This window comes from Mesoflavibacter sp. SCSIO 43206 (genome assembly GCF_019904215.1).
In the GTDB taxonomy this organism is placed as follows: Bacteria; Bacteroidota; Bacteroidia; order Flavobacteriales; family Flavobacteriaceae; genus Mesoflavibacter; species Mesoflavibacter zeaxanthinifaciens.
The window spans coordinates 401,990-459,660 of sequence record NZ_CP063201.1 but is presented as its reverse complement, the minus strand read 5'-3'; the positions used below and the strand labels follow the sequence as shown (position 1 = coordinate 459,660).

Genomic DNA, 57,671 nt, shown 5'->3' with positions numbered 1-57,671 from the left:
TTTTCCATAAAATAATGTCTTTAGCAATGGCTTTTGTAGTGTTATGCTCTACAATGTCATTTACTGTGAATATGCATTATTGCGGAGATACGTTAGTAGAAACTGCTATTTTTCATAAAGCCAAAGGTTGCGGAATGGAAATGGAAAAACCATCTACTGAAGGATGTTCTATTACCAAGAAAAATTGTTGTGATGATGAACAATTAACAATTGAAGGTCAAGATGAATTACAATTGCAAGTTGACAAAATCACATTTGAACAACAAGTATTTATAGCTTCATTTGTTTACACTTACATTAACCTTTTTGAAGGTTTAGAAAATAACGTTTCTTCTTTTGAGGAATACAAACCACCATTAGTCGTCAAACAAATCTTCAAGATTGACGAAATGTATTTAATTTGATTTATAAACATTAGACTATTTATATCCTATGGCATTATGTCGTAAGGATACATTACTGTATTAAGTGTTTTTATAACACTATTGTCTAATTGTTTAAAATCAATTATATGCTAAATAAAAGCATCAAATTTTTAATAGAAAACAAACTCGTTGCAGTTTTATTACTTGTTCTTTTTATAGGATGGGGAACTGTTAACGCACCTTTTAATTGGGATACAGGATTTTTACCAAGTAACCCTGTAGCAGTAGATGCTATTCCCGATATTGGCGAAAACCAACAAATCGTTTTTACCAAATGGGATGGACGTTCGCCACAAGATATAGAAGACCAAATTACCTATCCATTAACCACATCATTATTGGGTATTCCTGGAGTAAAAACCATTCGTAGTTCCTCTATGTTTGGCTTTTCAAGTATCTATATCATTTTTGAAGAGGATATAGAATTTTACTGGAGTAGAAGTCGTATTCTCGAAAAACTTAATTCCTTACCAAGTGGTTTATTGCCCGAAGGTGTTAATCCTGCTTTGGGTCCAGATGCAACAGGATTAGGACAAATATTTTGGTACACTTTAGAAGGTCGTGACGAAAAAGGAAATGTAACTGGTGGTTGGGATTTGCAAGAGTTACGCAGTATTCAGGATTACTATGTAAAATATGCTCTATCTTCTGCAAGTGGTGTTTCAGAGGTTGCTTCTATTGGTGGCTATGTTCAGGAGTATCAAGTGGACGTAAATCCAGAACTAATGCGTCAGTATAATATTGGATTGCATCACGTTGTAAAAGCGGTTAAGGAAAGTAATAAGGATATTGGTGCACAGACTTTGGAAATTAACCAAGCCGAATATTTAGTGCGTGGTTTGGGGTATGTAAAATCCATTTCAGACATCGAAAATGCAGTAGTCACTTCAGAAGATTATACTTCAATAAGGATAAAGGATATTGGTAAAGTTTCATTAGGTCCTGCAACTCGACGTGGTTTATTGGATAAAGAAGGTGCTGAAGTTGTTGGTGCTGTTGTGGTGGCTCGTTATGGAGCAAACCCAATGGAAGTCATTAATAACGTAAAGGAAAAAATTAATGAATTAAGTGCGGGATTACCTTCAAAAGTATTGGCGGATGGTAGAACTTCCCAAGTAACAATAGTCCCATTTTATGACAGAACAGAACTGATACAAGAAACTTTAGGTACACTCAATGAAGCATTAACTTTAGAAATCTTAATTACCATCCTGGTAATTATCATTATGGTATTTAATCTTCGAGCTTCCATACTAATTTCTGGACTTTTACCAGTAGCGGTTTTAATGGTGTTTATTGCGATGAAACTCTTTGGTGTTGATGCTAATATTGTGGCATTATCAGGTATTGCTATTGCTATTGGTACAATGGTCGACGTAGGTGTCATACTATCAGAAAACATTATAAGGCATTTGGATGAAAACGAAAATGTCATTCCGACAGAGCAAGGAACGAGCGACGAGGAATCTCATAAAAAGTTACCCATAAACACAGTAGTCTATAACGCAACAGCTGAAGTGTCTGGTGCAATCGTAACCGCAGTTATGACAACTATTATCAGTTTCATTCCTGTATTTACAATGATTGGAGCGGAAGGAAAACTGTTTAGACCATTAGCCTTCACAAAGACTTTTGCATTAACAGCTTCTATAATAGTAGCGTTGTTTTTAATTCCACCGTTTGCTGCATTTTTATTCCGAAAGAAAAACATTAAAAGCACTTTTAAATATGTTTTAAATGGTGTTTTAATAGCATTGGGAATCGTAGCTATAGTCTATGGGTATTGGTTAGGATTGATTTTGATAGCGTTTGGAATTACAGCAGGTCTTAATCTTCAAAATAAGATAACAGACAAACAAGCGAATCTTATCAATATCATTATTTCAGCATCAGCTATAGTATTCTTGTTAGCCGAATATTGGAGACCATTAGGCGTTGATAAAAGCATTTTCTGGAATCTTATTTTTGTGAGTGTTATTTGCTTTGGTTTATTAGGTGTTTTCTCATTATTTATAAAATACTACACACGCATTTTAAGGTGGTGTTTAGATAATAAGCTACTCTTTTTGTCTGTCCCAACAGCAATTGTCATTGCAGGTTTTTTCATTATGAAAAATACAGGCAAAGAGTTTATGCCATCTTTAAATGAAGGCTCATTTCTACTAATGCCAACCTCGATGCCTCATTCTGGTGTAGAAGAAAATAAGCGTGTTTTACAGCAGTTAGATATGGCAGTTGCCAGTATTCCTGAAATCGAAACTGTAGTTGGAAAAGCAGGTCGTACAGAATCTGCATTAGACCCAGCACCACTATCAATGTATGAAAATGTTATTCAGTATAAGTCAGAATATATGCTGAATGAAAACCGAGAACGTCAACGCTACAAAGTGAATAATGATGGCTTGTTTGAATTAAAAGATGGTCGATTTATCGCAAATCCAAATAATACAGAAAATGTCACCTTGAGCACAGTCGAAAGGTCTCAACTCATTCCAGACAATAATGGAGAGTTCTATCGAAATTGGAGACCTGAAATACAATCACCAGATGATATTTGGAACGAAATTGTAAAAGTGACCAAATTACCAGGCGTAACGTCTGCACCAAAGCTACAACCTATTGAAACCCGATTGGTAATGTTGCAAACAGGAATGCGAGCACCAATGGGTATTAAAATAAAAGGGCAAGATTTAAAGCAGATTGAAGCGTTTGGAATGCGATTAGAAGATATTTTAAAACAAGCTGAAGGTGTAAAAGATGAAGCTGTTTTTGCAGACCGTATTGTAGGTAAACCCTATTTGTTAATTGATATTGATAGAGAGAAAATTGCTCGTTATGGCGTAACCATTGAGGAAGTTCAAAATGTTTTGAAAGTGGCTGTTGGTGGTATGGTATTAACACAGACAGTAGAAGGTCGTGAGCGTTATGGTGTTAGAGTTCGTTACCCAAGAGAATTAAGAGCAAATCCAACCGATTTAAAACAAATCTATGTGCCTGTTGAAAAAGGAAGCCCTATTCCTTTAAGTGAATTAGCGACTATAAAATATGAACAAGGTCCACAAGTAATTAAAAGTGAAGACACTTTTTTAGTTGGCTATGTGTTATTTGATAAAATGGATGGTTTTGCAGAAGTCAATGTGGTAGAAAATGCACAAACCTTAATTCAAGAAAAGATAGATAGTGGCGAATTGGTAGTCCCAAAAGGTATCAACTACCAATTTACGGGAACGTATGAAAACCAATTAAGAGCAGAAAAAACCTTGTCGGTTGTTGTGCCTTTAGCGTTGGCAATCATTTTCTTAATTCTGTATTTCCAATTTCGTTCAGTAGGGACATCACTAATGGTATTCACAGGTATTGCAGTTGCTTTTGCTGGTGGTTTTGTAATGATATGGCTCTATGGTCAAGATTGGTTCTTAAACTTCAATGTCTTTGGTGAAAATCTGCGCGATTTATTTCAAATGCACCCCATTAATTTAAGTGTAGCGGTTTGGGTTGGGTTTATTGCACTATTTGGTATCGCAACCGATGATGGAGTTGTAATGGCAACTTATTTAACACAAACATTTGATAGAAATACACCAGAAAATAAAAAAGAAATCAGAGCATCAGTAGTAGAAGCAGGAGAAAAACGTATTAGACCTTGTTTAATGACAACTGCTACTACCATATTGGCATTATTACCAGTATTAACATCTACAGGAAGAGGTAGTGATATTATGATACCTATGGCAATACCAAGTTTTGGTGGAATGCTTATAGCCTTAATCACTTTGTTTGTTGTACCAGTATTGTATAGCTGGAAAGCAGAAGTTCAACTTAAAAGAACATCAAAATGAAATATAAATCAATACAAATAAAAATCGTCTTGGCTCTTGGCTCTTGTTTCTTGAGTCTTTTTGCGAACGCTCAACAATTAGAAATACTTATCGATGAAGCCTTAACAAACAATCCAGAAATTCAAAAGTTTGAGTTACAATACAAAAGAGCTTCCGAAAAGGTAAACGAGGTCAACACCATTCCTAATGCCGAATTTGGAGTTGGTTATTTTGTAAGTGAACCAGAAACTCGAACAGGTGCTCAACGCTTTAAGGTGTCTGCAAAACAAATGTTACCGTGGTTTGGTAATATTTCGGCAAGAGAAAATTACGTTAGTTCGTTAGCAGATGTTAAGTATGAAGATATTGTAATTGCGAAGCGAAAATTAATGTCTTCAGTTTCACAATCTTATTATAGACTATATGCTAATAAAGCAAAACAAAAGGTATTAACAGAGAATATCAATCTGTTAGAAACTTATGAAACAATGGCTTTGACTTCTGTTGAGGTTGGTAAAGCATCTGCAGTAGATGTATTACGATTACAAATGCGTCAGAACGAAATGCAACAATTAAAAGACGTATTGCACCAACAATTTTTAGCAGAACAGACCAAATTTAACAACCTATTGAATAGGGAAAATGATGTTACAGTCAATATGGTAGATAGCTTAATTATACCTTCTGAAGACTTTGATATTACTTTTGAAAAATTAGTATTGCATCCTGAATTACTAAAATTTGATAAACTCTATCAATCCATAGAGCAATCAGAATTATTGAATCAAAAAGAAAGCAGTCCAATGATTGGTTTTGGATTAGATTATATCAATGTTGCTGAAAGACCAAATATGGATTTCAGCGATAACGGAAAGGATATTGTAATGCCAATGGTTTCGGTATCTATCCCAATTTTCAATAAGAAATATAAATCCCAAACCAAACAAAATGATTTGCAACAGCAGGAAATTACTGCTCAAAAACAGGAACGTTTAAATGCATTGGAAACGCTTTTAGACAAGGCGATTAACGAACGCATTTCTGCAAGAATAAGTTATGCTACCCAAGCCAAAAACCTAAAACAGGCTAAAGATGCAGAAGACATTCTAATAAAAAGTTACGAAACAGGAACCATTGATTTTAATGATGTTTTGGATATTCAAGAGTTGCAATTAAAGTTTCAAATGAACCAGATAGAATCTGTGAAGACTTACTATGTGCAAAGTACAATCATTAATTATTTAATTAAGTAAACAATGAAAACATTTAACACAATACTTCTCTTATTCTTAACTTCAATGGCATTCGCCCAAGTTGGAACAAATGGTGAAGACAGAAAAGAAGAAGGACGCCCAATTAGAGAATATAACCTTACCATAGAAAAAAATGAAATGACGCTTGGAGGTGTCACCGCAAACGGAATGACCATTAATGGTGGAATTCCAGGTCCTACATTAGAATTTAATGAAGGTGACCTCGCTATTATTAACGTAACCAATAAAATGGATGAAGAAACCTCTGTACATTGGCACGGTTTAATACTTCCTAATTTTTATGATGGTGTACCTTATTTAACTACGCCACCTATAAAAGCAAATACTACATTTCAATATAGAATACCTATAAACCAATCTGGCACATATTGGTATCATTCCCACACGATGTTGCAAGAGCAAAAAGGAGTTTATGGCTCAATAGTCATTCATCCTAAAGAAAAGACCTTGGACTATGATAAGGATTTAGTCGTAGTCCTTTCCGATTGGACAAACGAAAAGCCAATGAATGTGTTACGAAACCTTAAACGGGGAAACGAATGGTATCAGGTTAAAAAAGGGACAGCAGTACCATTAAGCAGAGTTATTAAAGAAGGTGCATTAGGCGCACAATTCAAATTTTGGCGCGATAGAATGGAAGGTGCAGACATTGCGGACGTCTATTATCCTGCGTTTTTAGCTAATGGTAAAAAACTTGCAGAATATTCAGAGTTTAAAACAGGTGAAAAAGTACGATTACGTTTTATCAACGCATCTGCTTCATCTTATTATTGGGTGGATTTTGGTGGTGGTAACCCGATGATAGTTGCGAGTGATGGTGTAGATGTAACACCAGAATATAAAAACCGATTTCTTTTTGCAATTGCCGAAACCTATGATGTTATAGTAACTATCCCAGAAGGTACATTAGAAATTACCGCAACAGCCCAAGATGGTTCTGGCAACACCTCAATCCGTTTGGGTAGCGGAAAATTGTATCCAGCTACTGTAATAGACAGACCAGATAAAGTGGCTATGATGAAGCAAATGGCAAAAATGGATATGAAGATGGGTGCACCTGCAATGGTGGGCAATCAAAAGAAAAAAACACCAGAGTTTTTGATGCAGACATATGGAATGAAGATGAAGATGGATATGAAAGACGGACAGATGAAGATGGATAATGATATGAATATGGAAATGAAAAAGGATGCGACGCCAATGAATCATATGATGTCTACAATGCAAAAGGACACCGCTTCATTTAATTATGATACACGTAAAACGTATTTCAATTATGATTTTTTAAAAGCAAAGGAAAACACCACTTTTAAGACAGATGCGCCAGTAAATGAAATTTTACTGAATCTAACTGGTAATATGCAACGCTATGTTTGGAGTATGAATGGTACACCATTGTCCGAAACAGACAAGATTAAAATTAAAAGCGATGAGGTTACAAGGATTACCCTAAATAATCTGACAATGATGCACCACCCAATGCACTTGCACGGGCATTACTTTAGGGTGATTAATGAAAATGGAGAGCGTTCGCCATTAAAACATACCGTAAATGTACCACCGATGAAAAAAGTAATTATAGAGTTCTATAATGAAGAATATGGTGATTGGTTCTTTCATTGTCACGTGCTATATCATATGATGGGTGGTATGGCAAGAGTATTTAGCTATGATACACCACGAGATGAAAGGATGAAACCTTATCCAGTACAAAACCTAATTGACGAGACAGACCATTACTATTCGTGGGGAATGCTTCGTGGAGGTTCAAACTTTAATGAACTTTTATTGATGTCAAGCAGCATCCGTAACGAATTTGCACTACGTGCCGAGTTTGATTATAACCAAAATGCCGAGATAGAAGTAAATTATAACAGATATCTCAATGATTGGGTACGCGTATATGCAGGCGTAAATACTGAAACTTCAACACCAGATTCTTATGATACATTCAATACTGTGGGATTGGTTGGAGTTAAATATTTCACGCCTTACAGATTTAATGTCGATGTGAGTATGGACCATCAACTGCGCCCAAGAATACGTTTAGACAGAGAACTATTGATTTTTCCTAGAATTTTTCTCGAAGGAGAATACGAATACAGAGCAGATTTTGGATGGGTTAATGAGTTAGAAAACAACAAATCTTATGAAGGTGAAACGCAATGGTTAATTGGAGCATCATACATCTTATCTCGAAATTTTTCAATTCAAGGGAATTATAATAACCGATATGGTTGGGGTGGCGGACTATTAGTTCGATTTTAATAATAAATAACAATTTTATATAAACAAATATTAATCTTAAAAGTAAGTCAAAATGAAAAAAGTAAAATTAGTAACAACAATTATGGTAATGGCTTTTATAAGCCTAACAACAATGTCTTGTAAAGACGCAAAAAAAGAACATAACAACGATGAAGGTCATAATACAGAAATGAATCACGACAATAGCGATGGTCATCACGATGGTAAGAAAAAGAAAATGGCAATGAATGGAGATACAAATTCTCAAACAATATTAAATGACTATTTCAACTTAAAGGATGCCTTAGTGGTAGATGATAATGCCAAAGCTAAAGAATTGGGTGCAACCCTCGCAACGTCATTAGGAAAGCTTGACATTTCAAAATTTACAGATGCCCAGCAATCAGAATTAAAGGACATTATCGAAGATGCTACGGAACACGCAGAACATATTTCAGAAAGTCCAATAGCACATCAACGTGAGCACTTTAAAGTTTTAAGTAAGGATATTACTGATATGGTAGCTATTACAGGAACACAAGTAAAACTATATGAGCAATTTTGTCCAATGTACGATGGTGGTTCAGCTTGGTTAAGTATGAGCAAGGATATTAAGAATCCCTATTATGGAAGCAAGATGTTGAACTGTGGAAAAGTCCAAAAGGAAATTAACTAAATGAAGATTTTAAAAATCATAGCAATAGTGTTGTTGGTGGCGTTTGTGGGGATTCAATTTATCCCCACAACGCGCAACCAAAGTGAAGTTGTTCCAAAAACCGACTTTATGTTGGTAAATGATGTCCCAAATGATATCAAGAACAAATTACAAGTCTCTTGCTATGATTGCCACAGTAACAATACAATATATCCTTGGTACAATAAGGTGCAACCGGTAGCCTGGTTTCTTGAAGACCATATCAAAGAAGGCAAGGCAGAATTAAATTTTAATGAATGGGATGATTATTCAAATAGAAGAAAAAACAGTAAACTAAAATCCATCATCAATCAAATTGAAAATGGCGAAATGCCCCTTTGGTCTTATACGCTAATTCACAAAAATGCCCTTTTATCGACAGGTGAAAAAGAACTTATAATTGGTTATATGAAACAAATTAAAGATAGTTTAAATTAAAATTCTGATATAAGTAGAATGGATTAGTTCATTTTTCTTTAAAGAAAAGAAAAAATAAATTCAATGAAACACACATATCACATACACGGAATGACCTGCAACGGTTGTCGCAGTCACGTTGAGGAAACACTTTCTAAAGTAGAAGGCGTTTCAAAAGCAACCGTCGATTTAGAAAAGGCAGAAGCTACCATAGAAATGGAATCGCATATTCCTATAGAAAAGTTTCAAGAAGCCTTAAAAAAAGATGGTGGTACATATAGCATTCATAAACAAGGTGAACACCATCAGCATTCAGAAGCTAAAAAGGAAAAGCAACCTAAAGGTACAGGCACATTTTATTGTCCTATGCATTGCGAAGGCGATAAAACTTATGATAAACCAGGCGATTGTCCTGTTTGCGGAATGGATTTGGTGGAAGAACAAAATCTATCAGCAACTTCAAAGGAACAATGGACGTGTCCGATGCATCCAGAAATTGTCAAAGACGAAGCAGGTTCGTGTCCTATTTGTGGGATGGATTTAGTGCCAATGGAAGCAGATAGTTCAGCAGAAGAAAAAACGTATAAAAAGCTATTAAAGAAATTTTGGATTGCCACAGCATTTACCTTGCCCATTTTTTTAATTGCAATGAGCGAAATGCTCAATAACAATCCATTGTATGATATAATGGAACAAAAAAATTGGAATTGGATTCAGTTTGTTTTATCCATTCCAGTTGTCTTTTACGCTACGTGGATGTTCTTTGAGCGTGCTTATAGAAGCATAAAAACGTGGAATCTCAATATGTTTACACTTATTGGAATCGGTGCAGGTGTGGCTTGGTTATTTAGTGTATTTGGGATGTTGTTTCCAGATATATTTCCTGAACAATTTAAAACTGAATCAGGTGCAGTACACGTCTATTTTGAAGCAGCAACGGTTATTCTAACCTTGGTGCTTTTAGGACAGTTGTTAGAAGCGCGAGCACATAGCAAAACCAATTCGGCAGTAAAAGAATTATTAAAGTTAGCACCTAATAAAGCCATTAAAATGGTAGATGGTGAAGAAGTTGAAGTCAGTATAGATAAGATAGAATTAAATGATATTCTAAAAGTAAAACCAGGCGATAAAATCCCTGTTGATGGTGTGATAACAGAAGGCGAAACAACTATTGATGAATCTATGATTACTGGAGAACCTATTCCTGTAAACAAATCTCAACACGATAAAGTAAGTAGCGGAACAATTAACGGGAATCAATCATTCTTAATGAAAGCGGAAAAAGTAGGAAGTGATACGTTACTCTCACAAATCATTCATATGGTTAATGATGCCAGTAGAAGTCGCGCACCTATTCAAAATTTAGCAGATAAAGTATCAGGTTATTTTGTGCCAGTTGTAGTTCTTATTTCTATTATCACATTTATTGTATGGTCTATTTGGGGACCAGAACCAGTTTATGTGTATGCGTTTGTCAATGCAATAGCAGTACTAATTATTGCGTGTCCTTGTGCTTTAGGTTTAGCAACACCAATGTCTGTAATGGTTGGTGTGGGCAAAGGTGCTCAAAATGGTGTATTGATTAAAAATGCAGAAGCTCTTGAAAAAATGGATAAGGTAAATACACTTATAGTTGATAAAACTGGAACTATTACAGAAGGAAAACCAACGGTAGAAACAGTAGGTGCTTTTAGTGATACTTTAAACAAAAATGAGCTACTTCAATACATCGTTTCATTAAATACCAATAGTGAACATCCTTTGGCAGAAGCGACAGTTAAATATGGAAAGGAACATAACGCAGAAATTTTAAATTCCGAAGATTTTAGTGCTGTCACAGGAAAAGGTGTTGAAGCTATAATAAAAGATAAAAAAGTAGCATTAGGAAATCCTAAAATGATGGAATATGCCAAAGCAGATATTACTTCTAAAATGAAAGACGAAGCAAAATCTTATCAAAAACAGGGTAAAACAGTTTCTTATTTGTCAATAGATGAAACCGTTGTAGGATATGTAGTTATAGGAGATAAAATAAAAGAAACAAGTGCCAAAGCGATTAAAGCACTTCAAGATAAAGGCATTGATGTTATAATGCTTACAGGCGATAATCACGATACTGCAAAAGCAGTAGCATCAGAACTAAATCTTGCAGATTTTAAAGCCAGTATGTTACCAGAGGACAAACTCAAAGAAGTAGAAAAATTACAAGAAAACGGAAAAGTAGTTGCTATGGCAGGTGATGGCATTAATGATGCACCAGCATTGGCAAAAAGTGATGTAGGTATTGCAATGGGTACGGGAACAGATGTAGCGATAGAAAGTGCTATGATAACACTCGTAAAAGGCGATTTACACGGTATTGTAAAAGCAAAAAATTTAAGTAATGCTGTAATGAAGAACATTAAGCAGAACCTATTTTTTGCACTTATTTATAACACTTTAGGTGTGCCTATTGCAGCAGGAGTTTTGTTTCCATTCTTCGGAATACTACTCTCGCCAATGATAGCAGCTTTAGCAATGAGTTTTAGCTCGGTTTCGGTAATAGGTAACGCATTACGATTAAGAACAAAAAACATTTAATTATATGCAGAAAACAGTTTTTAAAATATCAAAAATGGATTGTCCTTCTGAAGAAAATCTAATCAAGATGAAGCTATCTGATATAGATGGTATTAAACAACTTGATTTTAATTTAGAAGAAAGAATCTTAACATTATATCATAATGCTGATGTGAATATAATCAGTAATTCTATAAAAGAATTAAAACTTAATGAAACATTAATCAGTTCAGAAGAAACAAACCTAATCATTACTGAATCTACAAGGAGTCAATCCAAACTGTTGTGGACAGTTCTAATCATCAATTTTGCATTTTTTATTGTTGAAATAAGTACTGGTCTTATTTCAAAATCGATGGGATTAATTGCGGATAGTTTAGATATGTTGGCAGATTCATTTGTTTACGGATTGAGTTTAATAGCGGTTGGTGGTACAGTTTTAAAAAAGAAACGGATTGCAAAATATGCAGGCTATTTTCAGATAACACTTGCAATTATCGGAATCGTTGAGGTAATACGTAGATTTTTAGGCTATGAAGCTTTACCTGTATTTTCAACAATGATTATAGTTTCAGTATTTGCTTTGATTGCAAATGGCATTTGCTTGTACCTCTTACAAAAATCTAAAAGTCAAGAAGCACATATGCGTGCCAGTATGATTTTTACCTCTAACGATATTATAATAAATCTTGGCGTAATTACAGCAGGCGTTTTAGTCAATTGGCTGCATTCTGGTATTCCAGATTTAATTATAGGAATCATTGTATTTGGATTGGTGATACAAGGTGCATTCAGGATATTAAAATTAAGTAAGTAAAAAGTTTAACTATAAAATCAAAAATTATGGAAAATTCAAAAAAACACTTAAACAAAGGAAATTACAAAACCTTCTTTATAATGTTGGCTTGCTCATTTGTAGCAATGTACATCACAATGTATTTAAACACCTATTCCATAGACCACGTATGGTTTAGTTTAACACGATTCTATATGACGTGTTTAGGGATTTCAACAATGGCAGTAATAATGTGGTTTTTTATGCGAAAAATGTATAATGATAAAAAGAAGAATATCGCAATACTCGCAAGTAGTTTCATTCTGTTTGTAGGTGCATTAGGGTTGGTAAGAACACAAGCACCCATTATTGGTGATGTCCTTTGGATGAAAGCAATGATACCACATCATTCTATCGCTATTTTAACAAGTGAAAGAGCAGATATTCAAGACCCAGAAGTTAAAAAATTAGCAGAAGACATTATAAAAGCACAACGTAAAGAAATAGAAGAAATGAAAGCAATGATAAAACGATTAGAGAATGAAAAATAATAAAATAGTCATATATATTGGCATACTCGTAGTAGGTGTGTTATTGGGTTGGTTGCTTTTTGGTGGCTCATCAAATGAAGAAATAGACCATAATCACGATGCGGTTGCAGCAACCAATCAAATGTGGACGTGTTCTATGCATCCACAGATTATGCAACCAGAGCCAGGCGACTGCCCCATTTGTGGTATGGATTTAATTCCTGCCGAAGCTGGTGCAGATGGATTAACAGCAGATCAGTTTAAATTAACAGCTAATGCAATGGCTTTAGCAAACATTCAAACCACGAAGGTTGGTAATGGTTCAGTAGAAAATGGAATCATAAAGCTTTCAGGAAAAATTGCCGAAAACGAAGAAGCCAATGCAGTACAGGTAAGTTATTTCGCTGGAAGAATTGAACGTTTGAATGTGAGTTTTACAGGCGAAGAAGTTCGTAAAGGTCAATTATTGGCAACCATTTATTCGCCAGAACTCTATGCAGCACAACAAGAATTAATCACAGCAGCTTCTTTAAAAGAATCTCAACCTGCTTTATACAAAGCAGTCCGTAATAAATTGAAATTATGGAAACTCTCTGAAAATCAAATCAACCAGATTGAAGAAACAGGAAAAGTAAAAGAAAACTTTCCTGTTTATGCAACCGTTTCGGGTACTGTTACAGAAAAATTGGTAGAGCAAGGCGATTACATCAAACAAGGACAACCCTTATTAAAAATTGCCAATCTCAACACAGTTTGGGGAAACTTTGATGTGTATGAAAATCAGATTGACCGCTTTAAAAAAGGACAGGAAGTGATGATAACAACCAATGCTTATCCTAATAAAGAGTTTAAAGGTAAAGTTGATTTCATTGACCCAGTTTTAAACACGAAAACAAGAACTGTAACCTTACGTGTTGTTTTAAGCAATAAGGACGATGTATTTAAACCAGGAATGTTTGTAACCGCAAATATTGAAGGCAGTACAGCTAAAAATGATGAAGTAATATCAATTCCTGCATCTTCTGTATTATGGACAGGTGAACGTTCTGTGGTGTACCTTAAAACAAATCCAGACCAACCTATTTTTGAAATGCGTGAAATTAAATTAGGCAATCAAATTGGTAATGAATATGAAGTTGTAGAAGGTTTATTTGTTGGAAATGAAATAGTGACTAACGGAACATTTACGGTTGATGCAGCAGCACAATTACAAGGCAAAAAGTCTATGATGAATAAAGATGGTGGTAAAGTAATGACTGGACACGAAGGTCATTTAGGTATGGATAACAATGCATCTAACAAAGAAAGTGACCACACTAATATGAATGAGCGTTTGGAAGTATCAGAGAAATTTCAACAACAGTTAAATAGTGTTTACAATGCGTATATCAATTTAAAAGATGCTTTAGTAAAAGAAGATTCAATAAGTACTTCAGCAAACGCAACAACTTTATTAAATAAATTGAACAAAGTAGATATGAAATTGTTGTCAGATAATAAGGCGCATAACCATTGGATGTCATTAGAAGGCGAAATAAAATCTTCTGCAACTTCAATTTCTGAAACGTCCGATATAAAATCACAAAGAGACCATTTTAAACATTTATCATCACATCTAATCAATGCTGTACAACTATTTGGTATCAATGAAAAGGTCTATGTAGAATTTTGTCCAATGGTAGATAACAATAATGGTGCTTATTGGTTAAGCAAAGAAGAAAAAGTAATCAATCCATACTTTGGCGAAGCAATGCTAACCTGTGGTGAAGTAAAACAAGTAATAGAATAATAAATCAAGTAATAACAATTAAATTTTAAACAATGAATTTTTCAAAGAAAAATCACGAACACAAAAACAAAAATGTAATCGACGTGAGTAAAAAAGTAATTTTAAGTGTAGCTGTAATAGCAGCATTAGGTTTAACAAGTTGTAAAAACGAAACCAAAAAAGAAACAGAAACCACAACTACTGAAATGTCTAAAGATATGGCAATGACAGAGCTGTCTTTTGGTGTGAGAGGAAATTGTGGAATGTGTAAAAACACCATCGAAAAAGCAGCTAACGGTGTTGAAGGTGTTGCAAGTGCTAATTGGGATGTCGATAAAAAGAAGATTGATGTATCTTTTGATGATACAAAAACCGATGCAATGGCAATCCATAAAGCAATCGCAGCTTCAGGATATGATACCGAAAAAGTAGCTGGTGATGAAGAAGCATACAAAAACCTACCAGGATGTTGCCAATACGACCACGACATGGCAATGAATCAATCAGGAGATGGTGAAAGTGAAGATCATTCAAATCACAATCATTAAAATAATCAACTGTATTATCGACTAAAAAATAAAACCCTGTAAAATCAGTGCTTTACAGGGTTTTTTGTGGAGTCGGAGAGAATCGAACTCTCGTCCAAACAAGTAACCAAATAGCTTTCTACACGTTTAGTCTTTTCTTGTGTTTTCATCAGCAACCTGGTTAAAGACAACCTAGTTACTGCCTATCTTCTTAAAGTTTCGATTTAGCATCAAAGCGCTACCAAATCTATATTGACATTTACGATGCCTCAAAAAGGAACGCCGCCAATCAAGGCTTTCCAGAGACATTTAGCTTGCTTACCTTGTAAGCCTAGGCGTAATCTTACTATAATTCAGATTAGGCAGCTAAAGCGTAGTTATTCTCGCCGTTTAAAAAGTTGACCTAGCGTTTTACGTGTTTCATAGTCGTTACACGACGTGCTTACCATTTAATTAATCTCGCTGTCAAAACCAGTCGACCCCAAAATTGTTATGGCGTTACCCACTTTTGCTTTTAATGGCAAAAGTGCGTCAGGCTTTCGGTAGTCGCAATCATAGATGTGCTCCAACAATACCTCAATCCTTAACGCGGTCCTAAACCCAAAGTTAGTTTTAAAAACCTTTTAAAGTAAAGGACTGCGAATTTACTAAAAATAATGTATCAAAAAATATACCAACACACATTTATAAAAAACTTAAGAAAAAATGACATAAAAATAATTACATTAAAATAAAAAAATGATACGACAAGGAAGCAAGGTAAAATGGAAATGGGGAAGCGGGACAGCAAAAGGAAAAGTGCAAGAAACTTACACAAAACAAATAACAAAAACCATTAAAGGGACAGATGTAACAAGAGATGGAACTACAAATAATAAAGCGTTATACATTAAACAAGATGAAGGAGATTATGTCTTAAAACTAGAAAATGAAGTTGAAAAAGTAGAATAAAATTTCATTTGCTAAAGCTTAATAATAAAGGTATTTTAGCAGGATTAAAATGTAATACATGAAATTCGCAATAATAAAAGAACGTAAAAATCCACCAGATAGACGCGTTGTATTTTCACCAAAAGATTTAAAAACTTTAAAAGATAATTTTCCAGAAGCAAACGTAGTAGTAGAAGCTTCAGATATTAGGGTTTTTCCAGATAAAGACTATTCAGATTTAGGATTTACAGTAACGCAAGATGTCTCAGAAGCAGACGTTATGTTAGGTGTAAAAGAAGTGCCTTTAGAGGCATTAATTCCTAATAAAAAATACTTTTTCTTCAGTCATACTATAAAAAAGCAACCTTATAACCGTAAGTTGTTAAAAGCCATTTTAGAAAAAAATATCGAGTTATACGATCACGAAACCATCGTTAAAGAAAGCGGAGCACGATTAATAGGTTTTGGTCGCTACGCAGGATTAGTTGGCGCTTACAATGGGTTTAGGGCTTTAGGATTACGTGATGGTTTGTTTGAACTACCAAAGGTAGAACACTTAAAGGATTTAGACGAGGTAAAAGCAGAGCTTGATAAAATAAAATTACCAAACATAAAGATTGTACTTTCTGGAACAGGTAAAGTAGCAAAAGGCGCTAAAGAAATTTTAGACCATTTAAAAATTAAAGAAGTAAGTGATGCATTATACTTAACGTCAGATTTTACAGAGCCTGTTTATTGTATGATAGACGTTATGGAATATAATAAACGCAAAGATGGTAAAGTTGGTAACAGACCAGAATTTTATAAAGATCCAAGCGGTTACATAAGTAACTTTATGCCTTACGCTAAGGTAACCGATTTTTTTATCGCAGGTCATTTTTATGGTGATGGCGCACCTTATTTATTTACAAGAGAAGATGCAAAACATCCAGATTTTAAAATCAATTTAGTAGCAGATGTGTCTTGTGATATTGACGGACCAGTAGCAAGTACTATAAGACCATCTACTATTGCAGATCCATTTTATGGTTACGATCCAAAAACAGAAAAAGAAGTTGCATATAATGCAAAAGGCGCAATTACCGTAATGGCTGTAGATAATTTACCATGCGAATTACCAAAAGACGCAAGTGAAGGTTTTGGAGAGATGTTTTTAAAATCGGTTATACCAGCATTTTTTAATGGTGATAAAAACGGTGTTTTAAAACGTGCAAAAATGACAGAAAACGGTAAGTTAACCAAACGTTATGCGTATCTACAAGATTATGTAGATGGAAAAGAATAAGGTTAATTCTTTTTTATAATTATTTTAACTTACCTTTAGTTTGGTATTCAATGTTTTAAGTATGAAATTTTCAAAACTAATTTACACCTTAGTATTCCTTTTTTTAGTAGTTTCTTGTGAAAAGGATAATAATATACCTATCAACCAACAACAAGAAGATGGGGTATCTGATAATCCATTCTTTTCTAATTTTGGATCACAAATTTCAGCAGACTTTATAGGTCGTGTTGTTGATGAAAATAATGAGCCAATCATAGGAGCAAACATTACTTTAGGTAGCGGACTTGCAATTACAGACGTTAATGGTGTTTTTGCAGTTAACGATGTTTCTGTTTACGAAAGCTTTGCGTACATAAGAGCATCAAAACAAGGGTATATTTCTGGATCTAGAGCATTAGTGCCAACAGATGGTGTTAATCAAGTTAAAATAATGTTGTTAGACGCTACACCAAATGCAACAATAGTTTCTGGTCAAGCTATAACAATTGATTTGCCAAACGGAACCAAAGTTGATTTTGATGGTAATTTTGAAACTTCAACAGGATTTGCATATCAAGGTAATGTAGATGTCGTGTTAAGACATTTAAATCCAGATGAAGAAGATATGAATCTACAAATGCCAGGTATGTTAATAGCTCAAGATGCGGCTGGAGATTTAAGAGCTTTAGAAACTTACGGAATGATTGCTGTAGAACTAATTGGAGAAAATGGTGAAGATTTAAATATTGCATCTGGCAGTACAGCAACTATAACTGTTCCCGTGCCAACTAATGCTACAAATCCGCCAGCAACAATACCATTATGGTATTTTGATGAGCAATATGGGTATTGGGTAGAAGAAGGTGAAGCAACACTAATAGGTAGTGAATATGTTGGAGATGTTTCGCATTTTAGTTTCTGGAATTGTGATGCACCTTTTGAAGTTGTTCAAGCATGCATTACGTTACAAGATAATAACGGAAACCCTTTACCAAGTATATATACTCAATTGACGTTACTAACGACTACATGGAACTCGACTTCAGGTGGATATACTAATAGTAACGGAGAAGTTTGTGGTTTAATTGCTGCTAATGAAGCGTTGACTTTAACAGTTCCTAATTATGGTTGTGATGTGTTTACAACGACAATTGGACCATTTTCTGCAGATGATACCGTTACGGTTACAGTAACAAATTCAACAGAACAATTAACTACACTTACCGGAATGTTTAATGATTGCGATGGTAACCCAATTACTAACGGTTACATGCAGTTAGTAAATGGTAACAATGCGCAGATTATACCAATTACAGACGGGACAGTAAACGAAAGTATTAATTATTGTGCTTCAGATAGCTCATATATAATAAATGTAGTAGATGTGGCTGGAGGACAAGAAACTGATGTTTTAACTGGAAATTTCACAGCAAATACAGATTTAGGAACAACATCAACCTGTATCACTTTAGGAGATTTTGACAATGATGGTGTTTATGATATAGATGAAGATATTAATGGAAACGGAAATTTATTAGATGATGATACTGACCAAGATGGTATACCAGATTATCAAGATCAAGATGATGATGGTGATGGAATAAACACTGCAGATGAGGTTTACGGAAGTAATACAAATCCAATGGATCAAGATAGCGACGGAGACAATGTTCCTGATTATTTAGATCCTCAAGATGTAGCTGTTTATAGCGCAGAATGGTTCTCAGAAGATTGCGATGGATTGACTTACGATTTAGAACAGTTTAATGATAATTACATAAACTCAAACATAACTTTTCATGAAACTCAAGCAGATGCAGATGCTAACGTTAATCCTATTGCAACTCCATTTTCAAATTCTAGCGGATTAACAGTTTTATATGTAAGAGTTGAAAATACAGTATCAAATCAAGTATCAACAAACGGAATGTTTTATTTATTAGGTCCTCCAACATTTATAGATTCTGATAATGATGGTTTATTTGATTGTGAAGAGCTAACCGGTATCGATAACGGTCAATCTACAGCTAATCCTAACGGAAACATCACAGATCCAAACAATCCAGATACCGATGGAGATGGTGTTAATGATGGCGATGAAGCTATAAATGGAACTGATCCAAACGATCCAGATGATAATTAAAATAAAAAAGCTTCCTAATCAGGAAGCTTTTTTATTATTACTTTTAAAAGCATAATAAAACACTGCTAAAAACAAAGCGAAAAGAGCAGTAAATAACAAAGCGTTATAATGTGTTTTAGGATTAAAAATTATACTTGTAATACTTTCAAAAATCGATAAAGGTTGACTTATAATTTCCCAAGAGTTAAACCTTAAATATCTACCTAAATACACACCAAAAGCAACTAAAACAATAAGTAAAGGTGTGATGTAGGTTGAGGTTGTTTTGCCAAATTTCTTCTTAAAAATAGTTTCCATAGTCAACAACGATTGATAGAAAAAATACATACCTGTTACAGCAAAAGCACTTATGGTTAATACATCTAACCAAATACGATTTGGATGACTGTATTGCAAATGAAACAGGTCTGTTACTATATACGGCGCATTGGGTAAAAACAATAGCCAAACCATGCTAATTATAATAATGGTAATATTATTTAGTTTTTGTTGAAATGATAAATATGTACTTATAGCAAAAGGGATAAAAGCTAAAAATAGATTCCACACTAAGAACAAATAGTAATAAGAACCAGTCAACTTCATTCTTATCATTAATATAAATAGGCTAAAAACAGATAAGCCTATAAACGTTGAAAAGATTTTGCTTTGGTCAAAAAGTAGTTGTTTTATGTTATTCATTGTGTAAAAGTTTTAAGTCTATAAAATAAAAGGTAATAACGCCTAAAGTGTAAGCCACTAAATCCTGAATGCTAAAGTTGGTTCCAAATACAACTCTTAAAAGTTTAAATTGATTAAGATTTAAATAATTTAGAAGCTGAAAATATTGCGCAAATTCAATACAAAATGCAATTATTAGAGTAATAATTGCAATTTTTAAAGAAGACATTCTACTGAATGTTTTAAAAAATGAAAAGACCAAAATAGTCGCCAAAAAATCACCAAAAGTGTGTCTGATAAAACCACTTTTTAAGAACAATGCAATACTAATTTCAGTAATTATAATACAGATAAAAATGATGAGGTAGGTTTTATTTATTTTCATGAGATTTCAACTTTTGGACCTAGATATTTTGGTTGTTTATTTATTATAACATCTATTACCGCTTTAGTTCTGGCTAAATATTCTCTTATTTTGGTTTTAATACCGTAACGATTAGACACGTCTTTTGCATTAAAAGCAGTTGCGTTAAGGTTATAATTTTCAGCTAAAAAAATAGCACGTTCATTATGAAATTTTTGAGAAATAATAGTCACGTTTTCTAACCCGAAAATTTTCTTTGCTCGAACAACAGAATCTAAAGTTCTAAATCCTGCATAATCTAAATAGATATCGGTTTCAGGTACGCCAAGTTGTATTAAGTCCGTCTTAAAAGTAGAAGGTTCGTCGTAATCCTTTCTACTATTGTCTCCGCTAATTAAAATTTTATCAATCTTATTGTTTTTCCATAGTAAATAGGCAGCTTCTAATCTGTATTTATAATATAAATTCACATAACCATTAGATGTTATTTTTCCAGCACCTAAAACTAGTCCAACCTTGTTTGTTGGCAAATTTTCAATGTTATCATAGGTTTTGTTTTTTGCTTTATAACTTATTAAAAAATTACAAAGTATAACCGCTAATAATAAAATACCTCCAAGTTTAAATAGTTGTTTTAAGCGTTTCATTTTTTAGTTGATTTTTATTGAAAATTGATGTTTTAAAATTTTGAAAATCTGTTTTTAGTAAGCCTTTAAAATCTAAATCATAAAACCTATTTAAGTTTTTTCCTAAGTGATAAGATTTTAAATAATAACGGTAATATTCAGGTAAGATTATTGTGCCTAAACACACAACTCCAAACAGGTATAAGCTTCTTTTACCGTTTCCAAAACATAGATATTGCAAAGCAATTTCATCTTCTTCTTTACTTGTGTAGCCTGTAATTACATGGTATGCGTCATGTCTTTCTGCTTTAGGTATTAAATCAAAACCATTTTGGTCTAAAAACACGCCAAGCTTGTAACCAAAACTTGTCTTAGTGTATTTTAAAAGATCTACTTTTGTTAAGTTCCAAGGTGTATTTTTTTTGAAATACTTGGTGTATATCCCTTGTGTGATTTCAAAAAGAAAGGCGACTAGATTTTTCCGATATCTTCTCATGTGTTATATTTTAAAGTACTTTGAATTTCAAAGTAAATTCATAAAAATTTTTGATTTATGTGTTTTTAATTAATTTTTCTAAAGCTTCAATATGTTTTTTAAATTCAGCTTGTCCCAATTTTGTAGCACTATAACGCGTGTTAGGTTTTCGGTTTATAAATTGTTTTTCAATTTTAATATACTCAGCTTTTTCTAATGCTTTGGTGTGACTAGCAAGATTACCATCTGTAGCGTCTAAAAGTTCTTTTAGCGTATTAAAATCGGCATACTCGTTAACCATTAAAACAGACATAATGCCAAGTCTAATACGGTGATCAAATAGTTTATTTATGTTATTAATTATACTCATTTAACTTCCTGCAAAAGGCGAATTAAAAATGCCTACAGCTAATTCTGCCCAAATTAAAAACAACAAAAATACTATAATAGCAATGATTATATATTTCTTTTTTAAAGCTTTCATTTTAGCGATCATATTTAAAGTGCATTATCGAACCATAAATAATATGCATAAATCCAAAACCAATTACCCAAAACCAGAATCCGTAGCTTGGCATTAAGGCACAAATTAAGCCTAAAATAATTTGGGTAAACCCTAAATATCTAATATCGCCAATGCTATATTTTGATGCGTTTATTAAAGCCAATCCATAAAAAATAAGCATTAGAGCTGCGGTATGTCCGTAGCGTTCTTGATTTAAAATGATTAAAATATATAGTCCGCCAACAATTAATGGTATTAAAAAATTTACAACTAATCGCTTAGAGGAATTATCCCAAATTTTCTCGCCGTTTTTCTTAGCTTTTTTAGTGGTTAGAAAAATGCCTGTTCCTATGCTTAAAACGGCAACCATAATTAAAATAGCTGCACAAATTTTAAAGACATTGCCATCTAAAATTAAATAACCTCTAACCGAATTTGCTACTATATAATAAGCTATTGCTGCACCAATAAGCGCATATACACCAGCTAAAATACCTGATAAACCGCTTAATGAAATAAAACGAGACGACTTATTCATTAAGTGTTTTATCTCGCTAATGTCTTTTAAATAATCTTTATTACTCATATTTTAAAGTACTTTGAAAAACAAAGTAAAGTTTTTATTTTGAATATAACAAGTTAAAAGATTGCTAAAATTTTAAAAATTGAAATATAGCAAGCATTTCAATTTTTTTATTAAATTTAATTCTAACTAAAAATCAAAAAATTATGCTTGGGTTATTATTAATTATAGCAAATATTACTGGAGGAATTTTACTAGGTCTGTCAACATTGGATAAATGGGATGGAGAAAGTAACTTTTTTAACAAAATAGCAGGTGTTTTAGCGCCTTTTCAAACCATAATTGGTGGTGCATTAGTAGTAATACCGCTGTTAAGACTTTTTGGCGGTCATTTTAGTTTGTATGGTATTATAAGTATTCTTGGAGGTATTTTACTGCTTACGCACGTATTTGGAAAAGCGCCAGCATTTGAAAATTCATTAAGAAAATTATCAGACAAGTTAATGCCTTTTAAAGCGATTATCGGAATTGTTTTATTAGTGATTGGCATTTTAGCTATATTCTAAAATGAATCCTGCCGAACAATATATATTAAATCAGCCCGAACCTTTTCGGGCTATTTTATTGCATTTACAAATTTTAGTAGAACATACTTTACCTGAAATAGAATTAAAGTTTAAATATAAAATACCATTTTACTACTTAAAAGGAAAACCTTTTTGCTACTTCAATGCTAGTCATAAAAAGCAATTTGTAGATGTTGGTTTTGTAAAAGGAACACTTATAAAAGCACATCAAGAACATCAAATTACTGAAAATCGTAAAAAAATGATGTCACTTAGATATACATCTTTAGATGCTATAAATGATAATATTTTTATAGATGTGTTGAAAGCAGCTAGTGAGTTGTATTGATGATTTTTTACAGCACAGAAGCATCATGTACAAATATTGAATAAATTACAGCAGCCAAAGATACAAGTAGAAATACTAACAATATGATACCAAAAGTAGATAATACTATTTGTACGCCAGCTACATAATAAGAATCATCAAAAAAGTCTTTTAAAACCTGACGCCTTTTCTCTTTTTTAGGGTAACGTATAAAGAGGATTATATATCCAAATATAGGGTAAAATAATTCTCCCATTAAAACCTAAAAACTCTGCACCAATTTTCTAATCGCCACCAAATTGGTTAGTAAACCTTCTAAATTATCCAAGTGTAACATGTTTGCACCATCGCTTTTTGCGTTAGCTGGATCAAAATGTGTTTCTATAAATAAACCATCTACATTATTTACAACGCCTGCACGCGCAATAGTTTCGATCATATCTGGTCGTCCGCCAGTAACACCAGCACTTTGGTTAGGTTGTTGTAAAGAATGGGTGACATCTAAAACTACAGGTGCATAGTGTTTCATCGTAGGAATACCTCTAAAATCTACAATCATATCTTGGTAACCAAACATAGTACCACGATCGGTGATCCAAGCTTTGTCACTTCCTGCATCTTTTACTTTTTGTACGGCGTGTTTCATCGCTTCAGGACTCATAAATTGTCCTTTTTTAAGGTTGACTACTTTACCAGTTTCGGCAGCAGCAACAACCAAATCCGTTTGACGTACTAAAAACGCTGGGATTTGTAATACATCTACGTATTGTGCCGCTTTTGCAGCATCGCTAACTTCGTGTATATCTGTAATGGTAGGTACATCAAATTTTTCAGACACTTTAGCAAGAATCTCTAGTGCGTTTTCATCACCAATACCTGTAAAACTATCTATTCTACTACGATTTGCTTTTTTAAAACTACCTTTAAATACGTAAGGTATATTTAGCTTATCGGTAATGCTAACTACTTTTTCGGCAATACGGTAAGCCATGTCTTCGCCTTCAATTGCGCATGGACCACAAAGTAAAAAGAAGTTATTACTGTCTGTATGTTTGATTTTAGGTATATCTTGAAGTGTCATTATTATAGTTTTAGATGTCACAAAGATACTATTAATGACTGAAATAAATAGGCTTTTATTTTAAGTTGAAAGAAATAATCTTGGCAAACACTTGCATTAGCGATTGAAGAATTGTTGGAGCACATCTTTGATTGCGACTTCTGAAAGCGCGACCCTTTGTAACTTGTTAATAATCTTTGTTTTAGTCAAAAAATAGGCGAAGTTACAAAGGGTAATGCCCAATTAAAAAATAAAGTGTTGAATATATATAATTTATACCTACCTTTGCACGCTTAAAATAAGGCACTATTTATGGCTAAGATTAAAAACATTGCAATTATTGCGCACGTAGACCACGGTAAAACAACGCTGGTTGATAAAATTATGTATCACTGTCAGTTATTTAGAGAAAACGAAAATACTGGTGATTTAATTTTGGATAATAACGATTTAGAGCGTGAACGTGGAATTACGATTACTTCTAAAAACGTATCGGTTACTTATAAAGACACTAAAATTAATATTATTGATACACCAGGTCACGCCGATTTTGGTGGAGAAGTAGAGCGTGTTTTAAACATGGCAGATGGTGTACTTTTATTAGTTGATGCTTTTGAAGGACCAATGCCTCAAACGCGTTTTGTACTTCAAAAAGCTATTGATTTAGGATTAAAACCTTGCGTAGTTGTAAACAAAGTTGACAAAGAAAACTGTACTCCAGATGAGGTACACGAAAAAGTGTTTGACTTAATGTTTGAACTTGGTGCAGAAGAGTGGCAATTAGACTTCCCAACAGTTTATGGTTCTGCAAAGAACAACTGGATGAGTGAAGATTGGAAGCAACAAACAGAAAACATCGAGCCATTATTAGATATGGTTATCGAGCATATTCCTGAACCAAAAATTGAAGAAGGAACAACGCAAATGTTAATCACGTCTTTAGACTACTCTAGCTTTACAGGTCGTATCGCTATTGGACGTTTAACACGTGGCGACTTAAAAGTTAACCAACAAATTACGTTAGTAAAACGTGATGGTTCTAAGGTAAAAAGTAGAATTAAAGAATTACATGTGTTTGAAGGTTTAGGTCGTATAAAGGTAGATCAAGTACAAACTGGAGACATCTGTGCTATTGTTGGTCTTGATGGTTTTGAAATTGGTGATACTGTTGCCGATTTTGAAAATCCAGAAGGATTAAAAACAATTGCAATTGACGAGCCAACAATGAGTATGTTATTTACCATTAACGATTCGCCTTTCTTTGGAAAAGACGGAAAGTTTGTAACGTCAAGACATATTAAAGACCGTTTAACAAAAGAGTTAGAAAAAAACTTAGCCTTACGTGTACAAGAAACTGATAGTGCCGATAAATTTATGGTATTTGGTCGTGGTGTATTACACTTATCGGTTTTAATCGAAACGATGCGTCGTGAAGGCTATGAGTTACAAATTGGTCAGCCACAAGTAATCATTAAAGAAATTGATGGTGTAAAATGTGAGCCAGTTGAAGAAATGACTATCGATTTACCAGAAACTGTATCTGGTAAAGCAGTAGAGCTTGTAACGATGCGTAAAGGTGAAATGATGAGTATGGAAGCTAAAGGAGACCGTATGGTTTGTGAGTTTATCATTCCGTCAAGAGGTATCATCGGTTTACGTAATCAATTATTAACTGCGACTGCTGGTGAAGCTATTATGGCGCACCGTTTTAAAGAATATCAACCAGTAAAAGGTGGTATTCCAGAAAGACAAAACGGATCTTTAGTATCTATGGAAAACGGTCAAGCTATTCCTTATTCTATTGATAAATTACAAGAAAGAGGAAAGTTTTTTATAGATCCAGGAGAAGATATTTACGAAGGTCAAGTAATTGGAGAAAACTCTCGTCAAGATGATATGACTGTAAACGTTACAAAAACTAAAAAGTTAAGTAACGTACGTAGTGCTGGAGCAGACGATAAAGCTAAAATTGTACCTGCAATTAAGTTTTCTTTAGAAGAAGCTTTAGAATACATACAAAAAGATGAGTATGTAGAGGTAACACCAAACCACTTACGATTACGTAAAATTTTACTAAAAGAAGTAGAGCGTAAGCGTAATAAAGCTTTGTAAAAAGTGACCGATACTACCATATCAAATCCTTTGCTTAGGCGCATTGTACACTCTAAATATATAGATGTACTTGGAGTAGTTTTGGTAGTTGGAATTACACTTTACAGAAACTTTCATGAAACTATATATTATGAAGGAGGTATCCGTTTTGGGATACCTTTTTCTAGTTTATGGAGCTATATAGAAAAAGGCGCTTTCCCAATAGGTATTTTATCTATTTTAGGAGCTGTTTTTTCTTTATTAGCTACACGTTTTTTAGTTAGACAAAGTAATGTAGGTAACGTAATTTGGATTTTTACGACTATAAATTCTGGAGTTATAGATTATTTATTTGGCAATCATTCAGCTATAATAACTTATCCTTTAACCTTTGGATTAGCGTTATTGTCTACAAAAAAATGGTATGAAGGAGAACGTATTAAAAATGCAGATTTTAGGTATTGGGTATTATTTATAGTTGCGTTTATAATATCGTATAGTCTTGTGTATTTAGGATTTTATTGGTTTGGTACAACAATAACCAATCCAATTTTTAAACATACAATTGCAATTATTTTTGGAATTTCTATTATAGGAAACGTTGGTATTGTATTTAAATACAAACAGTCCTTTTTAGTCTGGACATTTTATAATTTTGCTCAAATAGTAAAGAATTTTATTCAAGGTAATTTAGCTAATGTTATCAAATATGTATTTTACTTAAGCAATGCTATTTTAACCTATTTTGATTGGCATCTTAATGGAGATGTAAAAACTTTAAAAGAAAAATAAATGGAATTATTCGGTATAACTTTAACAGAATACATAGGCTATTTTGCCTCTTTTTTTGTCTTACTTTCATTTACAATGAAAAACGTAAAAAGACTAAGAATTGTTAACATGATTGGTTGTACATTATTTATAATTTATGGTTTTATGATGCCAACCGTTAGAGTTGGTTTGCCTATAATTATAGCAAACGCAGCAATTTTTTGCGTTAACTTTTATTATGCGTTTTTAAAGAAAAATTAGTACTTTCAAAGCTGTAAAACAGTTACTCTATTTATTCAGTACTCAAATATTCAGCATCACATCTTAAGCTTTGGAATGACTTTATAAGTCAGTCCAAAAATGGCACATTTCTTTTTAATCGTCACTTTATGGATTACCATAAAGACCGATTTGATGACTATTCTTTAATGGTATTTAAAGAAGAAAAGTTAGTCGCAGTTTTGCCAGCAAATAGAGTAGAAGATAAGCTGTTTTCTCATCAGGGATTAACTTATGGCGGATTAGTAATTTCTAAAAAACTTAAACTCCATCATTTTATTGATGTGTTTAAAGCGGTACTAAAGTTTTTAGATAGCAACCATTTTACGACGCTTGATTTAAAATTAATACCTTCAATTTATACATCATTACCAAGTGACGAGTTGGATTATTTACTGTTCTTGACTAAATCTAAATTATATAGAAAAGACACACTTTCTGTAGTTGTTTTAGATGAACAAATAAAATTTTCTAAAGATCGATTAGCAGGTTACAAAAAAGGAGTTAAACACGGTTTAGAAGTTAGAGAAGTAGATGGTTTTGAGGAGTTTTGGAATAGTATTTTAATTCCGAATTTAAAAAGCAAATACAATGTAAATCCTGTACATAGTTTAGAAGAAATTACTTTGTTGAAACAACAATTTCCTAAAAAAATTAGACAGTTTAATGTGTGTAGTGATAATAAAATAGTTGCAGGAACAACTATTTTTGAAACTAAATATGTAGCACATTCTCAGTATATTTCTGGAAATGATGAAAAAAACCAATCAGGAAGTTTAGATTTTTTACATCATTATTTAATAAAAGAAGTTTTTAAGTCGAAACGCTATTTTGACTTTGGAATTTCAAATGAAAATAATGGCCTTAATATTAATGCTGGTCTTTTATATTGGAAAGAAGGCTATGGTGCAAGAACAATAACACATGACTTTTATGAGGTTTCAACTAAAAACTATAAACTTTTAGAAGACGTTTTAATATGATAAAGTTTTTAGATTTACATAAAATCAATGCGCGTTTTGAAACCGAATTTAAAACAAAGTTTGAGGCTTTTTTAAAAAGCGGTTGGTACATTCTTGGTGAAGGAGTAAAACAGTTTGAAACCGAATTTGCTACTTATTGCGGTACGCAATATTGTATAGGAACAGGTAACGGTTTAGATGCTTTAGAATTGATTTTTAAAGGGTATTTAGAGTTAGGACTTTTACAGCCAAAAGATGAAGTAATTGTTCCTGCAAATACTTATATAGCAAGTATTATATCTATAATAAATGCTGGTTTAACTCCAGTTTTAGTAGAGCCAGATTCAAAAACTTTTAATATTGATGTATTAGAAATAGATAAGCATATTTCAACTAAAACAAAAGCAATTTTAGTCGTTCATTTATATGGGCAGTTATGCGATATGAATTCTATAAATACATTGGCTAATGATAAAAATTTATTAATTGTTGAAGATGCAGCACAAGCACATGGTGCAACAGCAGATTCAAAAAAAGCAGGTAATATAGCAGATGCTGCAGCATTTAGTTTTTACCCTTCAAAAAATCTTGGCGCATTAGGAGATGCTGGTGCTGTTACTACAAATAATGAAGAATTGGCGAAGGTGATTTTCAAGTTAAGAAATTACGGATCTTCAGCTAAATATGTTAACGAATTTGTAGGAAGTAACAGTCGCTTAGATGAAATACAGGCATTGTTTCTTTCAACTAAATTAAAACAATTAGATGTAGATAATTTAAGACGTCAAGAGATAGCAAAACGTTACTTATCCGAAATCAATAATCCTAAAATCAAATTACCGTTTTATAATTACTCTTCAAACCATGTGTTTCATTTATTTGTTGTTTTAGTAGAAAATCGTCAGGATTTTGTTAATTATTTAAAAGCTAACAAAATAGAGTCGTCTATACATTATCCTACAGCTCCTCACCAACAAAAAGCGCTTTATCGATTAAATAGTTTAAAATTTCCGATAACAGAAAAAATTCACGAAACTTGTGTTAGTCTACCTATTAGTCCTGTGATGACTCAAAAAGAAGTAGATCAAGTTATTAGAACCCTTAATGATTACTAATTGAAAAAAGTATTAAACTATATTAATAATAATGTTTTATTAAAAGTAGCTTCACTTAATTCAGTATCTGTGATTGTTAAAATTATAGCAGGATTTTTAACGTCAAAGTTTATGGCTATTTTTATTGGTGCCGAAGGTATGGCACTAGTGGGTAACCTTCGTAATTTTGTTGGTTCTGTACAGTCTATATCTATTTTAGGTCTATACAAAGGTGTTGTTAAATATATAGCACAACATAAGCATGACAGGACAAAGCTTTCTAAGATACTATCTACAGTTTTTTATTTAGGGTTTATCTCTACCCTTTTACTAAGTTTTTTAATTTATTATAATGCAGAGTACATAAACGACTTCATTTTTAAAGCCTATAATAACTATACATACATAATAAAAATTTTAGCATTAGCACTACCTTTTTACGCATTAAACATGTTGGCTTTTGCTATAATGAATGGTTTTTCTAAATATAAATATTTAATCATATTTAACATTTTTGGTCAGATTTTAGGAGCAACTATCACTATACTATTAATTTGGAAAAACCGAATAGATGGAGCCTTAACAGCTGTTGCTATTGCAGAGTCTATAATCTTTTTAATTACGCTTGTAGGAATTATTAATAGACAAAACTTTGCGCCTTTAATTAAAGCTAGTAAGTTTAGTTTTAAATTAACTAAAAAGCTAAGTTCATATTCCGGAATGGCTTTGTTTTCTGCCATTATTTTACCTTTAGTAGCATTATTTATAAGAAATTATATTATAGATAATGTAGGAGTAGAAAGTGCTGGACATTGGGAAGCAATGAACAGAATATCTAACTACTATTTAATGTTTGTTAGCACACTTTTGTCTCTATATATTTTACCTCGTTTTTCTGAAATTGATACTATTAAAGACTTTAGAAAAGAAGTGTTTAGTTTTTATAAGACTATAATTCCCATTTTTGGATTAGGTCTTATTATTATTTACTTTTTGAGACATTTTATTGTTTTAATTGTTTTAACTGAAGAGTTTCAACCTGTTGAAGACCTATTTTTTTGGCAGCTTTTAGGAGATTTTATCAAAGTACTATCAGTAGTTATAGCGTATCAATTTTTAGCAAAACGAATGTTTTGGCATTATATAATTACAGAAGCTTTTTCTGTAACAACATTATACTTTACAAGTCAGTATTTGATTGATGAGTTTGGAGTTGTTGGTGCAAATATGGCTCACTTTGTAACTTATGTGCTGTATTATGGAATTATCTTGATGATCTTTTATTCTTCTTTATTTGGTATAATCCCAGAGAAGCAGGAAGAAGATTAATTATTCTGCCAAGTTGCTAAGTATTGTTTTGCAACTTCTTTATAATCATGATGTGTTTCAATAAACTGTCTAGCATTTTTTGAAATCATATTAATTTGCTCAGGATTTTCTATTAACCATTCTAATTTTTTAACTAAATAATTTACATCAGGTAAAGCATTTATGGCAACAGTATCTTCTTCTAAATTATAATGATCTAGCCATTCTTGTTCAGCGCCTGTAAAAACTACTTTGCCTTTTGCCATAGCTTCTAAAGCATTGTAACCTTGGTCGTATGCATAGATCTGGTCTAATAAAATATGAGCGTTGTTGTATATGTTTATGTATTCTTTATAGGGTAGATTAGTAGTTTCAATGATATTTACTTTGTCTTCATATTTTTTCTTAATAATAAATAAAGCTTCAGTAAAGAATTTATTACCTTTTTTTATAGAAGAATGACTATTAATACCATGAAAAATATTGATTTTATCATTTGCTTTTAAGGGGATGTATTTAATTTTATCAATATTTATTGGGTTAGGGATTAAGCCTAAGTAATGCGGATGATTTTTTAATGGGATATGATAATCCATATCAGAAGCTATTACGCCTTTAGTATTTTTGTAAATAAAATGATGTAGTTTTTTATATGGTGGTGTTATGTATTTTAAAGCGTATATAAATCTTTTCTTTTGTGACTGGTCTTCTAAATATGAAGTCATGGAAGAATGTTTTAACTTGCCGTCTAAAGCGTATTTGACAGATATGTAATCATTACCACAGCATAGCAGAAAAGCATCTATATTTTGAGAAAATAGTTTGTCTAAAAATTTAATTTGAAATTTAGGGTAAGTAAATAAAGCATCTTCATTTATTAACTGTATAACATCAAAACCTTTTAATTGGTTGATTTTTTGGTTGTAGTAAAAAGCGTTTTCAAGTTTAATAAAATCAAGATTTAAAAACCTTATAAACATAGAATTAATAAGGCTTAATATTTTTGATTTTTTTATTTTGGAACTTAGGTCTATATCAACATTAAAACCTTTAAAACCATCACCACTTCCAATTAAAGTTACATTATGACCTGATTTTTCTAAACCTTCTTTTAAAGAGTTATGTAATCTGCTAAATTCGCCAATCAATAAAATGTTCATTTATATTTTTATACATTTGTTTTCAAATTTAAATAAATAAAATGTTATCATAATAATGAGTGATGAAAATTTAGAAGTGTTAATTTCTACAATGAATAGAAACTCAATTAATTTTATTTATAAAATGTTTGAAAAAACAGAACTTTCAAAGTTTAATGTTTTAATTATAAATCAAACGACCAAAGACAATAAATTGTCATCAAAATTACCAAATGTAAGAGTAATTAATTCTTTTGAAAAAGGTTTAAGTAAAAGTAGGAATCTCGCATTGAAAAATGCCAAATCTAAATATGTAGTCATTGCAGATGATGATTTGGTTTATGAAAAAGAATTTTATAAATCAATTTTAGAAGCGTTTAAACAAAATAAAGATGCAGCTATTATATCTTTTGAAGCGTATGATGATAATGGTTTACCGATGCGTAAATACCCTAATCAATCTCAATTACATAGCTTTGAAACAATATCTAAAGTTTCCTCTAGGGAAATTGTTATTAATTTAGAGGTTTTAAACAAAAATGACATAAAATTTAATGAAAATTTTGGTTTGGGTAGTTTATTTGAAACTGGAGAAGAGCAACTTTTTGCAGAAGAAGTTTTTAAGCATGAAAAATGTGTATTTAAAAAAATAAAAATAGTAGAACATCCTTATTTTACATCTGGAAGGGAATCTGGTTCAGATAGACTTATCTATGCTAGATCAGCACTTTTTTACAAGAGACATGGTTTTTATTCTTATATAAAATTACTTCATTATCTATTTTTAGTATTTAAATCAAAAGAGATTTCTACTAATCAAATATTTTATAAACTTAAAATAGGCTTAAAAGGAATAGCTAAATATAAAGAGTTATTGAGGAAAGGTTTAGAAAAGAATAAGTAATAAATATGATTATAAGTACTGTGCATAATATAAAATTAGTTGAAATACCCAAAATTAAAGATGTTAGAGGTAATCTTTCTGTTGTAGAAAAAGATATAATACCTTATGAGATTAAGCGTGTTTATTACTTATATGATGTGCCAAGTGACGCCTATCGTGGTGGGCATGCACATAAAGAACAGTTAGAGTTACTTATAGCGTTAAGCGGAAGCTTTGAGGTGACTCTTGATGATGGTAAAAGTAAACGCTCAATAATATTAAATAAACCAAATAAAGGCTTATTAATACCTAAAGGAATTTGGAGAGAGTTGCAAGATTTTTCATCTGGATCTGTGTGTTTGGTGTTAGCTTCAGATGTGTTTGATGAAGAAGATTATATTAGAGATTACAACGATTTTTTGTCTTTTAAAAATTAACTTTTTTGATATAAAAAACTAAAATAACTTAGCTTTAGTAGTTGTAATAAAAAGATGTTAGGCTTATTACTTAAGAGCTGTTTTTCTATTTTATTATTGCATGATTTGTAAAACCAACTAAAAAGACGGTTTAGATATATTTTTTTTATTCTAGAATGTGTCTTAAGTAAACTATTATCATGCTTGGTTATTTCTCTTTTTTCAACTGAGTTATACAATAACTTTACTGCGTCTTTTTGTTTCTTTAAAAAGGAACTGTTATCCTCAAGTCCTAGATGGATTACTTCATTGTTAATATGTAGAGTTTTTATATTTTGCTCTTTTAGTAAAGAAGCAAAGATTAAATCACCGCCATAAGTATTTGTTTTTACTTGTTTTGATAAAGACAGATAAGTGTCCTTCTTTATTAAAAGGTTTGCAGAAATTATAACCTTATATGGGTTTGAATTTCTTTTTTGGGCTGTTACTTCTTCCTTTTGTTTTCCATATTTCCATCTTAAAAGATGTTTTTTATTGCTGTTTTCATCGTAATAAAAACCACCAAAAATAGCTTTGTAATCTTGATCTATGTAGTTTAAATACTTAGTTATAAAGTTGTCGTTTTTTGGTATAACATCTGCGTCTAAAAACAAGAGCCATTTATTTTTGGCCAATTTTGCTAAATGCTCTCTTGTAGCAACTCTTCCTTTGTTTTCGGAGCTTATTTTATAGTAGCAACTTGATAATTTTTCAATTTTTTTATTTGCTTTAGTAAAACCTGAATCAGAGTGGTCGTCTAAGCAGATAATTTCAAAGTCAATGTTTGCTTTTAAACATTTTTCATGAATGTTTAATACCAAATCGTAGATGTAGTAATTGTAAGTTGGTATTAAAATGGATAACATAAAATTTTAACTTTTACGTTGCACGACTTCAAATATTTTGTTGTCGTCGCATTTTAGAGTTTTACTCGGATATTTTAAAAGTAATGCATAATCATGAGTTGCCATTAAAATAGTATTGCCATTTTTGTTAATGTCTTGCAGCACTTCCATTACCTCAATACTTGTTTGTGGATCTAAATTACCAGTTGGTTCATCTGCAAGGATTAATTCTGGTTCGTTTAATAATGCTCTTGCAATAGCTATACGTTGTTGCTCGCCACCAGATAATTCATGCGGAAATTTAAAACCTTTAGTTTTCATACCAACTTTATCTAAAACATGCTCAATGCGTTCTTTCATTTTAGTTTTGTCTTTCCAGCCAGTTGCTTTTAAAACAAAAAGTAAATTGTCGTTTATTGTTCTATCTGTTAGTAATTTAAAATCTTGAAAAACAATACCTAATTTTCTTCTTAAAAAAGGAATTTCTTTTTCTTTTAAAGTACTTAAATTAAAATCTACAATATGTCCTTGTCCTTGTTGTAGTTTTAAATCACCGTAAAGGGTTTTCATAAAACTACTTTTTCCAGATCCTGTTTTTCCTATAAGATAAACAAAGTCACCTTTGTTAACTTCTAAATTCACATTAGATAATACTAAGTTATCACCTTGAAAAATACTAGCGTCTTTAAGTTCTAAAACGGTGTTAGACATATATAATTTATATTTTAATTTTTTTTTAAACGGTTATTTAAATTAAGCATTACAAAGTAAACAATTAATGCGAAATAAGGATAGCAGAAACGACTATTGTTTCCAAAAGCTACTAATGCTTGTGCTAGTGATGCAGATAGCACGATGCAAATAATAAATAGGTTAACGTCGTAATTTGTACATTTATTTTTAAAAAAGAGATAGATTTTTTTAAAACTAAATATTATAAAAAATACATTTATAATTAGTAGTAAATACCTATGTAAGTAAAGCCAAGTTGCTATTATTCCTAATCTAAAATAGCTGTTTTTAACTTTAGTGTTATTCCAATAAAAGCTGCTTTTGTTGCCCCAAAAAAGTAACCAAGATATACCAACTTGCTTAAAGTATAATTCTGGATGTTTTTTAAATAAATCTTTAGAGATTAAGGATAATCTATGTGATAAGTCTACTTCTGTTAATTTGGTTTTGTCTAGTAATTCTTGATGCGCAAACCAAACACTCATTGCTATTCGGTCTGGATTGTATTGTTTTAAAGAGTCTCTATGTTTAACTAAAATAGTTTTAATTAAAGTATCATTGGTAACAGCTTTTTCAAAAAAAGGAGTAGCAGTTTGCGCTAGATTAATTCCAAAATATTGTGTGTTAGTAAAGTGATCAATGGTTTTAAGATTGTAATTATTCCATAATACGTATGATAGTAAAGGAACACTTAAAGTTATTAGGCTTTTTATAAGACTGTATTTTAAGTAGGTTTTAAATTGTTTTACTATAAAAAATAATGCGAATCCTACTGGAATGTAAATAAAAAAAGGTCTAATCATATAAAGCCAACCAAATAGAAAGCTTAACATAATGTAATGTTTAATACTAGCTTGATGGCTAAATAAATTAGACTTAATTATATGCCAAATAGTTAATAATAAAACAAAAGCCGAAATATTTTCAGTAAGCAAAGCAAAATCAAATAAGACAACATTAACAAAAGATGTGTAAATAATTGCAGTCCAAAAAGCAAGATTAGTTGTTTTGGTTATGTGTCGTGTAATATTAAATAATAATACTGTAGCTAAAACACCAAGAATGATTTGAAAACCAATTAACACAGTTAAATTACGGCCAAACAGACTAATAAATATTGGAAAATCAGGTGTACGTTTTCCGTCATAATTACTCCAATCAAAATTTGTAATTGTATCTGCTAAAGCTAAATAATCATAACTATCTGGAGTAAGAGTAATAGCGCCATAAAAACAAACAAAAATTAATCTTACAGCAATAGCATAAACTAATAAAAGCGCTATTGGTTTTTGATGTATTAATGCTTTAATTTTATTAATCATAGATATAAATTACAAATACTCTATTTGTTATTATAGATTGGTAAATATAGTGTTTATAAACTTCAAAAAAATTACATTTAATAACTCCGTTTATAATTATTAGTTAAATCTAACGTTAAGCTATTAGATTAATTTATCTTTGATTTACAATTTAAAAAACGTGTCAATGTTAGTAAAAAAACAGCTCACCTTTTTAGTGTTTTTTCTATTTTCGGTAATGATGATGGCGCAACAAACCGCCATTTACACTAGTACTTTAACCGATTATCAAAAAGCACTTCAACTATTTAATAATCAACAATATTTAGCAGCACAAACCTTGTTTAGTCAGGTTAAAAAGCAAACCGATAACCCAAATATCGAAAGCGATTGTGCTTTCTACATTGCTAATTCGGCAATTAGATTAAACCAGCAAGGCGCAGATACGATGATGGAAAATTTTGTTGAAAATTATCCAACAAGCACCAAAAAAAATACAGCCTTTTTAGATGTAGCCGATTATTATTTTGAAAACGGAAAATACGCTTACGCTCAAAAATGGTACGAAAAAGTAGACGAAGCGTCTATGAGTCGTGCAGACCGAGAAAAATTCAATTTTAATAATGGTTACGCTTCATTTGTTACCAAAAATTATAACGATGCTAAAAAGTATTTAACGCGTGTAGAGACTTCACAAAAATATGGCTCTCAAGCAAAATACTATCTTGGTTTCATGTCTTATCAAGGTGATGATTATGATAGCGCCAACAAGTATTTTGATCAAGTTAGTGATGAAGAAAAATACAAAGAAAAGCTAAGCTATTATCAAGCCGATTTAAATTTTAAACTAGGTAAGTTTGAAAAAGCGATAGAATTAGCTAAAGAAAAACTGCCAACTAGTGATAGAAATGAAATTTCTGAACTTAATAAAATTATAGGCGAAAGCTATTTCAACCTAGAAAAATACAGCGAAGCCATTCCGTATTTAAAAGAATACCAAGGTAGAAAAGGTAAGTGGAGCAATACCGATTATTACCAATTAGGTTACGCTTATTATAAGCAAAAGGATTACGATAGTGCGATTTCAGAATTTAATAAAATAGTAAGCGCAAATAATAGCGTTGCCCAAAATGCTTATTATCATTTAGGTGAAAGTTACGTGCATGTTGGTAAAAAGCAAGAAGCATTAAACGCTTTTAGAAATGCATCACAAATGGATTACGATTTAAAAATTCAGGAAGATGCTTGGTTAAATTATGCCAAAATTAGTTACGAAATTGGTAACGCTTATCAATCGGTACCACAAGTGCTAACAGGTTATTTAGAAAAATATCCTGATACGCAATATAAAGATGAAGTAGAAACGCTTTTAATAGACTCTTACATTACCTCTAAAAACTATAAAGAAGCGTTAGAGTTATTAAAAAACAAAAAGAGTTTTGAAAGTAAAGTAGCGTATCAAAAAGTAGCGTTTTATCGTGGTTTAGAATTATATAATGAAGGAAATTATCAAGATGCAAAAGATCTTTTTGAAAAATCTTTAAGCGAGCAACAAGACCAAACCTTTACAGCGCGTGCAACATTTTGGAACGCCGAAACGGATTACAATTTAAGTGATTACAACGAAGCATTAATTGGTTTTAAACAGTTTGAACAACAAACTGAAGCGCCTTCAACTAAAGAATATACTAACTTAGATTACAATATTGCTTACACCTATTTTAAACAAAAAAAGTATAGTGAAGCGACACAGTATTTCAACAGTTTTATCTCAAAACACAAAGAAGATAAAGTAAGATTGAATGATGCTTACTTGCGTTTAGCCGATGGTTATTTTGTATCAAGTCGTTATACAGATGCTATTTCGGCTTACGAAAAAGCAATTGCTGTTGGACAATTAGAAAACGATTATGCGTTCTTTCAAAAGGCGATGAGTTATGGTTACATTAGTCAAGATGCTAAAAAAAGAAGTGAGTTAGAGCAATTTATTTCAACCTATAAAAATTCAAAATTACGTGATGATGCGATGTATGCGTTAGGAGATTCTTATGTAAAATCTGGTGACGATGCTAAAGCAATTCAGACCTTTGATCGTCTAATTTCAGAGTACAAAACAAGTCCGTTTAACAGCAAAGCGCAATTGCGTCAAGGATTAGTGTTTTATAATAAAAATGATAATCAACGCGCATTGACTAAGTTAAAAGCTGTCGCAGAGAATTATCCAAATTCGGCAGAAGCCAATCAAGCGGTTTCTACTGCAAGATTAATTTACATAGATCTAGGTCAGGTAGATGCTTATGCGGCTTGGGTAAATACATTAGATTATGTAGAAGTTACCGATGCCGATTTAGATAACGATACTTACGAAGCTGCCGAAAAACAGTTTTTAGACAACAATACCAATGCAGCGATTAAGCAGTTTAACAACTATTTAAACCAATTTCCTAATGGATTACATGCCAATTCAGCACATTTCTATTTAGCGCAAATGTATTTTAAAAAGGACTTGCCAGATAATGCAAAACCACATTTTGAATATGTTGTTAATCAATCGCAAAGCGAATTTACAGAAGAAGCATTGCTGCGTTTATCACAAATTCAGTTAAACCAAAAAGATTGGAATGCAGCAATACCAACGTTAAAGCGTTTGGAAGCCGAATCTAATTTTCCTCAAAATACACGTTTTGCGCAGTCTAATTTAATGCAAGCTAATTATCAGTTAGAGCAGTATGGTCAAGCTGTCGCTTACGCGGAAAAAGTACTTGCTAACACCAATTTAGATAACAAAATTAAAAGCGATGCTTATGTCATTATTGCACGTTCTGCAATCAAAACAAATGATGAAGCTAAAGCTAAAGCAGCATATCAAAACGTTGAAGCAACTGCAACTGGTGAAACTGCTGCAGAAGCTTTGTATTATAACGCTTATTTTAAAAATAAAGAAGGTGACTATGAAGCGTCTAATGCAGTAGCACAGCGATTAGCTAAAGATTATTCGGGTTACAAATATTACGGAGCAAAAGGGTTAATCGTTATGGCAAAGAATTTTTATGCTTTAGGTGATGCGTTTCAAGCGACTTACATTTTAGAAAGTGTTATTAAAAACTTTAGCAACTTTGAAGATGTAAAAACAGAAGCTGAAACCGAACTAGCAACCATAAAAGCAGAAGAAGCTAAAACAAATTCTTCTGTAATTACCGAAGATTAAAATTTTATTATTTAAGGTTGTCACATTGAGCTTGTCGAAATGCGTAACAATTAGAAAAACAACAATCATAATTCAATAAAACTAAATTATGTTTAATAACAAAAAGCAAATCATATTACTGTTTTTATCATTGATAACAACCGTAATGTTATTTTCTCAAGAAAGAGATCAAGACACTATAAATACAGATGTTATAGATGTTATAAAACCATATACACCAACTGTTTCGGATGCATTTAAAGTAAAAGAAACACCAACGTTAGATGATACCGAAACTGGTGCAAAAAAAGAAGTGCAATACAATATTTTTTCGTTTCCTGTAGCATCTACATTTACACCTGCAAAAGGTAAAGCAGCAGTTGTTGACAAAGCAAAAAAAGTGAAATTATACGATAACTATGCTAGTTTAGGTGTTGGGACTTACACAACTATTGTTGGAGAAGTGTTTTTAAATCATGCAATTGGTCGTGATCAGTCTGTAAGTGCTCATATTGCACATCAATCGTCTCAAGGCGATGTGGAAGATGTGTTGACAGATAGTGGTTTTTCAGATTCTAAATTAAATTTAAGCTATACTAATAGAAATAGAGACTTTACCTGGTCTGCTTTAGGCGGATTTAATTACCAAACCTATAATTGGTATGGTTTACAGCAACCATTATATGATCAGACAACAGCAGATGGATTGGACGTTGGTCATTCTTATTACACAGCTCATGTTGGTGGTGATATTAATTTTGAAGATGCAATTGTTAATGATGGAAGTGTGTTGTTTAGACGTTTTGGAGACGATTACAGTTCTGGAGAAAATAGATTTAAAGCTGATGTAAACGGAACAGTGACCATTCAAGATTTAGATATAAATACAGGCGTTTTTGTAGATTATTTAAGCGGAAGTTTTGACCGTGATTACTACTCGCCAACCGAATTAAACTATGGTAATTTTCAAGTTGGTGTCAATCCAAAATTACAACTTAAGCAAGACGATTTAACAGTAGATTTAGGATTAAAAGCGGTTTATTTTAATAATACAGAAGCTAGTGATAGTAAGTTTTTTGTCTATCCAGATATTGCAGCAAGTTATAAATTAGTAGACGAAATTTTAATCGTTTTTGCTGGAGTAAAAGGAGGATTAATACAAAATAACTATCATGATTTTGCACAAGAGAATCCGTTTGTGTCACCAAATTTATATGTCGTCCCTACAGATCAGCAATACAATGCATTTGGAGGATTAAGAGGAAAATTATCTAGCAATACAAGTTATACGATTAGTGGAAGATACCAAGCCGAAAAAAACAAAGCTTTATTTGTAAATAATGATGTGTTGGCAACAGACCAACCATATACTTACGGAAATTCTTTTGGTGTAACTTATGATAATGTAAACACGTTTAGCGTTGCAGGTGAAGTAAATGTAGACGTAAACAGAAACTTTACTTTAGGCTTAAAAGCCGAATATTTTACGTATGATGTTAAAAATGAAGAAGAAGCATGGAACCTACCAGATATTGAAGCCTCTTTATTTTTAGATTACCAAATAGACGAACATTGGTTTGCTGGCGCTAACTTATTTTATGTTGGAGAGCGTAAAGATTTATTATTTGTGCCAAGTCTATTAGCTCCACCAACAAATCAAGTAGTAACTTTAGATAGTTATTTTGATGCTAATGCACATGTGGGTTATCACATTACCGATAGATGGTCTGCATTTTTAAAGGCAAATAATATGGCGTCTCAAAACTACAATAAGTGGCAAAACACGCCAGTACAAGGTATTCAGATTTTAGCTGGTGCGACTTACAAATTTGATTTTAATTAGTATTGGCATAATAATTGTTAAATTTGAAATAACAATAAACCTTTAAAATGAAAAATATAATCACTCTTATTTGCTTTTTAGTAGTAGCAAATTCAGGTTTTGCGCAAGTTGATGCCTATAGCGAAGACGTAAAAAAATGCATAAAAAGTAATGGTACCATTGCTTATTATGAAAATGTAGTAGATCAAATGTTTACAATGTTAGAAGAGCAGTTTGAATCTCAAAACGTACCAGCAAAAGTATGGACAGAAATAAAAGCAGAAAAAACAGATGCAATGGATGAGTTAGCTCAAATGATTGTGTCTGCTTATCGCGCACATTTTACGCATGAAGATGTAAAAAATATGAATGCATTATATGCAACCAAGGCAGGACAAAACATGTTTAAACCAGAAGAGTTGTCTGAAGGTGATAAAGTAGTCTTAAAAGAATTTTATGCAAGCGAAACAGGACAGAAAATTGTAAACTCACAGGATTCTATGAATGCGTCCATGAGTAATATATCTGAGATGTGGAGTAAAGATTTATACCAAGGTGTAATTTCTAAATTATCAGAAAAAGGTTATAATCTTTAAGTGATTTTATGAAAGTTAATACTTTAACAATAGGGCTATTCCTTTTTTCAGTGGTTAGCTATGCTTGTAGTTGTAGTTACGGAACATTAAGTACTAAACTTAATAGTTTTGATAATATTTTTACAGCTAAAGTAGTTAAGGTGTTAGAGTATCATAGTAATTCTAAACAAGCAAAAAAAATAGAGGTTGAATTTTTAGAAAAAATAAATTTTAAGTACAATTCAAATATAATTTATTTCTCAGAACCAAGTGGGATTTGTCCAATACCAAACCCAAAAAAAGATTTAGAATGGCTATTTTATATTAATATATCTGAAGAAAATAAATTAATTATCAGTGAATGTAATCCTTCAGTTAATTTAAAAAACAGGAGAGCTAAAGATGATTTAAGTAAATTGAAAATCTTAAACAATCTACGAAATGAAAATTTAGAGCCTTTAAGTTTTTATGAAAGTAATCTGTCTTTTTTTCAGTCAGATTTTAGTCGATCAAAATATTATGAGTTTGATAATGATTATGGTCTATATGAAGTTGTTTTTGACAAAAATCTTTCAAGTGTAAACAAGATAACAGTAAAAAAAGGACTAGGCGATAAATTTGATGAAAAAATAATGAGTTATTTTAAAAATAGGTTTAATTTAAAATTAAGAAGTAATGTGAAGTCTTTAGTTGATGATAATTTTAAATTAAGAGTTTTAGTATGGAAGACTAAATAAAAATTTTAGCCAAATAATCATAATGCTCGCCTTCAGCGAGCATTTCGCATTTTAAACCAACAGCTTTGCATGCTGTATCTAATAAATTAAAGTCTAGGTAAAGCCACTTCATTGGTGTTTCTTTTTCACCTTTATAAGAAATGTAATAATCTAATTCGCCATAATAATTAGCATTCATATCGTGCCAAAATCCGCCATCTTCATCTAAATACATATACTTTATATCACTAGAATCAATTAAGATTTGTCCGTTTTCATTTAAAATAGATTTTAAGTGTAAAAGGTATTTAGACACTTGATTTAAGGTTTGAAATATACCAGTGCCATTCATAAGTAAAAGAATAGTATCAAAAGTATCGGTTTCGTCTAAAATAGATTTATGCTCAACATTTAAAACGCCTCTTTGTTTTGCAACTTTTACAGCGCCTTCAGAGATATCTATTGCTTTAACTTCAATATCTTTTTGTTGTAAATACAAACTATGGCTACCTGCGCCACAACCAACATCAAGCGTTTTACCTTTTGCTAATTTTAGTGCTTTTTGCTCTAGTTTAGGCATGTCTTTAAAACCTCTGAATAAATAAGGAAGCGGTAACTCGTCCTCATCAGAAATGTTTGTTGAGGTAATAATGTCTTCGGTGTAGTTATCGTTATAATAATCTAATAAAGCTTTTCCAAAAAGGTCTTTCATTTAGTTTTAATTTTCATTTCCGCGAAAGCGAAAACATAGTGGTAAAATAGTATTTTTGCAGCATGCAAGAGTTTATAAATAACCTTCCAAAGCTTGCCAAAGATAAGCATAAGGAAAACAAAACCTTTTTTACAAAGCTAAAAAAGAAGCCACCAAAACAATTAGATTATATCATGCAAGAGTTGCATGAAGAAGAATTTGAACGTACAGATTGTTTAGAATGTGCTAATTGTTGTAAAACAACAGGTCCATTATTTACCAATAAGGATGTAGAGCGTATTGCTAAGTATTTTAAAATGAAACCACAACAATTTATCGACACGTATTTGCGTATTGATGAAGATAATGATTATGTATTGCAAAGCGTACCATGTACATTTTTAGGTGCCGATAATTATTGTTCTATTTATGATGTTAGACCCAAAGCTTGTGCTGAGTTTCCGCATACGGATAGAAAAAAGTTTCAGCAAATATCAAATTTAACAATGAAAAATGTAGCCATTTGTCCTGCAGCTTATAATATAGTTGAAGCTATGAAAAAACGTATTAATCTATAACATTTGGTTTTTGTGCATTAATGGTCTAAATTTAATTCTATGAAAAAAAGTGTATTTGCTTTACTATTATGTGTTTTTGTAACTAGCTTTTCCTGGTCGCAAGAATGGTTGACCTCTTTTAAATTTGCTAAAAGATTGGCTTTAATGGAAGATAAGATGATTTTGGCAGTTTGGGAAAACTCTGCAAGTTATGCTTATCCTGTTTTGATAGAAGACAATAAAGGTATTAAGTACGAGGTAAAGCTATTTGAAGATGAAAACGCAAACAAATTAGTTTGGGAATATTTTGTGCCTGTTATAATTAGTGAGAGTAATTATGATGATCTTGCAGCAGAATATTTAACCGATAAAAACTACAAGTATAAAGACCGTTTTAATGATGACTTTTTAAAAGTCATGGATCCAAATGGAAATATAATTAACACAGGTTTTCAAGATGAATACGGTATTTTAAACCTTACTAGACTGATTAGAAGCTATGCATTAAACTTATCATTTTTAAAATCTGAAATGACAGGTTATTTTGAAAACAAGTCATTTTCATCTGCATTTAGACTCGCAGTTAAATATTTAGATTTTGCAACTTATGCTAAAGACGACGTTAAAAAAGACATTGTTAATTTATCTGATATTTATATGAATGAAGCTAAGACATTGTTAGAAAAAAGTAATTTTGATAATAAATCTGCTTTAACTCAAAAAATAGAATTATTAGATTTAAATAAAGATTTAATCTTAGGTAGACATCGAAAAGTTTACCGTGCTTTAAAAAAGACAAATGAGACCAGTATAGATAAAATTAATAAATCACTATATACCTTTTTACAATATGCTTCATTAAAAGGTATAGGTAAAATAGAAGAATCTTTAAAATGGCAAGATCAAGTTTCTCAAAATGATTTGAACAAAATAAAGTTTCTCGTTAAATAAACTTTATTTCATATCTTGTAGTTGGTTATGGAAACACTTTTAAACTACTTTGAGGCTATACCGTCAACACACAGAAGTGCGTTGTTAATTGGAGGTATTACGCTATTTTGGATATTAGAAGGTATGTTGCCACTTTTTAATTTTAAATACAAAAAATGGAGGCATGCATTGCCTAACCTATTCTTTACACTTACAACGGTTATTATCAATTTTGCATTAGCAGGATTATTAATTTTTACTTCCTTTTGGGTGAAAGAAAATAACTTTGGGATCATCAATTGGTTACCAGAAATGCCTTTATGGTTATATGCGCTATTAGGAGTTTTACTTTTAGACTTTTTTGGAGCTTACTTAGCACATTATGTAGAGCATAAAGTAAAACCACTTTGGATGGTACACCTTGTACATCATTCTGATCATAATGTAGATACAACCACAGCAAATAGACATCATCCAATAGAAAGTATTATAAGATTTGCATTTACACTTGCAGGTGTGTTTATAGTTGGTGCGCCAATAGCAATTGTGTTTTTGTATCAGTCAATGTCACTTGTTGCTACACAGTTTACACATGCTAATATCAAAATGTCTAAGCGTGTAGATAAATTAATTAGTTACGTGTTTATTTCACCAGATATGCATAAGATTCATCATCATTATAAATTACCCTATACAGATTCTAACTACGGTAATATTTTTTCTATTTGGGATAGACTTTTTGGTACTTATATGTACATGAACCGAGAAGATATTGTTTATGGTGTAGATACCTTTCCTAATGAAAAAGAAAATGGTAGTCTAATTCATCTTTTAAAACAACCTTTTCATAAATATAGAAAGCCAACAATTGATTAGTTTTTAAATAAATTTTAATTATTTTTTCATTTTGTTGATTTTATCCTAATAAATTAAATAAAACATTACATTTTTATCTGTTTTGCATTAAATTTAATACATAAATTATTGATTATCAGTTAAATTGGTTGTTAGTCGAGTAATTTGTGCTTTTTGACTAATTTCTCATATTTTTAATATTGAAACCAACTTAGTAAGTTTTTTTCAATATACATTTGACTTCCCTTAGCAATTGATTTTTAGCATTACGTTAAAAATATAAAGATGAAATACCTACAAAAAACATTACTATTCGCAGCTTTATTTGCGCTGACTTTTTCTGTAACTGCGCAAGAAAAATTTACGCTTATTCATAAAAATAAAAATAGCTCTGCTTTAGGTTTAAAACATGATTTAAACAAAGTAGGAGATACTATTTTGATGACAAGTGATAAATCAATTCTAAGAGTAAGCTTTTTAAGTCATGCTCAAAAAGAGACCGTTATGGTAGATTTAGATAATAAAAGCGCTAAAATACCATTGCACCACTTAGCAAAAGGAAGGTATACTATTGCTGTGTATAGAGAGGACATGATTATTGTTTTTGATATTGTAAGGCAAAAAGAAATTTTAGCTGTAGACAATTCTGTTACAGATTTAGAAGAAAGTATCTTACGATCTAGCTTATCTCAAGAAGAACAAGAAAAAAGATTCATAAAGCCTTTATCAAAAAGCACTAATAAAGATACGCGTTTAGCAAGTAATAGTAATATAAATACTAAAAATCAGCTATCAGATAAAGAAATTTCTGAACGTGATAGAATAAAAAAAGAAAGAGAAGCGCTTTTAGAAAAAGAAAGAGCAATAGCTAAAGCAAATCTTTTAAAATTACAAGAAGAAAGAGCTGCAAAACAAAAGAAAGAAGAAATAGCAATAGCAGAAGCTAAAAAAGAAGAAGAATTAGCAAAGCAAATAGCTTTAAAACATCAAGAAGAATTAAAGCTAGCTGAAGAGAATCGAAAAAAGCTAAAAGAAGAAGCTGAAAAGAAAAGAATTGCAGAAGCAAGACAAAAAGAAGAAGAAGCAAAAAGAGCAGAAATAGAAGCAGCTAAAAGAGCAACAATGTTAGCTCAATTAGAAAAAAGTAAGCAGGCAAAAGAACAGTCTCTACAAAAATTAGCTAGCAATACAGTAAAACCCAAAAAGGTAAAATATAATTTGACTCTTGTTAATGATAAATCTGTAGATGTTCAGACAAGAGAAGAGTATCGTAGGGAAAACTTAAGGCCAAACGGTAAACCTTATAACGATTAATTATAAATTAAATAGGGTTTTCTTTTAATCAAATAATCTTCTAAGCCACTTTGCCAAGTGGCTTTTATTTTGTCTTCAGTCCAACCTGCTTTAATTTGTTCTTGTAGTTTGTTAGTTCCTGCTAACTTGTCTATAAAATTATTTTTTAAGAAAAAGCTTTCTCTGTTTGTAGTTGTATTATAAGCGTTTATTATAAAGCTTAAATCTATTTTGTCAAGTCTTTTATAATTTCTTAAATCGTAACCGTTACAAACCTTATTTTCATACTTTGGGTATTTTGCGCCATCATTAGATTTTGGTGTAAAAGTAAAGTCTGTTTTAGGTAAATCTGGTGATCCGTAAATTTGAAATTGCATATCTGTACCACGACCAGCGCTAACATTAGTACCTTCAAAAAAACACAAACTAGGATAAAGATTAATTGCTTTTGCATTTGGTAGGTTTGGAGATGGTTTAACAGGTAGATCATACTCTAAATCACGAGTGTAATTATCCATAGGTATAACTGTTAAGTCACATGTAATGTTGTTGTTTAGCCAACCTTCTCCGTTTACCATTTTAGCATATTCACCAATAGTTAATCCGTGAACAATTGGTACAGGATGCATGCCAACAAAACTTTTATATTCAGGTTCTAAAATAGGACCATCAACATAATGCCCATTTGGGTTTGGTCGATCTAAAATAATCACTTTTATGTTGTTTTCAGCACAAGCCTCCATAACATAGTGTAATGTAGAAATGTAAGTGTAAAAACGAGCGCCAACATCTTGAATATCAAAAATAATAACATCAATATCTTTTAACTGATTTGCGGTTGGCTTTTTGTTATTGCCGTATAAAGAAATAATAGGTAAACCAGTTTTAGTATCTATGCCGTCCTTAACAACTTCACCAGCATCTGCTTGACCTCTAAAACCATGTTCTGGTGCAAAAACAGTTGTTACATTAACCCTCATATAATCTTTTAGGTAATCGACTAAATGTTGTGTTACTTTTTTACTTCCCATTGTACTTTCATCTACAACTGCGCGTTGTAAAAAAGTAATTTCAGAAGTTTGATTAGCAACAATTCCAACACGTTTCCCTTTTAATAACGGTAAATATAAATTAGTTCTATTAACACCAAGTACTAAGGGTTTAGATGTCTCAGTTGCAGTGTCAGCTTCAGTTTTAATAACTGTTTTTTCTGCGTGAGTTAAACTTTTTTTTGTTTGATTACCACAAGCAAATAGTGTTAAAACAAATAATAAAACTGTATTTTTACACCAATTAAAAGAAAATATCATATTGAATCTCGAGTTTTTTATAGCTAAACGCATTATTGATAGTAAGGCGTATAAAAGTAGTATTTCGGCGCCAATTATAAAAATAGGAATTTTAGCCATAATCCTAGGTATGATTGTAATGTTAATTGCTATTGCTACTGGTATTGGCTTACAAAAAAAGATTAGAGAAAAAGTAGTTGCTTTTGAAGGTCATGCAGTTATAGAAAGATATGATAACAATAACTCTCAAGAAAGTCAGAACCCAATAACAACAGAGCAAGATTTTTATCCAAAATTTTCAGCAGTTCCAGAAGTAACACATATACAAGCAACAGCAACAAAATCAGGAATAATCAGATTAGAAGACGATTTTGAATATGTAGTTTTAAAAGGCGTTGGTAAAGATTACGACTGGCAATATTTTGAAGAGTTTTTAGTAGAAGGAAAGCTTCCAGATTTTCCTAAAGAAAAATGGAATGACCAAATTCTAATTTCAGAATATTTAGCCAATAGATTACAGTTTAAAGTAGGGGATAAATTCAATACCTATTTCTTAAAAGAAGATACTTCAAGACCACCAAATATTGTAACGTTTCAAATTGTAGGTATATATAATTCAGGATTAAAAGAATTTGATCAACTATATGTTGTTGGCGATATTACACATATACAAAGACTCAATAAATGGGACAATAATCAAGTAGGACGTTTTGAGGTGTTTGTCAAAGATTTTGACCAGTTAGAAACTACCGGAAACTCAATAAGAGAAGAAGTGCCAACCTTACTCAATGCAGTAACCGTAGACCAAATGCATCCTGTAATTTTCGAGTGGATTTCCATTTTTGATAAAAACACATACGCTATTATAGGTATCATGATCTTGGTAGCAGGGATAAATATGATTACCGCATTACTAGTACTAATTTTAGAACGCACACAAATGATAGGCATTTTAAAAGCATTAGGAAGTAGTAATTTAAGCATCCGAAAAATCTTTTTATACAACGCAACCTACTTAATTTTAAAAGGATTATTTTGGGGAAATTTAATAGGTATTAGCCTATTGTTAATTCAAAAATATTTTGGTTTAATTCCGCTTGACCCAAAAACATATTACGTCTCTACTGTTCCAATTTATTTCAATATCGGGTACATTATCGCACTTAACATCGGTACGTTTGTATTATGCTTACTCATGTTAATTATCCCATCGGTAATAGTGTCAAAAATTTCACCGGTAAAAGCCATTCGTTTCGAGTAAATTTTAAACTTTTTTGGGCGTTACCACAAGGGTCGCGCTATCCGTTACTAGTTTTGGCTCGATGCGCGCCTCGCCAAAAGCTAACCACTACTATCGCTAACGTGAAATACAGAGCGTAGTCGAAGTACGGGTAAACACTAATGGTCGTTTTTAACCGCAAGAGTTAGTCCTAAATCAAAATTTATTATCAAAATAATAATGTAATTCCCTGTCAAAATTCAGAAATAATGAATGAAGGAGTGTAGATGCCATGCGTAGCATGAAGCACGAAATTTCGAAAATGAATGGTGCTTTAGCAATTTCCTAATTTTGGTATGATTTTTTGGTTCGTTTTGTATCAAGACAAAATGAACGTAAGGACTTCGTTTAATTCTAAAACAATTCCGTACTTTTGCAACCGCAAAAAATAACAAATGAATTACGCAAATAACATATTAGAAACCATAGGTAACACGCCATTAGTAAAAATAAATAAGCTAACCGAAGCGTTACCATGTTTAGTCCTTTCAAAATACGAAACTTTTAATCCAGGTAACTCTGTAAAAGATCGTATGGCGCTTAAAATGATAGAAGATGCAGAAGCAGACGGACGCTTAAAACCAGGCGGAACTATTATAGAAGGTACTTCTGGTAATACAGGAATGGGATTAGCATTAGCTGCAATTGTAAAAGGTTACAAATGTATTTTTGTAATGGCAGATAAGCAAAGTAAAGAAAAGGTAGATATCTTAAAAGCTGTAGGTGCAGAAGTTGTAGTTTGTCCAACTGCTGTAGAACCAGATGATTCACGTTCTTATTACTCAGTATCCAAAAGATTAAGTACAGAGATAGAAAATAGTTGGTACGTTAACCAATACGATAACCCAAGTAATGCAAAAGCACATTACGAAAGTACAGGTCCAGAAATCTGGCAACAAACCAAAGGTAAAGTAACACACTTTGTTGTTGGTGTTGGTACTGGCGGAACCATTTCTGGAGTTGGAAAATATTTAAAAGAACAAAATCCAAATGTTAAAGTTTGGGGCGTAGATACCTACGGAAGTGTATTTAAAAAATATCACGAAACAGGTGTTTTTGATGAAAACGAAATTTACCCTTACGTAACCGAAGGTATTGGTGAAGATATTTTACCAGAAAATGTAGATTTTAGTATTATCGATGGATTTACAAAAGTAACCGATAAAGATGCAGCAGTTTATACACAAAGACTAGCCAAAGAAGAAGGTATGTTTTTAGGTAATAGTGCAGGAGCAGCTATAAAAGGTGTGTTACAATTAAAAGAACATTTTAAACCAGAAGATGTAGTTGTGGTTTTATTTCATGATCACGGAAGTAGATACGTTGGAAAAATGTTTAATGACGATTGGATGCGCGAAAAAGGTTATATTGAATAAAACCATTCCTGCGAAAGCAGAAATCTTTTTTAAAAAAAATTATCCAAGGACATTAAGACTAAAAGGAGAAATTACAATAACATAGTTGCAAATTAGATATCTCTTTTTCGTTCGATATGACAAAAAAACTCACAGTGGTTAGCTGTGAGTTTTTTTATAAAATATTTTAAGTATTGACAATTAATTCAATACTTAAAATAAATTCGTATTTTCAAAGCATGCAAGAAGACTTTTTACACTACCTCTGGAAATACAAAAAGTTTGAGTCAACTAATCTTCAAACTACTAATGGTGAAGCAGTATCTATCAAAAGTTTTGGAACACATAACCATAATGCTGGACCAGATTTTTTTAATGCACAAATAACAATAGGAGATCAACTGTGGGCAGGAAATGTAGAGATTCATATAAAATCTAGCGACTGGTTTATACATAACCATGAGGTAGATACAAACTATGATAATGTTATTTTACATGTGGTTTGGCAACATGATACAGATGTGTTTAGAAAAGATAATACAGTCATACCTACTTTAGAGCTTAAAAAGTACGTGCATTTATCTGCATTAAATAATTATCAAAAATTATTTAATAGTAAATCCACTTGGATTAATTGCGAAAATGAAATAAATCAAATATCAGATTTTATATTTGACAACTGGTTAGAACGGTTGTTTTTTGATCGTTTAGAACAAAAAGCAAAGGTTATAAATGTTGTATTAGAACAATCTAAAAATAATTGGGAAGCAGTATTATTTAAACTTTTAGCTAAAAATTTTGGTCTAAAAATTAACGGAGAAGCCTTTTTAAGCGTTGCAAACAGTTTTGATTTTTCGGTAGTGATGAAGCAGCAAAACAGTTTTCAAAACTTAGAAGCTTTATTTTTTGGACAAGCAGGTTTGTTAGAAAAAGATATCCAAGACGCTTACTTTTTAAAGTTGAAGAAAGATTATCTGTTTTTATCTCAAAAGTTTGGGTTAAAAAATAGTAATGTCCTACCAATGCAGTTTTTTAGGTTGCGTCCACCTAATTTTCCGACAATTCGTTGGTCGCAATTAGCTAATTTGTATGCACAGCACAAAAATTTATTTTCAAAAATTATAGACTGTAAAACTAAAGAAGATATTTATGATATTTTTAAAATAAGCGCTTCAGAGTATTGGGACACGCATTACACGTTTGGAAAAGTTTCAAAAAAAGTCAGCAAAAAAATCAGTACTTCATTTATAGATTTACTTATCATAAATACAATTGTTCCGCTTAAATTTTGCTACGCAAAACAAAAAGGAAAAGATATAGATGAAGATTTGGTGCATTTATTATCTCAAGTTTCAGCAGAAAAAAATAGTATTATCGATAAATTTGATTCGTTAAATGTAAAAGCAACTTCAGCATTACATAGTCAAGCATTACTTCAGCTTAAAAATGAATATTGTAATAAAAATAAATGTTTACAATGCGCAGTAGGTAATACTTTATTAACCAACTAACTTATATTACAATCATAAGTAATTGTAAAAATAAATATAGAAACAAAGCTTAAAATTAATTAACTTGCGGTATGCAAATATCTTACAAGCCATTATTATATTTTCAAAAAAGAGGTTATCATGTTTGTCAACGTATCGCAGACCGATTAGGTATTCGCGCTAAGGTAGTACGAACTAGTTTTATGTACTTAGCTTTTGTAACTCTAGGTTTTGGGTTTGCATTGTATTTATTCTTAGCGTTTTGGATGCGCGTAAAAGATCTTATTTATACCAAAAGGACTTCAGTCTTTGACCTATAAAAAATTATGACTAACCCAATTATTCAGCTTTTTAGATCAAAAGTTTATACAGCAGTTTTACTATTAGTAATATTATTAATAGTTGGTGTTTTAGGGTTTAAATTCATGTCAGATTATAGTTGGGTAGATGCAATGTACATGACGGTAATTACTATTACCACCGTTGGTTTTGGAGAAGTACAACCTTTAGATGATGTATCAAAAATATTCACAATGTTTTTAATTTTAACAAGTGTGATTATTGTTGGATATGCAATTACTGTTATTACCGAATATATTTTAAGCCGAAATAATATTGAAGAATTAAAACAAAAGAAAATGCAGAAAAAAATTGATGCACTGTCTAATCATATTATTATTTGTGGTTATGGACGAAACGGAAAACAAGCAGCAACTAAATTGCTAGCTTACAATAAGCCTTTTGTTATTATAGAAAAAGATAAAGACATAATAGACAAGTTTCAAGACGAAAATATGTCATTTATTTTAGGAAATGCTAATGAAGATGAGGTTTTGCATCAAGCAGGTATAGATCGTGCTAGTACTTTAATATCAGCACTGCCAAACGATGCCGATAATTTATTTGTTGTACTATCTGCTAGACAAATAAAAAAAGACTTACATATAATTAGTCGTGCATCTCAAGAAACATCTTATGAAAAATTAAAATTGGCAGGAGCTAATAATGTAATCTTACCAGACAGAATAGGAGGAGATCATATGGCATCTTTGGTTGTGGTACCAGATTTAATAGAGTTTATAGATAATCTTGCTATTGTTGGAGAAACAAATATAAATATAGAAGAAATTAAAGCAGAAAAGCTTTATGATGTATCAAAACAAGCAAGAACAATAAAAGATTTAGACCTACGTCACAAAACAGGTTGTACAGTAATTGGTTACAAAGGTGAGCATGGAGAGTATATTGTTAACCCAGAAGCAGACCAAAAGTTATTGCCAAACTCCAAAATAATAGTGTTAGGAAGACCAGAACAAATCAACAAACTAAACACACTATACAAGCTGGATTAACTACTGATTTAACAGCATATGTTTTAAAATTTCATCATTTTTTTGCATATTGCTAACCTTAACTAAACTTATAACTAACAATTTAAAATAATTATGAAGAAATATTTTCTTTCAATTTTTACTTTGATTATACCAATAATCACGTTTGCACAAGAAAGTACTGCAGAAAAATTTGACGCTGTATTTAAAAAATATACAGGCTGGTTTGTAGAAGGTATATTCGCAGAAATACCTTTTACAGATGATATTCAAATTCCGTGGGTTTTATTTGTGCTAGTTGGAGGAGCATTATTCTTTACTATATATTTCAAATTTATCAATATTACTGGGTTTAAAACAGCAGTAAAAGTTGTTCAAGGTAAATACGAAGACATTGAAAAACATGGTGTTGATAAGCTTTACGGGGATCAAACACCAGGAGGAAATGTTTTTGAAACAATAAAAGACGATGGGGCAGATGGAGAAGTTTCTCACTTTCAGGCGTTAACAGCAGCATTGTCTGCTACAGTAGGATTAGGTAATATAGCAGGAGTAGCAGTAGCTTTATCTATAGGTGGACCAGGAGCAACGTTTTGGATGATTGTGGCAGGTCTTTTAGGTATGGCTTCAAAATTTGCAGAATGTACATTAGGTGTAAAGTATAGAGACGTAGGAGAAGATGGAACTGTTTACGGTGGACCAATGTATTATTTATCTAAAGGTTTAAAAGAAAAAGGAGCTGGAGGCGTAGGTAAAGTATTAGCAGCCATCTTTGCCGTTTTTGTTATCGGAGGATCTTTTGGAGGCGGTAATATGTTTCAAGCCAATCAAGCAGCAGCACAGTTTACAAAATTATTTGGTTTAACAGGTGATAATGCAGGTATGTATTTTGGTATAGTAATGGCAGCGTTAGTAGCGGTTGTTATTATTGGAGGAATTAAACGTATTGCTTCTGTTACAGAAAAAGTTGTACCATTTATGGCTGGTATTTATGTGTTAGCAGCATTAATAATTTTATTTGCTAACTTTACTTTAATAGACGATGCTTTTGCTTTAATTTTTGAAGGTGCATTTTCTGGCTTAGGAATAGCAGGTGGTTTAATTGGTGTTATGATACAAGGTGTACGTCGTGGTGCATTTTCTAATGAAGCTGGAGTTGGTTCGGCAGCAATTGCACACTCTGCTGTACGTACAAAATATCCTGCAAGTGAAGGTATTGTTGCTTTATTAGAGCCTTTTGTGGATACAGTAGTAATTTGTACAATGACAGCTTTAGTAATTATCATTACAAACTTTGGAGGTGATTCTTCTGCGGTTAGCGGAACATTTATGCAATACGGTGTAGAGGTAAAAGAAGGTGTAGAAATTACAGCTACAGCATTTGATACGGTAATTCCTCACTTCTCAGTTGTACTTACAATTGCCGTAATTTTATTTGCATTTAGTACAATGATTTCTTGGTCTTACTATGGGATGCAAGGTTGGGCTTACCTTTTTGGAAAAGGAAAAATAACAGATTTAATCTATAAAATATTATTCTTGTTCTTTGTTGTAGTAGGGGCATCAATAAGTTTAGGAGCAGTAATAGACTTTTCGGATGCAATGATTTTTGCAATGGTAGTGCCAAATATTATTGGGGTAGTTATGCTGTCTCCAATGATTAGAAAAGAACTAAGAAAATACATAAATGCTATTAATAAAAAGGAAGATGCATTAGAAGATGGTGCAACAGACTTGGTAGACGAAATGTAAAAAATATATTAAAATGAATTTCAAATCCCATTTCACGTTTTCTAATCAACAACGAAATGGGATTTTTTTATTGTTACTTCTCATTATAATTATTCAGTTGTTTATTCATTTTGGTTCTGAATATGTCTTTAAAACAGAAGTTGTTTCTACACAAAATAATAAGGAGTTACTTGCTTTTATCAACCAAATTGACTCATTAAAAAAGGTTGAAGTTGAAAACCGTAAACCTAAAATTTATCCTTTTAATCCAAATTTTATAACTGATTATAAAGGTTACACTTTAGGAATGTCTCAAGATGAAATTAATAGACTTTTAGAGTTTAGAAAACAGGATCAATGGATTAATTCTACAACACAATTTCAAAAAGTAACTAAAGTTTCAGATTCTTTGTTAAATAAAATTTCTCCCTATTTTAAATTTCCAGATTGGATCACTAATCCAAAACCAAAAAAATATTCGCAAAACTTTTCCGCGAAAGCGAAAGAAAAAACTTCTGAACAAAAAATAGACATTAACATAGCTACTGCTAGTCAGCTTCAAAGAGTTTATGGTGTTGGAGAAGCACTTTCTGCAAGAATCATAAAGTACAGAACTAAAATAAATGGGTTTTATGACTTAGTAGAACTAACAGAAGTTTATGGTTTGTCACCAGAAGTTATAGGCAATATTAAACAACATTTTAATATTAAAACACCAAGATTAGTAAATAAAATACCTCTTAATAAAGCAACACGAGACCAATTGGTTACTATAAAATATATTGACTATGAAGTAGCGTATAGTATAATAGAACAAAGAACACTTCGTGACGGCTTTTCTTCCTTAGAAGATTTGAAAAAAGTTAAAGGTTTTCCGCTTAAAAAATTTGATATAATTAAGTTATCTTTACAGCTCAATTAAAAAAAACTAACAAGCTATGGAGAGTATGTACTTCACTGAAGAGCATCAATTATTTAGAAACAGTTTACGCGATTTTTTACAAAAAGAAGTCGTGCCACATATCGAAAAATGGGAAAAAACAGGAACTATAGAGCGATTTATCTGGAATAAATTTGGAGAAATGGGCTTTTTAGGGATTAGTTATCCTGAAAAGTACGGTGGATTAGATTTAGATATTTTCTATATGATTATCCTTTTAGAAGAGTTACAACGTATAAACTCAGCAGGATTTGCAGCAGCTATCTGGGCGCACGCTTACCTAGCTATGACACATCTTAATGCAGAAGGAAGCGAAGCAATTAAAGAAAAATATCTATCTGCAAGTATTGCTGGAGATATGATTGGTTGTTTATGTATTACAGAACCTTTTGGCGGAAGTGATGTAGCAGGAATGAGAACAACAGCTGTTAAAAAAGGAGAGAATTATGTTATTAATGGTTCTAAAACCTTTATAACTAATGGAGTTTACAGTGATTATTTAATTGTTGCAGCAAAAACAAATCCTGAATTAGGCAATAAAGGCATTAGCATATTTTTAATAGACAGAGATACGCCAGGTGTATCTGCAACCAAATTAGATAAATTAGGTTGGAGAGCATCAGATACTGGAGAGATTGCGTTTGATAATGTAACCATTCCTTCATCAAATTTAATGGGTGAAGAAAATAAAGGCTTCCCATACATTATGCAGCACTTTGCTTTAGAGCGTTTAATTATGGGTGTAAATGCACATGCAAGAACACAATATGCTTTAGAGTATACGTTAGAATACATGTCAAACCGTGAAGCATTTGGTAAGACAATAGATAGATTTCAAGCATTAAGACATAAAATTGCGGATCATTATACAGAGTTAGAATTATGTAAGACGTTTAATTACAATATTGCTTTTAGATTAGATAAAGGAGAATATGTAGTTAAAGAAGCAACAATGTCTAAATTAAAATCCACTAAAGTTGCAGACGATGCTATTTACGATTGTTTACAGTTTTTAGGCGGTTATGGTTATATGGAAGAATATCCTTTAGCAAGATTGTTCCGTGATAGTCGTTTAGGGCCAATTGGAGGTGGAACATCTGAAATATTAAGAGAAATAATAGCCAAAATGGTCATAGACGGTAAAGACTATAAGCCAGCTACAAAGTAAAAAATGTCCCATTATATGAAATTGTCTTACTTAAAACACAGCCTTAAATTAATTGTATTTTTAATAAGTATCACCACTTTTTCTCAGCACGAGCTTAAAAACAAAGTAGTAGACTTTGTAAACT

54 protein-coding genes and 1 other RNA gene (2 of these 55 running past the window's edge) are annotated in these 57,671 nt (G+C 31.7%); 41 read left to right on the top strand and 14 right to left on the bottom strand.

The genetic code is table 11. The features are described from left to right. The 11 genes from INR78_RS02325 to INR78_RS02275 form a co-directional block, all read left to right on the top strand. Window positions 1-404: the 3' portion of a hypothetical protein gene (locus INR78_RS02325; protein WP_255593107.1), read on the top strand. The gene continues 10 nt to the left of window position 1, outside the view; only the last 404 of its 414 coding nucleotides appear in the window; the start codon falls outside the window, past its left edge; it ends in the stop codon at window positions 402-404. A 107-nt stretch (window positions 405-511) separates the two neighbouring features. Continuing rightward, entirely contained in the window at window positions 512-4,264 is a 3,753-nt protein-coding gene (locus INR78_RS02320; RefSeq protein WP_223077309.1) for an efflux RND transporter permease subunit, read from the top strand. After that, window positions 4,261-5,496 (top strand): TolC family protein, encoded by a 1,236-nt coding sequence (locus INR78_RS02315; RefSeq protein WP_223077308.1) that lies wholly within the window; start codon window positions 4,261-4,263, stop codon window positions 5,494-5,496. Before INR78_RS02320 ends, INR78_RS02315 begins: the two co-directional genes overlap by 4 nt. A 3-nt stretch (window positions 5,497-5,499) precedes the next feature. Beyond that, complete coding sequence (locus INR78_RS02310; RefSeq protein ID WP_223077307.1) at window positions 5,500-7,785, top strand: multicopper oxidase domain-containing protein; 2,286 nt, start codon at window positions 5,500-5,502, stop codon at window positions 7,783-7,785. A gap of 52 nt (window positions 7,786-7,837) precedes the next feature. Continuing rightward, complete coding sequence (locus tag INR78_RS02305; RefSeq protein ID WP_106688415.1) at window positions 7,838-8,440, top strand: DUF3347 domain-containing protein; 603 nt, start codon at window positions 7,838-7,840, stop codon at window positions 8,438-8,440. Then, window positions 8,441-8,896: a heme-binding domain-containing protein gene (locus tag INR78_RS02300; protein WP_027879800.1), complete on the top strand. Its 456-nt coding sequence runs from the start codon at window positions 8,441-8,443 to the stop codon at window positions 8,894-8,896. Between the two features lie 63 nt (window positions 8,897-8,959). After that, complete coding sequence (locus tag INR78_RS02295) at window positions 8,960-11,455, top strand: heavy metal translocating P-type ATPase (protein ID WP_223077306.1); 2,496 nt, start codon at window positions 8,960-8,962, stop codon at window positions 11,453-11,455. A gap of 4 nt (window positions 11,456-11,459) precedes the next feature. After that, the gene (locus INR78_RS02290; protein WP_223077305.1) at window positions 11,460-12,251 is read left to right on the top strand and encodes a cation transporter; all 792 of its coding nucleotides are present in this window, start codon (window positions 11,460-11,462) and stop codon (window positions 12,249-12,251) included. Window positions 12,252-12,277: 26 nt separating this feature from the next. Next, window positions 12,278-12,760 carry a DUF305 domain-containing protein gene (locus INR78_RS02285; RefSeq protein WP_223077304.1) on the top strand — a complete coding sequence of 161 codons (483 nt, stop codon included), beginning with the start codon at window positions 12,278-12,280 and terminating at the stop codon, window positions 12,758-12,760. Further along, window positions 12,750-14,528, top strand: a complete 1,779-nt coding sequence (locus tag INR78_RS02280; RefSeq protein ID WP_223077303.1) for an efflux RND transporter periplasmic adaptor subunit — start codon at window positions 12,750-12,752, stop codon at window positions 14,526-14,528. Before INR78_RS02285 ends, INR78_RS02280 begins: the two co-directional genes overlap by 11 nt. Window positions 14,529-14,560: 32 nt before the next feature. Continuing rightward, window positions 14,561-15,055 carry a heavy-metal-associated domain-containing protein gene (locus INR78_RS02275; protein ID WP_223077302.1) on the top strand — a complete coding sequence of 165 codons (495 nt, stop codon included), beginning with the start codon at window positions 14,561-14,563 and terminating at the stop codon, window positions 15,053-15,055. A gap of 64 nt (window positions 15,056-15,119) precedes the next feature. On the opposite strand, the gene ssrA is transcribed toward INR78_RS02275, so the two are convergent. Next, window positions 15,120-15,517: a transfer-messenger RNA gene (gene ssrA / locus INR78_RS02270) on the bottom strand. Between the two features lie 255 nt (window positions 15,518-15,772). On the opposite strand from ssrA, the gene INR78_RS02265 reads away from it, so the two are divergent. From INR78_RS02265 to INR78_RS02255, 3 genes are all read left to right on the top strand, one after another. Then, window positions 15,773-15,985 carry a DUF2945 domain-containing protein gene (locus INR78_RS02265; RefSeq protein WP_223077301.1) on the top strand — a complete coding sequence of 71 codons (213 nt, stop codon included), beginning with the start codon at window positions 15,773-15,775 and terminating at the stop codon, window positions 15,983-15,985. 58 nt (window positions 15,986-16,043) lie between these two features. Then, the gene (locus INR78_RS02260) at window positions 16,044-17,249 is read left to right on the top strand and encodes an NAD(P)-dependent oxidoreductase (RefSeq protein ID WP_223077300.1); all 1,206 of its coding nucleotides are present in this window, start codon (window positions 16,044-16,046) and stop codon (window positions 17,247-17,249) included. A gap of 61 nt (window positions 17,250-17,310) precedes the next feature. Continuing rightward, entirely contained in the window at window positions 17,311-19,371 is a 2,061-nt protein-coding gene (locus tag INR78_RS02255; RefSeq protein ID WP_223077299.1) for a hypothetical protein, read from the top strand. Window positions 19,372-19,389: 18 nt separating this feature from the next. On the opposite strand, the gene INR78_RS02250 is transcribed toward INR78_RS02255, so the two are convergent. From INR78_RS02250 to INR78_RS02225, 6 genes are all read right to left on the bottom strand, one after another. Then, window positions 19,390-20,052, bottom strand: a complete 663-nt coding sequence (locus tag INR78_RS02250) for a DUF1361 domain-containing protein (protein WP_223077298.1) — start codon at window positions 20,050-20,052, stop codon at window positions 19,390-19,392. Continuing rightward, window positions 20,045-20,416, bottom strand: coding sequence for a DUF2809 domain-containing protein (locus INR78_RS02245; protein ID WP_223077297.1), 372 nt, complete (start codon window positions 20,414-20,416; stop codon window positions 20,045-20,047). The genes INR78_RS02250 and INR78_RS02245 overlap by 8 nt, the downstream gene beginning before the upstream one ends. Next, the gene (locus INR78_RS02240; protein ID WP_223077296.1) at window positions 20,413-21,042 is read right to left on the bottom strand and encodes a vancomycin high temperature exclusion protein; all 630 of its coding nucleotides are present in this window, start codon (window positions 21,040-21,042) and stop codon (window positions 20,413-20,415) included. Before INR78_RS02240 ends, INR78_RS02245 begins: the two co-directional genes overlap by 4 nt. Then, window positions 21,017-21,517: a hypothetical protein gene (locus INR78_RS02235; protein ID WP_223077295.1), complete on the bottom strand. Its 501-nt coding sequence runs from the start codon at window positions 21,515-21,517 to the stop codon at window positions 21,017-21,019. The genes INR78_RS02240 and INR78_RS02235 overlap by 26 nt, the downstream gene beginning before the upstream one ends. Before the next feature lie 55 nt (window positions 21,518-21,572). After that, a complete protein-coding gene (locus INR78_RS02230) occupies window positions 21,573-21,866 on the bottom strand; it encodes a transcriptional regulator (RefSeq protein WP_106678920.1) in 294 nt (97 codons plus the stop codon). Window positions 21,867-21,981: 115 nt separating this feature from the next. After that, a complete protein-coding gene (locus INR78_RS02225) occupies window positions 21,982-22,587 on the bottom strand; it encodes a hypothetical protein (protein WP_223077294.1) in 606 nt (201 codons plus the stop codon). 143 nt (window positions 22,588-22,730) lie between these two features. On the opposite strand from INR78_RS02225, the gene INR78_RS02220 reads away from it, so the two are divergent. Continuing rightward, entirely contained in the window at window positions 22,731-23,090 is a 360-nt protein-coding gene (locus INR78_RS02220; protein WP_106688267.1) for a hypothetical protein, read from the top strand. 1 nt (window position 23,091) lies between these two features. Next, the gene (locus INR78_RS02215; RefSeq protein WP_223077293.1) at window positions 23,092-23,439 is read left to right on the top strand and encodes a DUF1801 domain-containing protein; all 348 of its coding nucleotides are present in this window, start codon (window positions 23,092-23,094) and stop codon (window positions 23,437-23,439) included. Window positions 23,440-23,680: 241 nt separating this feature from the next. Here INR78_RS02215 and kdsA read toward each other — a convergent pair whose 3' ends face one another. After that, a complete protein-coding gene (kdsA, locus tag INR78_RS02210) occupies window positions 23,681-24,499 on the bottom strand; it encodes a 3-deoxy-8-phosphooctulonate synthase (protein ID WP_223077292.1) in 819 nt (272 codons plus the stop codon). 291 nt (window positions 24,500-24,790) lie between these two features. Here kdsA and typA point away from each other — a divergent pair, with 291 nt between their 5' ends. The 6 genes from typA (at window position 24,791) to INR78_RS02180 (ending at window position 31,004) form a co-directional block, all read left to right on the top strand. Then, window positions 24,791-26,590 (top strand): translational GTPase TypA, encoded by a 1,800-nt coding sequence (gene typA / locus INR78_RS02205; RefSeq protein ID WP_027880416.1) that lies wholly within the window; start codon window positions 24,791-24,793, stop codon window positions 26,588-26,590. Between the two features lie 3 nt (window positions 26,591-26,593). Next, window positions 26,594-27,361, top strand: a complete 768-nt coding sequence (locus tag INR78_RS02200; protein WP_223077291.1) for a nicotinamide mononucleotide transporter — start codon at window positions 26,594-26,596, stop codon at window positions 27,359-27,361. Further along, complete coding sequence (locus INR78_RS02195; RefSeq protein ID WP_223077290.1) at window positions 27,362-27,601, top strand: uroporphyrinogen decarboxylase; 240 nt, start codon at window positions 27,362-27,364, stop codon at window positions 27,599-27,601. Window positions 27,602-27,729: 128 nt separating this feature from the next. Next, window positions 27,730-28,602, top strand: a complete 873-nt coding sequence (locus INR78_RS02190) for a GNAT family N-acetyltransferase (protein ID WP_255593105.1) — start codon at window positions 27,730-27,732, stop codon at window positions 28,600-28,602. Then, window positions 28,599-29,696: a DegT/DnrJ/EryC1/StrS aminotransferase family protein gene (locus INR78_RS02185; RefSeq protein WP_223077289.1), complete on the top strand. Its 1,098-nt coding sequence runs from the start codon at window positions 28,599-28,601 to the stop codon at window positions 29,694-29,696. Before INR78_RS02190 ends, INR78_RS02185 begins: the two co-directional genes overlap by 4 nt. Continuing rightward, on the top strand, window positions 29,697-31,004 hold the full coding sequence (locus INR78_RS02180) for an O-antigen translocase (RefSeq protein ID WP_223077288.1): 1,308 nt from the start codon (window positions 29,697-29,699) through the stop codon (window positions 31,002-31,004). On the opposite strand, the gene INR78_RS02175 is transcribed toward INR78_RS02180, so the two are convergent. Continuing rightward, window positions 31,001-32,143: a glycosyltransferase gene (locus tag INR78_RS02175; RefSeq protein ID WP_223077287.1), complete on the bottom strand. Its 1,143-nt coding sequence runs from the start codon at window positions 32,141-32,143 to the stop codon at window positions 31,001-31,003. The two genes, INR78_RS02180 and INR78_RS02175, sit on opposite strands and share 4 nt — an antisense overlap. Before the next feature lie 55 nt (window positions 32,144-32,198). Here INR78_RS02175 and INR78_RS02170 point away from each other — a divergent pair, with 55 nt between their 5' ends. Both INR78_RS02170 and INR78_RS02165 read left to right on the top strand, forming a co-directional pair. Continuing rightward, a complete protein-coding gene (locus INR78_RS02170) occupies window positions 32,199-33,026 on the top strand; it encodes a glycosyltransferase (RefSeq protein ID WP_223077286.1) in 828 nt (275 codons plus the stop codon). A 5-nt stretch (window positions 33,027-33,031) separates the two neighbouring features. Further along, a complete protein-coding gene (locus INR78_RS02165; RefSeq protein WP_223077285.1) occupies window positions 33,032-33,442 on the top strand; it encodes an FdtA/QdtA family cupin domain-containing protein in 411 nt (136 codons plus the stop codon). Here INR78_RS02165 and INR78_RS02160 read toward each other — a convergent pair. From INR78_RS02160 to INR78_RS02150, 3 genes are read right to left on the bottom strand one after another with little or no spacing between them, the layout of a single operon-like run. Next, window positions 33,439-34,326, bottom strand: a complete 888-nt coding sequence (locus INR78_RS02160; RefSeq protein ID WP_223077284.1) for a glycosyltransferase family 2 protein — start codon at window positions 34,324-34,326, stop codon at window positions 33,439-33,441. The genes INR78_RS02165 and INR78_RS02160 overlap by 4 nt on opposite strands. Before the next feature lie 6 nt (window positions 34,327-34,332). After that, window positions 34,333-35,016, bottom strand: coding sequence for a cell division ATP-binding protein FtsE (locus tag INR78_RS02155; protein WP_223077283.1), 684 nt, complete (start codon window positions 35,014-35,016; stop codon window positions 34,333-34,335). A 14-nt stretch (window positions 35,017-35,030) separates the two neighbouring features. Further along, window positions 35,031-36,359, bottom strand: a complete 1,329-nt coding sequence (locus tag INR78_RS02150) for a glycosyltransferase family 39 protein (RefSeq protein WP_223077282.1) — start codon at window positions 36,357-36,359, stop codon at window positions 35,031-35,033. 166 nt (window positions 36,360-36,525) lie between these two features. On the opposite strand from INR78_RS02150, the gene INR78_RS02145 reads away from it, so the two are divergent. From INR78_RS02145 to INR78_RS02130, 4 genes are all read left to right on the top strand, one after another. Then, window positions 36,526-39,546: a tetratricopeptide repeat protein gene (locus tag INR78_RS02145; protein ID WP_223077281.1), complete on the top strand. Its 3,021-nt coding sequence runs from the start codon at window positions 36,526-36,528 to the stop codon at window positions 39,544-39,546. 88 nt (window positions 39,547-39,634) lie between these two features. Beyond that, window positions 39,635-41,368 (top strand): TonB-dependent receptor, encoded by a 1,734-nt coding sequence (locus tag INR78_RS02140; protein WP_223077280.1) that lies wholly within the window; start codon window positions 39,635-39,637, stop codon window positions 41,366-41,368. Between the two features lie 47 nt (window positions 41,369-41,415). Then, a complete protein-coding gene (locus INR78_RS02135) occupies window positions 41,416-41,943 on the top strand; it encodes a DUF2059 domain-containing protein (RefSeq protein WP_223077279.1) in 528 nt (175 codons plus the stop codon). Window positions 41,944-41,951: 8 nt separating this feature from the next. Beyond that, window positions 41,952-42,659 (top strand): hypothetical protein, encoded by a 708-nt coding sequence (locus INR78_RS02130; protein WP_223077278.1) that lies wholly within the window; start codon window positions 41,952-41,954, stop codon window positions 42,657-42,659. On the opposite strand, the gene INR78_RS02125 is transcribed toward INR78_RS02130, so the two are convergent. After that, on the bottom strand, window positions 42,652-43,350 hold the full coding sequence (locus tag INR78_RS02125) for a bifunctional 2-polyprenyl-6-hydroxyphenol methylase/3-demethylubiquinol 3-O-methyltransferase UbiG (protein WP_223077277.1): 699 nt from the start codon (window positions 43,348-43,350) through the stop codon (window positions 42,652-42,654). The genes INR78_RS02130 and INR78_RS02125 overlap by 8 nt on opposite strands. A 62-nt stretch (window positions 43,351-43,412) precedes the next feature. On the opposite strand from INR78_RS02125, the gene INR78_RS02120 reads away from it, so the two are divergent. The 4 genes from INR78_RS02120 (at window position 43,413) to INR78_RS02105 (ending at window position 46,985) form a co-directional block, all read left to right on the top strand. Further along, complete coding sequence (locus INR78_RS02120) at window positions 43,413-43,907, top strand: YkgJ family cysteine cluster protein (RefSeq protein WP_027880434.1); 495 nt, start codon at window positions 43,413-43,415, stop codon at window positions 43,905-43,907. 39 nt (window positions 43,908-43,946) lie between these two features. After that, window positions 43,947-44,837, top strand: coding sequence for a hypothetical protein (locus tag INR78_RS02115; RefSeq protein WP_223077276.1), 891 nt, complete (start codon window positions 43,947-43,949; stop codon window positions 44,835-44,837). A gap of 27 nt (window positions 44,838-44,864) precedes the next feature. Further along, on the top strand, window positions 44,865-45,692 hold the full coding sequence (locus INR78_RS02110; RefSeq protein ID WP_223077275.1) for a sterol desaturase family protein: 828 nt from the start codon (window positions 44,865-44,867) through the stop codon (window positions 45,690-45,692). 264 nt (window positions 45,693-45,956) lie between these two features. Next, window positions 45,957-46,985 carry a hypothetical protein gene (locus INR78_RS02105; RefSeq protein WP_223077274.1) on the top strand — a complete coding sequence of 343 codons (1,029 nt, stop codon included), beginning with the start codon at window positions 45,957-45,959 and terminating at the stop codon, window positions 46,983-46,985. Here INR78_RS02105 and INR78_RS02100 read toward each other — a convergent pair. Further along, the gene (locus INR78_RS02100; protein WP_255593103.1) at window positions 46,982-48,274 is read right to left on the bottom strand and encodes an exo-beta-N-acetylmuramidase NamZ domain-containing protein; all 1,293 of its coding nucleotides are present in this window, start codon (window positions 48,272-48,274) and stop codon (window positions 46,982-46,984) included. The two genes, INR78_RS02105 and INR78_RS02100, sit on opposite strands and share 4 nt — an antisense overlap. A gap of 1 nt (window position 48,275) precedes the next feature. Here INR78_RS02100 and INR78_RS02095 point away from each other — a divergent pair, with 1 nt between their 5' ends. The 9 genes from INR78_RS02095 to INR78_RS02055 form a co-directional block, all read left to right on the top strand. Further along, window positions 48,276-49,514: an ABC transporter permease gene (locus INR78_RS02095; RefSeq protein ID WP_223077272.1), complete on the top strand. Its 1,239-nt coding sequence runs from the start codon at window positions 48,276-48,278 to the stop codon at window positions 49,512-49,514. 413 nt (window positions 49,515-49,927) lie between these two features. Further along, window positions 49,928-50,908 carry a PLP-dependent cysteine synthase family protein gene (locus tag INR78_RS02090; RefSeq protein ID WP_223077271.1) on the top strand — a complete coding sequence of 327 codons (981 nt, stop codon included), beginning with the start codon at window positions 49,928-49,930 and terminating at the stop codon, window positions 50,906-50,908. Between the two features lie 218 nt (window positions 50,909-51,126). After that, window positions 51,127-52,398 carry a DUF2851 family protein gene (locus tag INR78_RS02085; protein WP_223077270.1) on the top strand — a complete coding sequence of 424 codons (1,272 nt, stop codon included), beginning with the start codon at window positions 51,127-51,129 and terminating at the stop codon, window positions 52,396-52,398. Between the two features lie 71 nt (window positions 52,399-52,469). After that, window positions 52,470-52,697: a PspC domain-containing protein gene (locus INR78_RS02080; protein WP_027880442.1), complete on the top strand. Its 228-nt coding sequence runs from the start codon at window positions 52,470-52,472 to the stop codon at window positions 52,695-52,697. A 6-nt stretch (window positions 52,698-52,703) separates the two neighbouring features. Then, a complete protein-coding gene (locus INR78_RS02075; RefSeq protein WP_223077269.1) occupies window positions 52,704-53,729 on the top strand; it encodes a TrkA family potassium uptake protein in 1,026 nt (341 codons plus the stop codon). 93 nt (window positions 53,730-53,822) lie between these two features. Next, window positions 53,823-55,460, top strand: a complete 1,638-nt coding sequence (locus INR78_RS02070) for a sodium:alanine symporter family protein (RefSeq protein ID WP_223077268.1) — start codon at window positions 53,823-53,825, stop codon at window positions 55,458-55,460. 13 nt (window positions 55,461-55,473) lie between these two features. Continuing rightward, the gene (locus INR78_RS02065) at window positions 55,474-56,361 is read left to right on the top strand and encodes a helix-hairpin-helix domain-containing protein (RefSeq protein WP_223077267.1); all 888 of its coding nucleotides are present in this window, start codon (window positions 55,474-55,476) and stop codon (window positions 56,359-56,361) included. A 16-nt stretch (window positions 56,362-56,377) separates the two neighbouring features. Next, window positions 56,378-57,547, top strand: coding sequence for an acyl-CoA dehydrogenase family protein (locus INR78_RS02060; protein ID WP_223077266.1), 1,170 nt, complete (start codon window positions 56,378-56,380; stop codon window positions 57,545-57,547). A gap of 15 nt (window positions 57,548-57,562) precedes the next feature. Then, window positions 57,563-57,671: the 5' end (the start) of a carboxypeptidase-like regulatory domain-containing protein gene (locus INR78_RS02055; protein ID WP_223077265.1), read on the top strand. The gene runs 1,322 nt beyond the window's last position; the window shows 109 of its 1,431 coding nt (coding positions 1-109); its start codon is at window positions 57,563-57,565; its stop codon lies beyond the right edge, outside the window.

What these genes read in the sequence shown, in the direction of transcription:
- INR78_RS02150 (WP_223077282.1), bottom strand. Translation starts at nt 36,359, where the DNA reads ATGATTAATAAAATTAAAGCATTAATACATCAAAAACCAATAGCGCTT.
- INR78_RS02255 (WP_223077299.1), top strand. Translation starts at nt 17,311, where the DNA reads ATGAAATTTTCAAAACTAATTTACACCTTAGTATTCCTTTTTTTAGTA.
- INR78_RS02175 (WP_223077287.1), bottom strand. Translation starts at nt 32,143, where the DNA reads ATGAACATTTTATTGATTGGCGAATTTAGCAGATTACATAACTCTTTA.
- INR78_RS02215 (WP_223077293.1), top strand. Translation starts at nt 23,092, where the DNA reads ATGAATCCTGCCGAACAATATATATTAAATCAGCCCGAACCTTTTCGG.
- INR78_RS02240 (WP_223077296.1), bottom strand. Translation starts at nt 21,042, where the DNA reads ATGAAACGCTTAAAACAACTATTTAAACTTGGAGGTATTTTATTATTA.
- INR78_RS02310 (WP_223077307.1), top strand. Translation starts at nt 5,500, where the DNA reads ATGAAAACATTTAACACAATACTTCTCTTATTCTTAACTTCAATGGCA.
- INR78_RS02075 (WP_223077269.1), top strand. Translation starts at nt 52,704, where the DNA reads ATGACTAACCCAATTATTCAGCTTTTTAGATCAAAAGTTTATACAGCA.
- INR78_RS02195 (WP_223077290.1), top strand. Translation starts at nt 27,362, where the DNA reads ATGGAATTATTCGGTATAACTTTAACAGAATACATAGGCTATTTTGCC.
- INR78_RS02155 (WP_223077283.1), bottom strand. Translation starts at nt 35,016, where the DNA reads ATGTCTAACACCGTTTTAGAACTTAAAGACGCTAGTATTTTTCAAGGT.
- INR78_RS02135 (WP_223077279.1), top strand. Translation starts at nt 41,416, where the DNA reads ATGAAAAATATAATCACTCTTATTTGCTTTTTAGTAGTAGCAAATTCA.
- INR78_RS02110 (WP_223077275.1), top strand. Translation starts at nt 44,865, where the DNA reads ATGGAAACACTTTTAAACTACTTTGAGGCTATACCGTCAACACACAGA.
- INR78_RS02145 (WP_223077281.1), top strand. Translation starts at nt 36,526, where the DNA reads ATGTTAGTAAAAAAACAGCTCACCTTTTTAGTGTTTTTTCTATTTTCG.
- INR78_RS02280 (WP_223077303.1), top strand. Translation starts at nt 12,750, where the DNA reads ATGAAAAATAATAAAATAGTCATATATATTGGCATACTCGTAGTAGGT.
- INR78_RS02140 (WP_223077280.1), top strand. Translation starts at nt 39,635, where the DNA reads ATGTTTAATAACAAAAAGCAAATCATATTACTGTTTTTATCATTGATA.
- INR78_RS02090 (WP_223077271.1), top strand. Translation starts at nt 49,928, where the DNA reads ATGAATTACGCAAATAACATATTAGAAACCATAGGTAACACGCCATTA.
- INR78_RS02080 (WP_027880442.1), top strand. Translation starts at nt 52,470, where the DNA reads ATGCAAATATCTTACAAGCCATTATTATATTTTCAAAAAAGAGGTTAT.
- INR78_RS02060 (WP_223077266.1), top strand. Translation starts at nt 56,378, where the DNA reads ATGGAGAGTATGTACTTCACTGAAGAGCATCAATTATTTAGAAACAGT.
- INR78_RS02105 (WP_223077274.1), top strand. Translation starts at nt 45,957, where the DNA reads ATGAAATACCTACAAAAAACATTACTATTCGCAGCTTTATTTGCGCTG.
- INR78_RS02125 (WP_223077277.1), bottom strand. Translation starts at nt 43,350, where the DNA reads ATGAAAGACCTTTTTGGAAAAGCTTTATTAGATTATTATAACGATAAC.
- INR78_RS02225 (WP_223077294.1), bottom strand. Translation starts at nt 22,587, where the DNA reads ATGAGTAATAAAGATTATTTAAAAGACATTAGCGAGATAAAACACTTA.
- INR78_RS02170 (WP_223077286.1), top strand. Translation starts at nt 32,199, where the DNA reads ATGAGTGATGAAAATTTAGAAGTGTTAATTTCTACAATGAATAGAAAC.
- INR78_RS02160 (WP_223077284.1), bottom strand. Translation starts at nt 34,326, where the DNA reads ATGTTATCCATTTTAATACCAACTTACAATTACTACATCTACGATTTG.
- INR78_RS02165 (WP_223077285.1), top strand. Translation starts at nt 33,032, where the DNA reads ATGATTATAAGTACTGTGCATAATATAAAATTAGTTGAAATACCCAAA.
- INR78_RS02300 (WP_027879800.1), top strand. Translation starts at nt 8,441, where the DNA reads ATGAAGATTTTAAAAATCATAGCAATAGTGTTGTTGGTGGCGTTTGTG.
- INR78_RS02220 (WP_106688267.1), top strand. Translation starts at nt 22,731, where the DNA reads ATGCTTGGGTTATTATTAATTATAGCAAATATTACTGGAGGAATTTTA.
- INR78_RS02285 (WP_223077304.1), top strand. Translation starts at nt 12,278, where the DNA reads ATGGAAAATTCAAAAAAACACTTAAACAAAGGAAATTACAAAACCTTC.
- INR78_RS02185 (WP_223077289.1), top strand. Translation starts at nt 28,599, where the DNA reads ATGATAAAGTTTTTAGATTTACATAAAATCAATGCGCGTTTTGAAACC.
- kdsA (WP_223077292.1), bottom strand. Translation starts at nt 24,499, where the DNA reads ATGACACTTCAAGATATACCTAAAATCAAACATACAGACAGTAATAAC.
- INR78_RS02130 (WP_223077278.1), top strand. Translation starts at nt 41,952, where the DNA reads ATGAAAGTTAATACTTTAACAATAGGGCTATTCCTTTTTTCAGTGGTT.
- INR78_RS02245 (WP_223077297.1), bottom strand. Translation starts at nt 20,416, where the DNA reads ATGAAAATAAATAAAACCTACCTCATCATTTTTATCTGTATTATAATT.
- INR78_RS02275 (WP_223077302.1), top strand. Translation starts at nt 14,561, where the DNA reads ATGAATTTTTCAAAGAAAAATCACGAACACAAAAACAAAAATGTAATC.
- INR78_RS02320 (WP_223077309.1), top strand. Translation starts at nt 512, where the DNA reads ATGCTAAATAAAAGCATCAAATTTTTAATAGAAAACAAACTCGTTGCA.
- INR78_RS02315 (WP_223077308.1), top strand. Translation starts at nt 4,261, where the DNA reads ATGAAATATAAATCAATACAAATAAAAATCGTCTTGGCTCTTGGCTCT.
- INR78_RS02305 (WP_106688415.1), top strand. Translation starts at nt 7,838, where the DNA reads ATGAAAAAAGTAAAATTAGTAACAACAATTATGGTAATGGCTTTTATA.
- INR78_RS02065 (WP_223077267.1), top strand. Translation starts at nt 55,474, where the DNA reads ATGAATTTCAAATCCCATTTCACGTTTTCTAATCAACAACGAAATGGG.
- INR78_RS02230 (WP_106678920.1), bottom strand. Translation starts at nt 21,866, where the DNA reads ATGAGTATAATTAATAACATAAATAAACTATTTGATCACCGTATTAGA.
- INR78_RS02100 (WP_255593103.1), bottom strand. Translation starts at nt 48,274, where the DNA reads ATGATATTTTCTTTTAATTGGTGTAAAAATACAGTTTTATTATTTGTT.
- typA (WP_027880416.1), top strand. Translation starts at nt 24,791, where the DNA reads ATGGCTAAGATTAAAAACATTGCAATTATTGCGCACGTAGACCACGGT.
- INR78_RS02250 (WP_223077298.1), bottom strand. Translation starts at nt 20,052, where the DNA reads ATGAATAACATAAAACAACTACTTTTTGACCAAAGCAAAATCTTTTCA.
- INR78_RS02070 (WP_223077268.1), top strand. Translation starts at nt 53,823, where the DNA reads ATGAAGAAATATTTTCTTTCAATTTTTACTTTGATTATACCAATAATC.
- INR78_RS02085 (WP_223077270.1), top strand. Translation starts at nt 51,127, where the DNA reads ATGCAAGAAGACTTTTTACACTACCTCTGGAAATACAAAAAGTTTGAG.
- INR78_RS02265 (WP_223077301.1), top strand. Translation starts at nt 15,773, where the DNA reads ATGATACGACAAGGAAGCAAGGTAAAATGGAAATGGGGAAGCGGGACA.
- INR78_RS02115 (WP_223077276.1), top strand. Translation starts at nt 43,947, where the DNA reads ATGAAAAAAAGTGTATTTGCTTTACTATTATGTGTTTTTGTAACTAGC.
- INR78_RS02235 (WP_223077295.1), bottom strand. Translation starts at nt 21,517, where the DNA reads ATGAGAAGATATCGGAAAAATCTAGTCGCCTTTCTTTTTGAAATCACA.
- INR78_RS02290 (WP_223077305.1), top strand. Translation starts at nt 11,460, where the DNA reads ATGCAGAAAACAGTTTTTAAAATATCAAAAATGGATTGTCCTTCTGAA.
- INR78_RS02295 (WP_223077306.1), top strand. Translation starts at nt 8,960, where the DNA reads ATGAAACACACATATCACATACACGGAATGACCTGCAACGGTTGTCGC.
- INR78_RS02190 (WP_255593105.1), top strand. Translation starts at nt 27,730, where the DNA reads ATGGATTACCATAAAGACCGATTTGATGACTATTCTTTAATGGTATTT.
- INR78_RS02260 (WP_223077300.1), top strand. Translation starts at nt 16,044, where the DNA reads ATGAAATTCGCAATAATAAAAGAACGTAAAAATCCACCAGATAGACGC.
- INR78_RS02120 (WP_027880434.1), top strand. Translation starts at nt 43,413, where the DNA reads ATGCAAGAGTTTATAAATAACCTTCCAAAGCTTGCCAAAGATAAGCAT.